At 71.4% G+C, this 54,069-nt stretch carries 66 protein-coding genes, 1 tRNA gene and 1 pseudogene (1 of these 68 only partly in view); 57 read left to right on the top strand and 11 right to left on the bottom strand.

Going from position 1 to position 54,069, the window contains the following annotated elements; all coding sequences use genetic code 11:
- The 11 genes from VIW71_RS13920 to VIW71_RS13870 form a co-directional block, all read left to right on the top strand.
- On the top strand, positions 1 to 4,550 hold the 3' portion of the coding sequence (locus VIW71_RS13920; protein WP_331622495.1) for a phage tail tape measure protein. Its footprint begins 151 nt before the window's first position; only the last 4,550 of its 4,701 coding nucleotides appear in the window; its start codon lies off the left edge, out of view; the stop codon is at positions 4,548 to 4,550.
- Between the two features lie 16 nt (positions 4,551 to 4,566).
- Positions 4,567 to 5,433: a hypothetical protein gene (locus VIW71_RS13915; RefSeq protein ID WP_331622494.1), complete on the top strand. Its 867-nt coding sequence runs from the start codon at positions 4,567 to 4,569 to the stop codon at positions 5,431 to 5,433.
- A 13-nt stretch (positions 5,434 to 5,446) separates the two neighbouring features.
- Complete coding sequence (locus VIW71_RS13910) at positions 5,447 to 6,481, top strand: hypothetical protein (protein WP_331622493.1); 1,035 nt, start codon at positions 5,447 to 5,449, stop codon at positions 6,479 to 6,481.
- Positions 6,478 to 7,572 (top strand): hypothetical protein, encoded by a 1,095-nt coding sequence (locus tag VIW71_RS13905; RefSeq protein WP_331622492.1) that lies wholly within the window; start codon positions 6,478 to 6,480, stop codon positions 7,570 to 7,572. Before VIW71_RS13910 ends, VIW71_RS13905 begins: the two co-directional genes overlap by 4 nt.
- Positions 7,572 to 9,248 carry a glycosyl hydrolase family 28-related protein gene (locus VIW71_RS13900; RefSeq protein ID WP_331622491.1) on the top strand — a complete coding sequence of 559 codons (1,677 nt, stop codon included), beginning with the start codon at positions 7,572 to 7,574 and terminating at the stop codon, positions 9,246 to 9,248. Before VIW71_RS13905 ends, VIW71_RS13900 begins: the two co-directional genes overlap by 1 nt.
- A 90-nt stretch (positions 9,249 to 9,338) precedes the next feature.
- Positions 9,339 to 10,310, top strand: a complete 972-nt coding sequence (locus tag VIW71_RS13895) for a hypothetical protein (protein WP_331622490.1) — start codon at positions 9,339 to 9,341, stop codon at positions 10,308 to 10,310.
- Positions 10,311 to 10,342: 32 nt separating this feature from the next.
- Positions 10,343 to 10,606, top strand: coding sequence for a hypothetical protein (locus tag VIW71_RS13890; protein ID WP_331622488.1), 264 nt, complete (start codon positions 10,343 to 10,345; stop codon positions 10,604 to 10,606).
- 10 nt (positions 10,607 to 10,616) lie between these two features.
- On the top strand, positions 10,617 to 11,045 hold the full coding sequence (locus VIW71_RS13885) for a hypothetical protein (RefSeq protein WP_331622487.1): 429 nt from the start codon (positions 10,617 to 10,619) through the stop codon (positions 11,043 to 11,045).
- Complete coding sequence (locus VIW71_RS13880) at positions 11,045 to 11,368, top strand: hypothetical protein (protein ID WP_331622486.1); 324 nt, start codon at positions 11,045 to 11,047, stop codon at positions 11,366 to 11,368. The genes VIW71_RS13885 and VIW71_RS13880 overlap by 1 nt, the downstream gene beginning before the upstream one ends.
- A gap of 339 nt (positions 11,369 to 11,707) precedes the next feature.
- Positions 11,708 to 11,783: transfer RNA gene (locus VIW71_RS13875), tRNA-Ser, on the top strand.
- Between the two features lie 102 nt (positions 11,784 to 11,885).
- A complete protein-coding gene (locus VIW71_RS13870) occupies positions 11,886 to 13,541 on the top strand; it encodes a TROVE domain-containing protein (protein WP_331622485.1) in 1,656 nt (551 codons plus the stop codon).
- A gap of 117 nt (positions 13,542 to 13,658) precedes the next feature.
- On the opposite strand, the gene VIW71_RS13865 is transcribed toward VIW71_RS13870, so the two are convergent.
- Together VIW71_RS13865 and VIW71_RS13860 are read right to left on the bottom strand one after the other, a co-directional pair.
- The gene (locus VIW71_RS13865) at positions 13,659 to 14,237 is read right to left on the bottom strand and encodes a hypothetical protein (RefSeq protein WP_331622484.1); all 579 of its coding nucleotides are present in this window, start codon (positions 14,235 to 14,237) and stop codon (positions 13,659 to 13,661) included.
- 131 nt (positions 14,238 to 14,368) lie between these two features.
- On the bottom strand, positions 14,369 to 14,590 hold the full coding sequence (locus VIW71_RS13860; RefSeq protein WP_331622483.1) for a hypothetical protein: 222 nt from the start codon (positions 14,588 to 14,590) through the stop codon (positions 14,369 to 14,371).
- Positions 14,591 to 14,756: 166 nt separating this feature from the next.
- On the opposite strand from VIW71_RS13860, the gene VIW71_RS13855 reads away from it, so the two are divergent.
- Genes VIW71_RS13855 through VIW71_RS13830 form a run of 6 tightly spaced genes read left to right on the top strand, consistent with a single transcriptional unit; the run spans position 14,757 to position 17,855 of the window.
- Complete coding sequence (locus VIW71_RS13855) at positions 14,757 to 15,167, top strand: hypothetical protein (RefSeq protein WP_331622482.1); 411 nt, start codon at positions 14,757 to 14,759, stop codon at positions 15,165 to 15,167.
- Between the two features lie 3 nt (positions 15,168 to 15,170).
- Entirely contained in the window at positions 15,171 to 15,515 is a 345-nt protein-coding gene (locus VIW71_RS13850; RefSeq protein WP_331622481.1) for a hypothetical protein, read from the top strand.
- 1 nt (position 15,516) lies between these two features.
- The gene (locus VIW71_RS13845) at positions 15,517 to 15,939 is read left to right on the top strand and encodes a hypothetical protein (RefSeq protein ID WP_331622480.1); all 423 of its coding nucleotides are present in this window, start codon (positions 15,517 to 15,519) and stop codon (positions 15,937 to 15,939) included.
- A 3-nt stretch (positions 15,940 to 15,942) separates the two neighbouring features.
- Entirely contained in the window at positions 15,943 to 16,434 is a 492-nt protein-coding gene (locus VIW71_RS13840; RefSeq protein ID WP_331622479.1) for a hypothetical protein, read from the top strand.
- Between the two features lie 3 nt (positions 16,435 to 16,437).
- Positions 16,438 to 16,680, top strand: a complete 243-nt coding sequence (locus VIW71_RS13835; protein WP_331622477.1) for a hypothetical protein — start codon at positions 16,438 to 16,440, stop codon at positions 16,678 to 16,680.
- The gene (locus VIW71_RS13830) at positions 16,677 to 17,855 is read left to right on the top strand and encodes a tyrosine-type recombinase/integrase (RefSeq protein ID WP_331622476.1); all 1,179 of its coding nucleotides are present in this window, start codon (positions 16,677 to 16,679) and stop codon (positions 17,853 to 17,855) included. The genes VIW71_RS13835 and VIW71_RS13830 overlap by 4 nt, the downstream gene beginning before the upstream one ends.
- 132 nt (positions 17,856 to 17,987) lie before the next feature.
- Here the strand turns inward: VIW71_RS13830 and VIW71_RS13825 are convergent, their stop codons facing one another.
- The gene (locus VIW71_RS13825; RefSeq protein ID WP_331622475.1) at positions 17,988 to 18,998 is read right to left on the bottom strand and encodes a PIN domain-containing protein; all 1,011 of its coding nucleotides are present in this window, start codon (positions 18,996 to 18,998) and stop codon (positions 17,988 to 17,990) included.
- Between the two features lie 41 nt (positions 18,999 to 19,039).
- Between VIW71_RS13825 and VIW71_RS13820 the strand changes: the two genes are divergently transcribed.
- Complete coding sequence (locus VIW71_RS13820; RefSeq protein ID WP_331622474.1) at positions 19,040 to 20,197, top strand: hypothetical protein; 1,158 nt, start codon at positions 19,040 to 19,042, stop codon at positions 20,195 to 20,197.
- A gap of 176 nt (positions 20,198 to 20,373) precedes the next feature.
- On the opposite strand, the gene VIW71_RS13815 is transcribed toward VIW71_RS13820, so the two are convergent.
- Positions 20,374 to 21,936, bottom strand: a complete 1,563-nt coding sequence (locus VIW71_RS13815) for a hypothetical protein (RefSeq protein ID WP_331622473.1) — start codon at positions 21,934 to 21,936, stop codon at positions 20,374 to 20,376.
- 562 nt (positions 21,937 to 22,498) lie between these two features.
- Here VIW71_RS13815 and VIW71_RS13810 point away from each other — a divergent pair.
- The 35 genes and pseudogenes from VIW71_RS13810 (at position 22,499) to VIW71_RS13640 (ending at position 47,394) form a co-directional block, all read left to right on the top strand.
- A complete protein-coding gene (locus VIW71_RS13810) occupies positions 22,499 to 23,038 on the top strand; it encodes a hypothetical protein (protein WP_331622472.1) in 540 nt (179 codons plus the stop codon).
- A gap of 84 nt (positions 23,039 to 23,122) precedes the next feature.
- Positions 23,123 to 24,304, top strand: coding sequence for a hypothetical protein (locus VIW71_RS13805; RefSeq protein ID WP_331622471.1), 1,182 nt, complete (start codon positions 23,123 to 23,125; stop codon positions 24,302 to 24,304).
- Complete coding sequence (locus VIW71_RS13800) at positions 24,304 to 25,992, top strand: DNA cytosine methyltransferase (protein ID WP_331622470.1); 1,689 nt, start codon at positions 24,304 to 24,306, stop codon at positions 25,990 to 25,992. Before VIW71_RS13805 ends, VIW71_RS13800 begins: the two co-directional genes overlap by 1 nt.
- On the top strand, positions 25,992 to 26,924 hold the full coding sequence (locus VIW71_RS13795) for a hypothetical protein (protein WP_331622469.1): 933 nt from the start codon (positions 25,992 to 25,994) through the stop codon (positions 26,922 to 26,924). Before VIW71_RS13800 ends, VIW71_RS13795 begins: the two co-directional genes overlap by 1 nt.
- A gap of 43 nt (positions 26,925 to 26,967) precedes the next feature.
- Positions 26,968 to 27,258 carry a hypothetical protein gene (locus VIW71_RS13790; protein WP_331622468.1) on the top strand — a complete coding sequence of 97 codons (291 nt, stop codon included), beginning with the start codon at positions 26,968 to 26,970 and terminating at the stop codon, positions 27,256 to 27,258.
- Positions 27,251 to 27,712 carry a hypothetical protein gene (locus VIW71_RS13785; RefSeq protein WP_331622467.1) on the top strand — a complete coding sequence of 154 codons (462 nt, stop codon included), beginning with the start codon at positions 27,251 to 27,253 and terminating at the stop codon, positions 27,710 to 27,712. The genes VIW71_RS13790 and VIW71_RS13785 overlap by 8 nt, the downstream gene beginning before the upstream one ends.
- Complete coding sequence (locus VIW71_RS13780; RefSeq protein WP_331622466.1) at positions 27,709 to 28,110, top strand: hypothetical protein; 402 nt, start codon at positions 27,709 to 27,711, stop codon at positions 28,108 to 28,110. The genes VIW71_RS13785 and VIW71_RS13780 overlap by 4 nt, the downstream gene beginning before the upstream one ends.
- A 424-nt stretch (positions 28,111 to 28,534) precedes the next feature.
- Positions 28,535 to 29,416 (top strand): DNA adenine methylase, encoded by an 882-nt coding sequence (locus VIW71_RS13775; RefSeq protein ID WP_331622465.1) that lies wholly within the window; start codon positions 28,535 to 28,537, stop codon positions 29,414 to 29,416.
- Between the two features lie 467 nt (positions 29,417 to 29,883).
- Positions 29,884 to 30,957, top strand: coding sequence for a cell wall protein (locus VIW71_RS13770; protein WP_331622464.1), 1,074 nt, complete (start codon positions 29,884 to 29,886; stop codon positions 30,955 to 30,957).
- Between the two features lie 25 nt (positions 30,958 to 30,982).
- Positions 30,983 to 31,789: a DciA family protein gene (locus VIW71_RS13765; protein ID WP_331622463.1), complete on the top strand. Its 807-nt coding sequence runs from the start codon at positions 30,983 to 30,985 to the stop codon at positions 31,787 to 31,789.
- Positions 31,790 to 32,074: 285 nt separating this feature from the next.
- Positions 32,075 to 33,061 (top strand): ParA family protein, encoded by a 987-nt coding sequence (locus tag VIW71_RS13760; protein ID WP_331622462.1) that lies wholly within the window; start codon positions 32,075 to 32,077, stop codon positions 33,059 to 33,061.
- Positions 33,058 to 33,897 (top strand): hypothetical protein, encoded by an 840-nt coding sequence (locus tag VIW71_RS13755; RefSeq protein WP_331622460.1) that lies wholly within the window; start codon positions 33,058 to 33,060, stop codon positions 33,895 to 33,897. Before VIW71_RS13760 ends, VIW71_RS13755 begins: the two co-directional genes overlap by 4 nt.
- Before the next feature lie 620 nt (positions 33,898 to 34,517).
- Entirely contained in the window at positions 34,518 to 34,898 is a 381-nt protein-coding gene (locus VIW71_RS13750) for a hypothetical protein (protein WP_331622457.1), read from the top strand.
- Positions 34,899 to 35,191: 293 nt separating this feature from the next.
- Positions 35,192 to 35,746, top strand: coding sequence for a hypothetical protein (locus VIW71_RS13745; protein ID WP_331622456.1), 555 nt, complete (start codon positions 35,192 to 35,194; stop codon positions 35,744 to 35,746).
- Positions 35,747 to 35,869: 123 nt separating this feature from the next.
- Positions 35,870 to 36,091 (top strand): hypothetical protein, encoded by a 222-nt coding sequence (locus VIW71_RS13740; protein ID WP_331622455.1) that lies wholly within the window; start codon positions 35,870 to 35,872, stop codon positions 36,089 to 36,091.
- A 162-nt stretch (positions 36,092 to 36,253) separates the two neighbouring features.
- A complete protein-coding gene (locus VIW71_RS13735) occupies positions 36,254 to 36,640 on the top strand; it encodes a hypothetical protein (RefSeq protein WP_331622454.1) in 387 nt (128 codons plus the stop codon).
- Positions 36,641 to 36,737: 97 nt separating this feature from the next.
- On the top strand, positions 36,738 to 37,169 hold the full coding sequence (locus VIW71_RS13730) for a hypothetical protein (protein ID WP_331622453.1): 432 nt from the start codon (positions 36,738 to 36,740) through the stop codon (positions 37,167 to 37,169).
- Between the two features lie 41 nt (positions 37,170 to 37,210).
- The gene (locus tag VIW71_RS13725) at positions 37,211 to 37,504 is read left to right on the top strand and encodes a hypothetical protein (protein WP_331622452.1); all 294 of its coding nucleotides are present in this window, start codon (positions 37,211 to 37,213) and stop codon (positions 37,502 to 37,504) included.
- Complete coding sequence (locus VIW71_RS13720) at positions 37,501 to 38,028, top strand: hypothetical protein (protein WP_331622451.1); 528 nt, start codon at positions 37,501 to 37,503, stop codon at positions 38,026 to 38,028. Before VIW71_RS13725 ends, VIW71_RS13720 begins: the two co-directional genes overlap by 4 nt.
- Positions 38,025 to 39,041 carry a DUF5131 family protein gene (locus tag VIW71_RS13715; RefSeq protein WP_331622450.1) on the top strand — a complete coding sequence of 339 codons (1,017 nt, stop codon included), beginning with the start codon at positions 38,025 to 38,027 and terminating at the stop codon, positions 39,039 to 39,041. The genes VIW71_RS13720 and VIW71_RS13715 overlap by 4 nt, the downstream gene beginning before the upstream one ends.
- Positions 39,038 to 39,493 (top strand): hypothetical protein, encoded by a 456-nt coding sequence (locus tag VIW71_RS13710; protein WP_331622448.1) that lies wholly within the window; start codon positions 39,038 to 39,040, stop codon positions 39,491 to 39,493. Before VIW71_RS13715 ends, VIW71_RS13710 begins: the two co-directional genes overlap by 4 nt.
- 8 nt (positions 39,494 to 39,501) lie before the next feature.
- Positions 39,502 to 39,738, top strand: a pseudogene (locus tag VIW71_RS13705) (WhiB family transcriptional regulator); the annotation flags it as partial.
- Between the two features lie 176 nt (positions 39,739 to 39,914).
- Positions 39,915 to 40,697, top strand: coding sequence for a hypothetical protein (locus tag VIW71_RS13700; protein ID WP_331622447.1), 783 nt, complete (start codon positions 39,915 to 39,917; stop codon positions 40,695 to 40,697).
- 98 nt (positions 40,698 to 40,795) lie between these two features.
- Complete coding sequence (locus VIW71_RS13695) at positions 40,796 to 41,134, top strand: hypothetical protein (RefSeq protein WP_331622446.1); 339 nt, start codon at positions 40,796 to 40,798, stop codon at positions 41,132 to 41,134.
- A 124-nt stretch (positions 41,135 to 41,258) separates the two neighbouring features.
- Positions 41,259 to 41,465 (top strand): hypothetical protein, encoded by a 207-nt coding sequence (locus tag VIW71_RS13690; protein WP_331622445.1) that lies wholly within the window; start codon positions 41,259 to 41,261, stop codon positions 41,463 to 41,465.
- A complete protein-coding gene (locus VIW71_RS13685) occupies positions 41,462 to 42,355 on the top strand; it encodes a hypothetical protein (RefSeq protein WP_331622444.1) in 894 nt (297 codons plus the stop codon). The genes VIW71_RS13690 and VIW71_RS13685 overlap by 4 nt, the downstream gene beginning before the upstream one ends.
- 45 nt (positions 42,356 to 42,400) lie before the next feature.
- A complete protein-coding gene (locus tag VIW71_RS13680) occupies positions 42,401 to 42,760 on the top strand; it encodes a hypothetical protein (RefSeq protein ID WP_331622443.1) in 360 nt (119 codons plus the stop codon).
- A gap of 107 nt (positions 42,761 to 42,867) precedes the next feature.
- Positions 42,868 to 43,893 carry a hypothetical protein gene (locus tag VIW71_RS13675; RefSeq protein ID WP_331622442.1) on the top strand — a complete coding sequence of 342 codons (1,026 nt, stop codon included), beginning with the start codon at positions 42,868 to 42,870 and terminating at the stop codon, positions 43,891 to 43,893.
- Positions 43,890 to 44,714: a DUF1643 domain-containing protein gene (locus tag VIW71_RS13670; RefSeq protein WP_331622441.1), complete on the top strand. Its 825-nt coding sequence runs from the start codon at positions 43,890 to 43,892 to the stop codon at positions 44,712 to 44,714. The genes VIW71_RS13675 and VIW71_RS13670 overlap by 4 nt, the downstream gene beginning before the upstream one ends.
- Positions 44,715 to 44,738: 24 nt before the next feature.
- Positions 44,739 to 45,092, top strand: a complete 354-nt coding sequence (locus tag VIW71_RS13665; protein ID WP_331622440.1) for a hypothetical protein — start codon at positions 44,739 to 44,741, stop codon at positions 45,090 to 45,092.
- On the top strand, positions 45,089 to 45,496 hold the full coding sequence (locus tag VIW71_RS13660) for a DUF4326 domain-containing protein (protein WP_331622438.1): 408 nt from the start codon (positions 45,089 to 45,091) through the stop codon (positions 45,494 to 45,496). Before VIW71_RS13665 ends, VIW71_RS13660 begins: the two co-directional genes overlap by 4 nt.
- On the top strand, positions 45,496 to 46,155 hold the full coding sequence (locus VIW71_RS13655) for a hypothetical protein (protein ID WP_331622437.1): 660 nt from the start codon (positions 45,496 to 45,498) through the stop codon (positions 46,153 to 46,155). Before VIW71_RS13660 ends, VIW71_RS13655 begins: the two co-directional genes overlap by 1 nt.
- The gene (locus VIW71_RS13650) at positions 46,152 to 46,739 is read left to right on the top strand and encodes a hypothetical protein (RefSeq protein WP_331622436.1); all 588 of its coding nucleotides are present in this window, start codon (positions 46,152 to 46,154) and stop codon (positions 46,737 to 46,739) included. The genes VIW71_RS13655 and VIW71_RS13650 overlap by 4 nt, the downstream gene beginning before the upstream one ends.
- Complete coding sequence (locus VIW71_RS13645) at positions 46,736 to 46,909, top strand: hypothetical protein (protein ID WP_331622435.1); 174 nt, start codon at positions 46,736 to 46,738, stop codon at positions 46,907 to 46,909. The genes VIW71_RS13650 and VIW71_RS13645 overlap by 4 nt, the downstream gene beginning before the upstream one ends.
- Positions 46,906 to 47,394: a hypothetical protein gene (locus VIW71_RS13640; RefSeq protein WP_331622434.1), complete on the top strand. Its 489-nt coding sequence runs from the start codon at positions 46,906 to 46,908 to the stop codon at positions 47,392 to 47,394. Before VIW71_RS13645 ends, VIW71_RS13640 begins: the two co-directional genes overlap by 4 nt.
- Positions 47,395 to 47,646: 252 nt before the next feature.
- Here VIW71_RS13640 and VIW71_RS13635 read toward each other — a convergent pair whose 3' ends face one another.
- From VIW71_RS13635 to VIW71_RS13620, 4 genes are all read right to left on the bottom strand, one after another.
- Complete coding sequence (locus VIW71_RS13635) at positions 47,647 to 48,753, bottom strand: hypothetical protein (protein WP_331622433.1); 1,107 nt, start codon at positions 48,751 to 48,753, stop codon at positions 47,647 to 47,649.
- A 387-nt stretch (positions 48,754 to 49,140) separates the two neighbouring features.
- Entirely contained in the window at positions 49,141 to 49,719 is a 579-nt protein-coding gene (locus tag VIW71_RS13630; protein WP_331622432.1) for a hypothetical protein, read from the bottom strand.
- Positions 49,716 to 50,009, bottom strand: coding sequence for a hypothetical protein (locus VIW71_RS13625; protein ID WP_331622431.1), 294 nt, complete (start codon positions 50,007 to 50,009; stop codon positions 49,716 to 49,718). The genes VIW71_RS13630 and VIW71_RS13625 overlap by 4 nt, the downstream gene beginning before the upstream one ends.
- Positions 50,010 to 50,056: 47 nt before the next feature.
- Positions 50,057 to 50,584, bottom strand: coding sequence for a hypothetical protein (locus VIW71_RS13620; protein WP_331622430.1), 528 nt, complete (start codon positions 50,582 to 50,584; stop codon positions 50,057 to 50,059).
- A gap of 135 nt (positions 50,585 to 50,719) precedes the next feature.
- Here VIW71_RS13620 and VIW71_RS13615 point away from each other — a divergent pair, with 135 nt between their 5' ends.
- Positions 50,720 to 51,265 carry a hypothetical protein gene (locus VIW71_RS13615; protein ID WP_331622429.1) on the top strand — a complete coding sequence of 182 codons (546 nt, stop codon included), beginning with the start codon at positions 50,720 to 50,722 and terminating at the stop codon, positions 51,263 to 51,265.
- A 434-nt stretch (positions 51,266 to 51,699) separates the two neighbouring features.
- Here the strand turns inward: VIW71_RS13615 and VIW71_RS13610 are convergent, their stop codons facing one another.
- Genes VIW71_RS13610 through VIW71_RS13600 form a run of 3 tightly spaced genes read right to left on the bottom strand, consistent with a single transcriptional unit; the run spans position 51,700 to position 52,351 of the window.
- Complete coding sequence (locus VIW71_RS13610) at positions 51,700 to 51,909, bottom strand: hypothetical protein (protein WP_331622428.1); 210 nt, start codon at positions 51,907 to 51,909, stop codon at positions 51,700 to 51,702.
- Positions 51,910 to 51,913: 4 nt separating this feature from the next.
- Positions 51,914 to 52,111: a hypothetical protein gene (locus tag VIW71_RS13605; protein ID WP_331622427.1), complete on the bottom strand. Its 198-nt coding sequence runs from the start codon at positions 52,109 to 52,111 to the stop codon at positions 51,914 to 51,916.
- A gap of 3 nt (positions 52,112 to 52,114) precedes the next feature.
- On the bottom strand, positions 52,115 to 52,351 hold the full coding sequence (locus tag VIW71_RS13600; RefSeq protein WP_331622426.1) for a hypothetical protein: 237 nt from the start codon (positions 52,349 to 52,351) through the stop codon (positions 52,115 to 52,117).
- A 147-nt stretch (positions 52,352 to 52,498) separates the two neighbouring features.
- Here VIW71_RS13600 and VIW71_RS13595 point away from each other — a divergent pair, with 147 nt between their 5' ends.
- The 3 genes from VIW71_RS13595 (at position 52,499) to VIW71_RS13585 (ending at position 54,038) form a co-directional block, all read left to right on the top strand.
- On the top strand, positions 52,499 to 53,200 hold the full coding sequence (locus VIW71_RS13595) for a hypothetical protein (protein WP_331622425.1): 702 nt from the start codon (positions 52,499 to 52,501) through the stop codon (positions 53,198 to 53,200).
- Positions 53,201 to 53,309: 109 nt separating this feature from the next.
- The gene (locus VIW71_RS13590; protein WP_331622424.1) at positions 53,310 to 53,579 is read left to right on the top strand and encodes a hypothetical protein; all 270 of its coding nucleotides are present in this window, start codon (positions 53,310 to 53,312) and stop codon (positions 53,577 to 53,579) included.
- An 81-nt stretch (positions 53,580 to 53,660) separates the two neighbouring features.
- Entirely contained in the window at positions 53,661 to 54,038 is a 378-nt protein-coding gene (locus VIW71_RS13585; RefSeq protein WP_331622423.1) for a hypothetical protein, read from the top strand.
- Positions 54,039 to 54,069: the final 31 nt, after the last annotated feature.

The raw sequence follows: 54,069 nt of genomic DNA, 5'->3' as shown, positions 1-54,069 counted from the left end.
GCGCGGTCGCGGGCACCTTCAGCGGGATGGCCAGGTCGGGTGAGGCCGCGCTCGGCCGCCTGGACGCCGCGGCAGCCCGCTCCTCGCAGACCCTCGCCCGCTCCAATACCGCGGCAGCGGCCTCTACTCGGCAGGTCGGCGCCGCCGCCGCTGAACTCCCGGCCACGTTCCACGCCGCTGGCACTGCGGGCACGGCCGCGCTCCGCCAGATCGACGCCGCGGCAGCCGCCTCAACACGGGCGGTCACCGGCGTTGGCGCAGGCATGTCCGCGGCGACCGCGGCAGCGGCGGCCGGCACCAGTCAGCTGTCGCTGGCCAGCCGGTTGGCGCTCGCCGAGGCCGCACAGGCGTCCCGGGTGGCTGCGGCGTCCGCCGCCACGGCCGAGCGGATCTCCACCTCGGCACACCTGGCTGCGTCCGGCGCCACCAACGCGGCCGTGGCCGCAGCGGCGGCCACCGCCCGCGCGGACGCCAACGCCCGCGCCCTGGCAGCCACGTTCGGCGCTGCTGCCGCCCGGGCCCGCACGATGGGCAGCGCGGCGGCAGCCGCGGCCAGCCGGTCCGAGCGGACCCTGCGCGGGGCCCGCACGGCCAGCCTCGGCCTGGTCGCGGCGTTCGGCATCGCCGTCTACGCGTCCAGCCGATTCGAGACCGCCATGTCCGGAGTCAAGGCCGCCACCCAGGCCAGCGGCAAGGAGCTGGACTCCCTGCGGCAGGCCGCGATCCAGGCCGGCGCCTCCACCCAGTACAGCGCCACCCAGGCGGCCGGCGCGGAGAAGGAGCTCGCCAAGGCGGGCGTGTCCACAGCGGACATCCTCGGTGGCGCGTTGAAGGGCACACTCAGCCTCGCTGCGGCCGGCGAGATGGACGTCGCCGAGTCCGCGATCGTGGCAGCCAAGGCCATGAACAGCTTCGGCCTGTCCGGCTCACAGATGGGCCACATCGCCGACGTCATCGCCGCCGCCGCCGGCAAGAGCGCGACGGACGTGCACCAGATGTCGCTCGCTTTCGCACAGTCGTCGCTGCTGGCCCACCAAACCGGGTTGTCCCTGGAGCAGGCGGCCGGATCCTTGGCTCTCTTTGCGCAGAACGGCCTGGTGGGAAGCGACGCGGGTACGTCCCTCAAGACCATGCTCATGCGCCTGACCCCGCAGTCCGAGGAAGCCCGCGGCGTCATGGAGAAGCTGGGTTTCAGTGCCTATGACGCGCAGGGCAACTTCGTGGGCCTGGACGAAGTCGCCAACAGGATGCAGCAGTCGTTCGGCGGACTCTCGCCCGAGGCCCGCAACTCCGCGATGTCGATCATCTTCGGATCGGACGCGATCCGTGCCGCCACGATCGTCACCCAGGCCGGCGCGGCCGGGATCGACGCCTGGACGAAAGCCGCCAACGACCAGGGCTACGCCGCCCGGTACGCGGCCACACAGACCGACAACCTGCAAGGCGACGTCCGGCGGCTGGCGTCCGCGCTGGAGACCGCCCTCATCTCCTCGGGCAGCGCCGCCAACGGCATGCTGCGGGAGATGGCCCAGGCCCTCACCGCGGTCGTGCGCTGGTACACCGACCTCCCGCCCGGCGTACAGAAGTCCGTCACCGCCCTCGCGGGATTCCTCGGCGTCGTGGGCCTGATCGGCTCGGGTCTGCTGCTCATGCTGCCGCGCATCGTGCGGACTCAGCGCGCACTGGTGGAACTCGGCCTGACGGCCGCGCGCACCCGCACGCTGATGGCCGGCCTGGGACGGCTCGGCATGGTGGCCGGCGTGTTGGCCGCGCTCACCTGCGGGGCCGACAAGCTCACCGAGGCGCTGAAGAAGCCCGCCCCGAACGTGACGAAGTTGACGGATTCGCTGGTGGACCTCGTCCAGTCCGGTAAGAAGACCAGCGAGGGCGTCAAGGAACTGGACGGCTTCGGCGACGCGGTCGCACGCATCGCCCATCCCTCGACCCTCAACCGGCTCGACGACATCGCCTCCAGCGTCGGCCACCTCGGCCTGACCAGCTCGAATATCGGCTCGTACACCGAGGCGACAGACCAGATCAAGGCGCTCGACGACGCTCTCAGCAACCTCGTGGCCTCCGGCGCGACCGATGTAGCCGCGAAAGCTTTCAAGATCTACGCGGCCGAGGCGGAGAAGTCCGGGACGTCCACGAAGAAGTTCAAGACCCTGCTCCCGCAGTACACAGACGCCCTCACCGGGGCCGGTACCCAGCAGAAGCTGGCCGCGGACAGCCAGAAGGAGTTCGCGGAGCAGATGGAGCTGAGCGCTGACGCGATCAGGGACACTGCCACCCAGACCGAGAAACTGACCGCGGCCCTTGACGCCCTCAACGGGGCGAGCATCGACACGGCCCTGTCGGAGATCGATTTCCGGAACTCCGTGGCCGCGGTGGCCGACTCGGTGAAGGACAACGGCCACAGCCTCGACATCAACACCGACAAGGGCCGGAAGAACACCGAGGCAATCCTGAACGCGGCCAGGGCCGCCCAGTCGCACGCCGAGGCGGTCGCCACCCAGACCGAAAGCATGAAGAAGGGCCAGGCCGCCTACGCCCGGGACATCGAACTGCTGAGGCAGGACCTCAAGGCCCGCGGCTTCAATGAAGAGGCAGTCAAGAAGCTCATCACCGCCTACCTCCAGGTGCCCAGGTCCGCCACCACCGCGGTGTCGGCGCCCGGTCTGGAGAAGACAGCGGCCGAGTTGGACGCGGTCCGTAAGAAACTCGCGGACGTCCCGGCGGGCAAGTCCATCACCGTCAAGGCGCCCTCGGCTGCGGCGATCGCCGAACTGAAGGCGATCGGCTACAAGGTCGAGACGCTTCCGAATCACCAGATCAAGATCACCGTGCCGACCAAGGCCCAGAAGGCGGCCCTTGCGGACCTGGACGCCCACATCCGGGCCATCCGGGACCGCACGATCGTCCTCACCATCGAGCAGAAGGTGAAGACCGGGAAGCTCAGCTCGCAGGCCGGCAAGAACCAGATCGAGACCATCGGCCGCGAGGCCAACGGCGGCATCCGGCACTTCGCCGGCGGCGGCATGGAGCAGCACGTCGCGCAGATCGCGCGGGCGGGCGAGTGGCGGGTGTGGGCGGAGGACGAGACCGGCGGCGAGGCATACATCCCGTTCGCGGCCAGCAAGCGGCACCGGTCCCGTGCGATCGCCGAGGAGACCGTGCGGCGGCTCGGCGGGAAGGGAATCGCCTGGAACGCGGTCGGCGCCGTCCGGTCCTACGCGTCCGGCGGCCTGCCGACGTACACCCCGACGCAAGCGCCGGCCCTGGGCGGTGCGACGGACGCCATGGACCGGTACAACACCGCCCGCGACCGGCTCAAGGATGCGTGGGAGACCCTGGCCAAGACGCTCTCCGACGCGGCGAAGGAGACCACGGCCCTGCACGACGCCGAGGCCAACCTCCGCCGGGTGCGTTCCGGGCACCACACCGAGGCGCAACTGGCTGCCGCGGAGAAGAAGCTGCGCGACGCCCGCAACGCCAGCGCGAAGGCGAACGCCTCGGTCACCTCCGCCAAGTCCGACGTCTACCGTGCCGACGCCGCCCTCGGCGTCGCCAAGGGCGCGAAGGCCCCGGCCTCGTTCGACCTGCGGGCGTACCAGGTGCAGCTCGGCCGGTCCGTGGCCGCCACCGAGACGTGGCGGAAGTCCCTCGACGCGATCGGCAAGCGGGGCGGGTCGGAGATCCGCAGCATCCTCGAAGGGATGGGGGAGGACGGCTACGCCCTCGTCCAAGCGCTGGCGAAGGCGTCGGACAAGCAGTTCGCGGACATCGCCGCGAAGCTCAAGGCCACTGCTGGTGTGGCGAAGGCCGGTCTCGCGGACTTCCAGCGGCAGGTGAGCGGGGCGACGAAGGAGTCTGCCCAATTCGCGTCCGATCTGCAGAAGTTGGCGGCCCAGGGCTACGGCAGTCTGGCGCAGGCCCTGGCCGCGCAGGGCGACGCCGCAGCCCAGGACCTTGCGCACCAGGCGGCGGGCGACAGCAAGGCCGCTGCGGCGGCGGACCGGGCGGTCAAGGGCTCCGGTCAGACCCTGACGGGTGAGGAGCTGGCCAACGCGTTGACGCTGCTGTCCACGCTGCGGGGCGGCCGGGGGCGGGGCTTTGAGGACCTGATCCGGGCCGGGCTGGACGTCGCCACGATCCGGGCCCTCGTCCCGAAGATGATGAAGCAGATCAGCGCGCTGCCGAGCGCCTACAAGACCGAGTTCTTGAAGGAGTGGGGCGGCCAGAGCGGCGTGACCGCGATGGCCCGGGGCGGTCTGCTGACCCGGCCGACCGCGGTCCTGGCGGCGGAGGCCGGGGTCCCGGAATGGTTCATCCCGCAGAACGGCTCGGCGCGGTCGGCGGCTTTGCTGTCGGCCGCTGCCGCGGGGATGGGCTACCAGCTCGTGCCTGCGGGCCGGTGGGCGGGCCACACGTCGGCCGGTGGCGGGACCACGCACGTCGACCGGTCGCAGGAGATCCACCTGCACGCGGCCAACCAGTCGCTGGGCGAGCAGCGTGCGGACCTGCTGCGGCACATGGAAGCGCTCGGCTGACAAGGGGGGTGATCGGATGCTCCCGGGCACCGTGTTGGGCGGCCGGCGCGTCGACCTGGGCGCGCTGCAGCTCGGCTTGGTCGATTCGGCGGGGGTGGCGTGGCGGGTCGGCGCGGACGGCCTGCAGGGCTGGGACTCCGCGGAGGTGCGTTCTACGGTCACCCAGCGGGAGGCGGCCCACGGGGCGTGGATAGGGCCGAGCTACCTGGGCGAGCGGGTCATCACACTGGGCGGGACGATCGTCGCCCCCGCCGGCGCCCAGCTCGACGCTGCGGTCGAGCAGTTGCTGGCCGCCGCGCCGCTCGACGGGTACGCCACGCTCGTCGTGCACGAGGCGATACCGAAGCAGGTGTCGGTCCGGCAGTCCGGGAAGCCGATCGTCAAGTACGAGACCGACACCGTGGCGACCTGGAGCCTGCTGGTGACGGCGCCGGACCCGCGCCGGTACGGCACCGACCTGCAAGCGGGGACCACGTCCCTGCCGTCGACCACGGGCGGCCTGGTACTCCCCGCGACCGTGCCTCTCACGGTGAGCGCGACGACCGTGTCCGGGGCGATCATCGCCACCAACGAGGGCACGATCGGGACCCATCCGCTGCTGACGATCGCTGGCCCGGTGAGCAGTCCGACGATCACGGTGCAGTACCCGGACGGCACGGTGGCCGCGCTCGCCTACGCCGACACGCTGCTCACCGGTGACGTCCTGGTGCTCGATACGGACGCACACACCGCCATCCTCAACGGCACCGCATCGCGCCGCCGTTACCTGTCAGGTCCGTGGCCGGAGATCCCGCCCGCCAGCACGGTCCGCCTGGAATTCCGGTCCGCCGTTTACAACCCGACCGCGACGCTGACCGCCACGTGGCGCTCAGCCTGGAAATGAAGGAGCGCTGACGGTGCCGGATCCCCTGTGGCTGAACACGATCACCTACGACGCGCACGAACTGCGCGTCGCCGACGCCCTGATGACGATGTCCAACGGCACCGGGCGGGGTGGCCGGCAGGGGGTGCGGCCCGGTACGGGTCTGGGCACGACGATCTCCGGGACCACGATCACCGTGGCCAGCGGCAGCGCGTTCGTGTCCGCACCCAACGGTGAAGGCTCCTACCGGGTCGCGCTGGATTCCTCCTGGACGCAGGTGATCAACGCGGCGGACGCCACTTTCACCCGCATTGACCTGGTGTATCTGCGGGTGTGGGACACCGACCTTGACGGTACGGGTCTGCGGCAGGTGAGTCCGGTGTACCTGGCGGGGACCCCGTCCGGTTCGCCCGTCGCGCCGTCGATCCCGGCGGGGCTGTACGCGTTTCCGCTGGCGACGGTCACGGTGCCGGCGTCCGGTGGCGGGGCCGCCACGGTGTCCACCGCGGTCATGCCCCTCACCGTGGCACCGGGCGGGATCCTGCCCGTGCCCTCGGCGGACCTGGGGGTGGCCGGCCTGCACACAGGCCAGACCCGCTACAACCTCGCGCGCAGCGTGCTGGAGACGTGGACCGGAACCGCGTGGCTCGCGGCCGGCGACACCCAGCCGTACACCCCGGTATGGACGGCAGCCACCACCAACCCGAACAAGGGCTCCGGGTCCGTGAACGGCGAATACAGCCTGGTCGGGGATACCTGCACGTTCGCGTTCGAGATCATGATCGCCTCGGACACCAACCCCGGCTCCGGCGCGTACAGCATCAGTGTCCCGTTCCCGATCGGCGGGATCTCCCGGACCGGGACCGGGCAGGCCATCGGCGGCTCCGGCCCGGTGAGGATCCCGCTGAGCATCCCCCTGGCGTCCGGGAACACGGCCGTACAGCTGTTCGCCCCTTCCGGGTCGGGCGGCACCTCCCTGGCCACCCTCGGCAGCGCCGGCGTGTACGGCACGAACGCCTGGGTCGCCGGGAACGTGATCCGCGGCAACGGCACCTACAAGATCGCATGACCGGCGCCGAACCCGTCGTCCTGGCCTGGTACGCGTGCGACCTGCGGACCGGGCGGATCGCGGAGGAACTGCGGTCGCTGACCCTGTCCGGGGAGATCGGCCGCAAACTCGGCGTCTCCACGTCCGCCCAGTTCGACCTGGACCTGAACGGGGCACCGCCCGCGTGGGAGCCGGCCACCGACCCGGGACGCACCATGCTGGTCGCCGTCGACACCCTGACCGCACAGCCCGTCTGGTCGGGCATCATCCTGACCCGCACCGACAACGCCAGCAGCACGCTGCAGCTCGGCGCGGCCACCCCGGAGGCGTACTTCGACCGCCGCTACACCGGCGACTACACCGGGGTGCTGCGCGACCAGGCGCTCATCATGGCCGACCTGGCCACCGCGGTTCTGACCGATGCCCCGCCCTTCGTGATCGACGCCCCGGCCGCCGGCGGCACCCCGCTCACCTACCAGCTCCAGGACGGCGACGACCGCACCGTGCTGTCCGCCCTGCAGGAGCTGATGGGCATGGACGGCGCACCCGAGTGGACAGTGGACACCGAGTGGGCCGACACCGGGCAGACGCGGTTCCGCCTGGTGGTCCGGGTCCGCCCGAAGATCGGCGTCCAGTCGGTCCGGCCGGAGGCGGTGTTCGACATGCCCGGCAACCTCGCCTCCTACACCCTCACCGAGTCCTACGAGGCCGGCAAGGCCGCCACCCGCGTCCGCGCGTGGGGCGACGGCGAGGGATCGGCCCGGCTACGCAGTGCCGACCACACCGCCGCCGACCTGATCACCTCCGGGTGGTGCCGGTGGGACTACCGCTACACCCCGGCATCCGGCCTGACCGACCCCGGCCAGCTCGACGCGCACGCCACCCAGGCTCTGGCCCAGATGAGGACCGGGTCGGCCGCGTGGACACTCCAGGCCGTCGCCTCCCGCGCGCCGCGGGTCGGGAGGGACTTCGGGCTCGGCGACTCCGTCCGGGTCCGCATCGACCACTCGCCCAGATTCCCCAAGGGGGCCGAGACCGTGGCCCGCTGCTACGCCTGGAACCTCGACCCCGGCGCCGACACCGTGACACCGATCCTGCTGGAGGACGACTGATGCCGCTGCGCGTGGACCAACTCCCGGCCGACGCCCGGACGCTGGCGGAGCGGCTGAACCGGCAGCGCCGCGACGCCGCCGAACGGGCAGCCTCCCGCCGCCTGGAACACGCCGGGATCGGCGGCGCCCGCTTCTCCGTCACTGACACCGGGATGATGATCATCACCGGCCCCGTGCAGGTCGACGGGTCCCTGCTGGGCGCCGGCGGCGTGGACTGGATCAGCGTGAAGGCACACGGGGCGAAAGGCGACGACAGCACTGACGACCTGGCCGCGATCAACGAGGCGATCAACGTCTGCCCCGAAGGCGGGGTCGTCTACTTCCCGCCCGGCCAGTACCGGGTCTCCGCCGGGATCAAGCTCAAGCGCAACCGCACCTACCTGGGCTCCCACAGCCCCCGCTGGCAGTACCGCGGCGGCTCCCCCTGCGCCATCAAGCCGCACGCCACCCTGTTCTCCGACACCAAGCTGATCCACGTCGCCGACAAGGAAATCACCGGGGCAGGCCTGGACAACGACGGCGGCCGGATCGAGAACCTGGCCGTGCTCGGCCAGAACGCCGGCTCGGGGGTCGTGGGTGTCCTCTTCGAGGGCCTGGTGCGGGACTGGATCGTCCGCGGCGTGGACAGCTCCAACACGTCGGGGAACGGCTGGCAGACCTTGGGCTACGCCTCGACCGACGGCACCACGCACTACCCGCGCGGCCTGGACATGCACTCCATCACCACGTACAGCGCGCACAACAACGGCTTCAGCTTCTCCAACCTCACCGACTCCACGGTGAGCGACGCGCTCGCGGTGTCCGCGTCCGCGATCGGCTGGCTCATCGACAACCCCGGCGAGGCCAGATACCTCGACTGCCGCTCGGTATTCAATGCCTCCGACGGCTTTCGCATCACCGGGTCGGTCGGCGTCGGAGGCGCCCAGTTCGTGGCCTGCTCCACCGACCGCAACCAGAACTACGGCGTGAAAATCACCGCGACCGGCACCCAGCCGCTGACCTTCACCGACCTGCTGACCCGCCGGGACGGGAAAAACTCGAACCTGGGCGGCGGCAACCTCGCCGGGGTGGCCGTCATCGGCACCTCGGGCAGCACCACCTGCCCGGTGGTCATCACCGGCCTGGCCCAGACCGTCGGCGTGGACGACGGGGCGACCTCCACCGGCAACGACAGCCCGCAGTACGGGGTGTGGGCGGAGTACGCCAAACACGTGTCCGTGCGGGGCGCCGCGTGGGGCGTCACCAGCGCCGTCTACGACAACGGCAACAACACCAGCCTGGACATCGCGGGCCTGTACCGGCAGAACGGCCTGGCCTCGGCCAGGGCCGTGGACACTGCCGTCGTCGGCACGCAGCCCACGGTGGCCGCCGCCTCGGGAGCGGGCACCAGCCCGCCCACCCCGACCCTGTCGGCGACCGCCGACAACGGTGCTGGCGTCGTCAACCTCGGCACCGGCACCAGCCCCACGACCGGCAGCCAGGCCACTGTCACCTTCAGCCGCACCAAGGCCCGTACTCCGGTGGTCATCGCGGTGCCGGCCAACGCCGCCACCAACGCGAGGCAGGTCGGCGTCACCAACGTCTCGACCACCGGCTTCAACATCACGTACGGCGTGGCCGGGTCCGCCTCACAGTCCGTCGGGACCTACCAGGCCGCCTACCAGGTCATCGACTGACCGGCACCCACACCACCACCAACCCAGCCCCGCGCCGGATCGGCCGGGGCTTCGTCACGCCCGGCAGGGCTCAACCCACAGGAGCTGGCCATGGCCATGAGCGGCCCGCAGAGGTACCCGGGCGCTTCCACTACGTACTGGTGGCAGAGCACGTGGGGCGGCGACCCCATGGAGGTCAACGTTGTCGTCCTGCACACCACGGAGGGCACCACCCTGCCCGGCTACTCGGGCGGCGCCGACGCCCCGAACTTCACCGCGGTGCCCGACGTCAAGAACAAGCGGCTGAATTGGTACCAGCACTTCGACTTCGACGTGTCCTCGCGCGCCCTGCAGAACCTCGCCGGGGGCGTGCAGACCAACACCCTGAATGTCTCGCAGGTCGAACTGGTCGGAACCTGCGACGACTCCAAAGCCACCACCTGGGGCAACCTGCGCGCTGGCGTGGACTACCTGCACTGGCCGACCGCCCCGGACTGGGCGCTCCAGGAGGTGGCGGACTTCCTCGCCTGGGCGCACCGCGAGCACGGGGTGCCCCTGACGGGTCCGTCGGTGTGGCTCGCCTACGGCCGGGACGACCGGCGCCCCGGTGTCACCCCCGCTTCCTACGGGGCGTCCCCGGCCCGCATGAGCTTCGCCCAGTGGTCCGCGTTCAAGGGCATCTGCGGGCACCAGCACGTCCCGGAAAACGTCCACGGTGACCCCGGGTCGCTCCCATTCACGAAGCTGCTGGCCATGGCCAGCAGCACCTACACCCCCGATGAGGACACCGTGCCCCTGACTGATGCCGAAATCGACAAGATCGCCGACGCGGCGGCCGAGAAGGTCCGCTGGTTCAAGGTCGACGACCCCATCAAGACCGGCGGCGACCAGACCACGCTCGGCGGTCTGTGGTGGGAGACGGCCGTCCGCGTCAACAAGCTGCTCACCGAGCCGCCGGCCGCGCCCGTCCTGACGGACGCGCAGCTCGCCGCGATCGCCACCAAGGTCGCCGCGAGCCCGGCGCTGGCATCCACGATCGCGGAGCAGGTCGCCGCCAAGATCGCCGCCCGACTCCAGTCCTGACCCACCCCAGCTAGCAGAAACGGATCACCAGCATGAGCATCAACCTGCCCCCGGTCGGCGTCCTCGCGAGGACCGCCCGCACCTACGCCATCGACCTCGCCGAGCGCACGGCCGCCACGTTCGTCGTCTCCGCGGCCGGCGTTGCGGTCGCCGCAGGTCCGGCCGACATGTTCCACGCCAGTTTCTGGGAGACCGTCGGGGCTGCCGGGATCGCCGCCGCCGGGTCCCTCGTCAAGGGCATCCTCGCGCGGGCGTTCGGCAGCAAGGAGTCCGCGTCTCTGGCTCGGGGCGTCTGAGGTGCGGGCGGTGGTCCGCCGTGCCGCCCGCCGGGTGGGCCACCGCGGCGCGCTCCTCACCATGCTGGGCACCATCGCTCTGCTGTACGGGGTCAGCCTCATCACGACTCCGCCGCCGGTTCGGCCCCCCGGGCTACGGCTGCTGCTGGGGCTGATGGGACTGCACGGGTGGGGTGCCACGCTCACCGCGGCGGGCGTGGTTGCGATCCTGTGCGCACCGCTGCGGCAGGGCCGGGACTGGCCGGGCTGGGCGGCCCTCGTCCTGGTGTGGCTGCCCTGGTCACTGTCGTTTTTCGTGTCGTGGTGGCCCGAGGGCTCCAACCCCCGGGGGTGGGTGAGCGGCCTCATCTTCGCCGCGCTCGCCGGCGCCCCGGCGGTGTGCGCCGACTGGGACGAGCCACCGCCGGACCCGCGAGCAAAAGCAAGGAGCCACCCGTAATGGACTGGTCGTCGGTCGTCGTAGCGGCAGTGACCGCGGCCGGGACAGTGGGCGTCGGCCGGGCCGCCCGCAGGACGCCCCGCCAGGAGCGCCGGGATGACTTCACGAAGGTCACCGAGCGCCTCGATAAGGACATCGAGCGCCTGGAGGGGCGGATCACCCGGCAGGACACTCAGATCAGCGGGCAGACCTCAGCTATCGGCTACCTCTCGGGGTGGGTCCGCACGCTGGTGCTTTTCACCCGAGCATCCGGCTTGGAGCCGCCAGGGCAGCCGCGCGTCCCGGAGGAAGCGAAGCCGTACCTGCACGACATTGGAGTCTGATCCGTACGCAGCGAGCCCCCGCCTGACCGGCGGGGGCCGTTTTCGCGTCTCCGGACCCCCGTCCTCCAAAAAGCGCCAAGAAATAACGGGCGCCAGCAGCATCCGCCCATCCATTGGGCCCGCTCTGCTAAAAAGTGCAGGTCAGAACCCCGCGCCTACGTCAGGCGCTCACCGATGGGCATTCCCCCTCAGAATCGCCTATCGGAAAAGGTTGGGGGATTGTCGGTAGGCACGGGTAAGCTGACGCCACAACTTCATGCACCTCCCGGTGCGCAGGCCGCGGCTACTTCTTCGAAACAGGTGACGCCGCAGCCGACTTGATCTCGGGAGGCACAGCATCGGGGTGCCCGGTGCGCAGGTAACGGATACTTCTCCTGCTAAGAGAGAGACCCGGGTTCGAATCCCGGCCCGCCGTGAGGCGGTGTAGCTCAGCGGCCTAGAGCGCTTTGTCTCCGTCGCCGACTTGATCTCGGGCACCCTACCGCTGCGCTTCCCCTCCACAGTGAGGGGCTTTTTCATGTCGCGCTTCAACACCCGCGCGGTCAAGCCGTCCGTGCACTCGCCCGTCCGGTCGACCGGCGAGCGGACTGTCACCCACCAGGGCGGGGCCGGCTATCTGCGAGACGCCCGTTCCGAGCTGTTCCTGCTCGCCGTGGCCAACTTCGTCGGGACCGACACCTTCTACGAGAAGGGCGGCGACCGCGACGACCGGTACACCCAGCTCGTCCGTCAGTTCGCGGTCGAGGACCCGCAGTGGGCTGCGGGCCTGCTCGGGTGGCTCCGCGGCGAGGGCAACATGCGGACCGCGGCGATCGTCGGCGCGGCCGAGTTCGTCAAGGCCCGGCTGGACGCTACGGCGGCCGGCGACCTGGTCCCGGACACCGCGGCAGAGAACGCGGCGGCCGGCGGCTGGAACCGCCGCGTCATCGCCTCCGTCCTCAAGCGCGCCGACGAGCCGGGCGAACTGCTGGCGTACTGGACGTCCCGGTACGGCCGACGCATCCCGAAGCCGGTCAAGCGCGGCATCGAGGACGCAGTCGGAGGGCTCTACACCGAGCGGTCGCTGCTGAAGTACGACGGCGACTCCAAGGGCTTCCGCTTCGGCGATGTCATCGAACTCGTCCACCCGGCCCCCTCGGCCGTGTGGCAGGGCGACCTGTTCCGGCACGCCATCGACCGGCGCCACAACCGCGACAATCCCATTCCGGAGTCTCTGCGGCTCCTCGACACCCGGGCGCAGATTGCGAAGTGGCCGCTGGGGAAGCGGCGTGACCTGCTGCGCCGCCCGGACGCTGGGGACTTCCTGCAGCACGCCGGCATGACGTGGGAGGCGCTGGCGGGCTGGCTGCAGGGCCCGATGGACGCCGCCGCGTGGGAGGCGGCCATCCCGTCCATGGGCTACATGGCGCTGCTGCGGAACCTGCGGAACTTCGACGAGGCCGGGGTCTCGGACGAGGTCGCCGCCCAGGTCGCTGCGGACCTGGCGGACCCGGAGCAGGTGGCCCGCTCGCGGCAGTTGCCGATGCGGTTCTACTCGGCGTTCAACGCGGCCCCCTCCCTGCGGTGGGGGCAGGCCCTGGAGAAGGCCCTCACCGCGTCCCTCTCCAGCGTCCCGGCGCTCGGCGGGCGCACGTTGATCCTGGTGGACACCTCCAGCTCCATGCACGAGAAGTTCTCCCGCGACGGCTCCCTGATGCGCTGGGACGCGGCCGCACTGTTCGGGCTCGCCGTCGGCCGCCGCTGCGCTGCAGCGGACGTGGTGTCGTTCTCTAGCGCCCGCTACTACGTGAACGACGCGCCCGGCGCGAAGACGAAGACGTTCCCCCTCACCCGGGGCGGTTCGCTGCTCGGCGACGTCCAGAAGTGGAAGGACGGCGGCTGGTTCCTCGGCGGCGGCACCGACACCGCAGCAGCTCTCCGGCAGGAGTTCCACGGCCACGACCGGGTCGTCATCGTCACCGACGAGCAGACCGGGGAAGACCCGCGCGAGGTGTCCGCCTCGATCCCGGAGGCGGTGCCCATGTACACGTGGAACCTCGCCGGCTACAAGGCGGGGCACGCCCCGTCGGGCGGCCGGAACCGGCACGCCTTCGGCGGCCTGACCGACGCCGCGTTCCGCATGATCCCGCTCCTGGAGGCGGGCCGCGACAGCCGGTGGCCGTGGGAGCAGTAGGCCGGACACCGTGATGCCCCTGCCGCGCGGGGTGCCAGTAAGAACGCTGTCATGAGCCGCAATCAAAGAGCCCCGCACCGTCCCGGTGCGGGGCTCTCGCGTCGTGCGCCGTCTCTGTTACTGCTCCCCGCCCGTGCCAGCCTCCCGAGCCAGAGGGGCAAGCATCCGTGCCAAGTTGTGGAACCCATCGCGGACGATCAGGTGATCGGCGGTAGGGAGCCGGGCCGTACGACCGTCGTTCAGCCCGACCTCTTGATGCGCGGTCTCCTTCGTCAGCCGGACCGTGGCAGCCTGACCGTCAGCGAGCAGCAGCTCCGCCGTCACCGACTCAACCACCGGCAGCCCCTCTTCCAGGCAACTCTCGATCAGTTCGACGTTCCGCGCGTCAAGGTCCTGGGACGGCACCACGGCGGCCATGTGCTCGTGCACGTGGAGCGAGGCCCGGCGGAGTCGCTCCACGACCTCTTCCCCCCGGGCGAGCTGGTCGGCGGCGGCGGCCTCCACCAGCCTGGCGAACTCGGACAGTGCGATGGCGAGCTGGGCGCCGCCCTCGGCCAGCGTCTCGCGCTCGGGTCCGATCGCCGCGGGCATCAGCACGTCCAGGGCATGCTGGGCGAGGCCGTGCAGTGCCTGCGGGTCAAGCGGCGCGTAAGTCTGAAGCTTCCCGGGCTCGGCCGGGGTCTGGTAGATCGTCATTGGTGTCCTCCTTCTCGTTTGCGGCTCATGGCAGCGTTCTTACCGGCACCCCGAATTGGCCCGGACCGTCCGCGTGGGAGGATCGCTCTCCCAGACGCGAATAACTCAGACCTAAGAGCGGCATCGCTCGCTCAGTCGCGGGCGGTGAGGTCGCGGAACTGCTGGCAGTCGACCGCGTGCCACTCGCGTACGAGGATCTCGCCCTCTACGTTGACGACTTCGGCGTGCCACGGATAGCAGTCGGTGCACGGCCAGATCTCGTGTGGGGTGCCGTCGTCCTTGAACGCGTCCAGGTCGACTGAGCCGATCGGGGCGGAGTAGGTGACGTTCGGCTCGTGCGGCTGCTGATCCATCGCCCCAGTATCGCGTTCCGCTGTCGGCCGGGTGGGTCGGGCGGAGTTGATGGTTCGTCGGGTGTTACCCCAAGTAGGCTTCTATAATTTCCCTAATAGAAGGCTGGTTACGGGAGAGACGATCTCCACCGGGCCGCCGACCGACACCGAGGAGCCCCGAACGCCCGTGAGCGACGACCTGTACCGCCTCCTGGGAGGCGCCACCCCCGAGAACAACCTCGCCGAGGACTACGCCCGCATCGTCGACCACATCGGCCGCCTGACCGGCGCGGTCGAGGACGGCAACCTGTACTACGCCTGGGAGAAGGCCGCCGAACTCCGATCCCGCCTGGAGAGCTTCGAGCGGCGGCTGCAGAAGGAGGTCGCCGATGATGGTGAGACCTTCCAGCGGTTCACAGGCGGCGACCTGGACGGCCAGAAGGTGGCGGACGCCGCGGTCGCGTTCAGCTTGAGCTTCGGTCACCGGGCCGGGCCACTCCTGCACTCGCCCGACCAGATCAACGACCCCGCGGTGAAGGCACAGGTCGAGGCCGACCAAGCGCGCAACCGGGCCTTCCGCGACGAGTTGGGGGCCTGACCCATGCCGATCACCGTGCCCACCAAGGCCGACATCCAGGCGCTGCACGACTTCCTCCAGGCCCGCAACGAGGACGAGTGGCAGGCCGCTCTCGCCGATCCCGACATCTCCGAGCGGCAGCACGAGGCCGTGCGCCGCCTCACGAACTCCCACAAGATCACGCTTGCCAGCACCACCACGTACCTGCTGGTCTGCCTCGACAACAGCCAGACCGAGCAGGCCGCCACCCTCTGGAACTTCTTCACGAACTGCGGTGAGCAGTGGGAGGAGCACCCTGACTGGCGGCCCGCCTGGGCCAACCCGGCGCGCGCCGCCCTCATGGCGGACCTGACCGCCGGGAGGGACTGACATGGCCGCCGCGGCGACCACCACCGCCGACTTCAGGGTGCAGCGCGGGCAGGTCTTCGTACCCTGCCAGCGCTTCAACTGGGACCCGCTCTCGACGTTCATCGTGAACGCAGTGGACGACGGCAAGGCGTATGTCGTCATCCCGTTCGGCGGCGGACGCTTCCACCCCAACGGCCGGCACAAGTGGGTCAGCCTGAAGTCACTCCACCCGACGGACCGGACGACGCAGGGACGCGAGCGCAAGACCGGCTACCGCCTGCACACCGACGCTCCCAGTGGCCCGCGCCAGTACCTGTGCGGGAGCTGCCTGCGCTACTTCGACCGTGAGGGACTCGCCGTCGCCTCCTACGGTCCGGCCTCCTCTACCTGCCATGGGTGCATGGCAGACATCCACCAGACGTCCCCCACCGCCACGAAGGACTGACCCATGCAGACGATGACGACCGCCGCTGCTGCTGAGCGCCGATTGGTGCTCGCGCCGACTGGTGATGCCCGGCCGGTGGAGAAGGCCGCCGCGGAGGGCATCGCCGACGGCTTCCCGCCCGAGACGTACCTGTGGATCAACTTCTGGCGGCCCGACGGCGGCGTCCGCATCTGGTACGCCTGGACCGCCGGCGGCACCGAACTCGGCAACCGCATCGATCAACTCGCCCTCGGCGCAGGGCTCGACGCCACCGACTGGCTGCATATCGCCGACCGCCACTGCGAGCACAGCGAGCGTGGCCGCATCCGAATCCAGGCCCACCCACTGCGCCCGGTCCTCGCCGACGTCCAGGCCGGCGAGCGCGGCCCGGAAGACCGCCGCGAAGCCCTGCGCCGCTTCATGCGCAAGGCCAGCGAGGTGACCGGCCAGACCCCGCGCACCCTCACACCCCGCTGGCTCGGCTTCGGGCCCGCCCTCGTCAACCGGAAGGACTGATCGATGGCGACCGCGCCGGAGAAGCGCACCACATGGCCGCAGGCAACCGAACTCCAGCAGGCCGCCGACACCAAGCGGGCCAGCGGAACACCCGAAGACGTAGCGCTCGCGGACTGGCTCGACGCCACCGCCAACGCCCTCGCGTGGCTCGCGCCGTACCGGCCCCACGAGGGTGGTCACGACATGTGGCAGGCCGCGACCGCCTACGCCCGCGCCATCAACCAGGCGGAGAGGCAGGGTCCGTGAGCGCCGAGGAGGAGGTGGTCGACGCGGAGTTGGTGGAGGACGGCGAGCTGCTGCCCGCTGTCCGGCCGGCCGCTGACCCTGTGCCTGCGGCGCGTCCGCTGGTGGACCGGCATACCGTGCTCTACCCCGGTCAGCTCCCCGCGCGGCCAGGGGACGGCCCCACGTACAGCGAGCAGGATTTCTACGTCTCCGAGGACACTGCCGCCCGCGATCGCCGCAAGGGCGCGGCCAACACCCGCTACAACCGCAGCAGCCGCGTGGCTCTGTTCGAGCAGTGGTGCGCGGCGGCCGGGCGGGTCGCGGTGCCGTGCACGACGGCCACGTACACCGAGTACGGCAACCACCTGATCCGGCAGGGCCTGAAGGCCACCTCGATCTCGACCTACATGTCTCTGATCATGTCGGCTCAGCCGCCCGGCCGCCGCCCGGACCCGACGCTGTTCCGCGAGCACCTGGCCACGTACCGGCGGGAGAACCCGCGGGGGAACCGGCGCAAGCGCGCGACGGCGATCCGACTCGCGGGCGTGATGGCGATGCTCGGCACCTGCGACGAACGCCACCCGATCGGAATCCGGGACGCCGCGCTGCTGTCCTGCGGGTACGGGGTCCTCGCCCGCCGGATCGAACTCGCGGACCTGGAGGTGGAGGACGTCACGGTCACCGACACCGAGGTCATCGTGTTCTTCCCGAAGTCCAAGACCGACCAGGACGCCGAAGGCGCCACGGTGCGCATCAAGGACCGGCCGGACCTGGAGCCCGTACGGCGGATGCGCGCGTGGCTGGACCTGCTCCGCGCGCTGGGGGTGCGCCGCGGCCCGCTGTTCCGGGCGCTGACCGTCGCCGGGACGCTGCAGTCCCGCACGGTGGCCACCGCCCGGGGGGACTTCCTGACCGGCCACGCCGTCAACGAGATCGTCAAGCGCCGCGCGAAGCTCGCGGGCATCCCCGGCGCGGAGAAGGCGACCGCGCACGGGCTGCGGGCCGGGCCGACCACCGACATGGCCGCCGCCGGTGTACGCGGCAAGGCGCTGAATCGGCGTGGCCGCTGGGCCGATGACTCCCGCATCCCGGAGACGGTGTACGTGCGGATGGCCGAGGACGAGGAAGGCGACCCGCTGGAGAAGATCCCGCTCTACCGGCCGCCGACCAGCGAATATGGCCCTGACCTGCGATAAGGCATCTTATCGCAGGCGATACGTTTCTGATGCCCCATCGGCCCGCCCGGCACCGCACCCGGGCGTACGTACGATTCTTCGCTGAGAACGATCCTCCGCCCGGCCCCGCTCCGGCGACCGCTGGTGGCGCGCTCATGAGGGGCGCTGCCCGTCACGCCTCCTCGTGTCGGCCGCGGCAGCGCCGTCCCGCGCTGCGGCCTCGGCGGTTTTGCGTTCGCGGCGGGCTTGCCGGGTGCCGCCGGTGCCCTTGGTCTGGGCGGCTTCGAGGGCTGCCCAGTCGGGTTCCTCGCCGGTTCCGGCGTCGCCGCGGAGTTTCTTGACGGGGAGGCCGGCAGCGCGAGCGCGGGTGGCCTGGCCGGTGTCGTAGGTGAGGATACGTACGCGGCGGCCGGCCAGGGCCTGGATGGCGAGGGCACGGTCGATGATCTCGTCGTCGGCTATGGGCAGGCGGGCGTGGCCGGGCGGGTCGAAGACGATCTCGGTGGTAATGGCGCCGCAGATGCCGCCTGTGGTGGTCTTCGGGTCGCGGGGCCGCAGTGTGCCGGCGCCGGAGTCCTCGAGGATGTTGTCGAGGACTCCGAGGGTGTAGCTGGAGCGCCAGCGGGCTTGCTGCTTGCCCTCCTTGAGCCGGTCGAGTTCGTCGACCACGACGATCGGCAGCACCAGATGAACGCCGTCGTACGGGACGGTGCTGAGCAGTTCGGGGTAGTCGACGTGGTCGAATTTGATCGGGTGCTGGATGTAGAAGCTGGTGTCGGCGATGACGAAGATGGCTTGGCCGCCCCAGCGGTCGATCTGGTTCTGCAGGGCCATGGCGGCTTCGGCGAGATCCCGTTCGCGCTCGTGGAGTTCCTGGTCCACGAGCCCGTTGACGAGGCGCTGCTGTTCGGTGCCAGCGAGGTGGCCAACGCCGTCGAGGAGCGCAGCGTGGCGGCGGGTGAAGATGAGGTGGTCCAGGTCGGCTTCGCTGACCTGGGAGCGCAGCCGACGCGCGGCATCGGTGGCCCACTCCAGGTAGTTGAGGAGGCGCCGGTAGGCGTTGGACGGTCCGGCGCTGCGGGCGTTCATGGCGGAGGTGTGCACCTCACGCAGAGCGCTGAGGATGTTGTCGCGGTGGGCGCCGGGCCGGGGTGTGATGAGCATCCGCTGATCCTGCCAGCGGCTGGCGTGGGACGCTTGCGGTTATGTCGGACAAGGCGGAGGGCCGGGCGGTGCCGGCCTCGGTGCGGGCCCTGGATGCGGTGGTGGACGCCCTGGCGGGTGAGGTGTCGGCGTCCCGGGCCCGCCAGTTGCGGATGGTGGTGGGGATGTGGTCGCGGGCGCTGGAGATGTGGCCGGCCGGGCGGCGGCGCCCGGCCGGTTCGGCGGCCGGGATGTTCGCCGAGCCCACGCTGCGGGCGTTCTGGGATCTGGCGGCCGCGGGCCGGCTGCGGGCCCGGGAGGAGGACATCGGGCGGGAGCTGCCGGTGGCGACGCTGCGGATCGTGCGGGACTGCCTGGGCATCCTCGCCGGGGAGGTCGTCCCGGGCCGGGAGGTGTGGCTGCCCGTCGTGGAGCGGCAGGACCTGAAGTCCGCGGTGGCGCCGGGCCAGTTGAGGGTGCTGTACCGGCGGCTGGTGGACATGGCGGGGCAGGGGCCGCTGGAGCGGGACGGGACGCTGCTGTCGGCGGAGGACCGTACGCGGCTGCTCGCGATCGTCGCGGTGGTCCTGGATACGGGCGCGCGCAGCGGGGAACTGGCCGCGCAGCGGGTCGGCGACCTGGATGAGGACCTGCTGGAGCTGCGGAGCGTGCGGCGCCCGCAGAACAGCGTCCAGCTCCCCGTGCAGGAGGCGGTGTGGCCGTTGCAGCCGGGTACGGCGGTGGCGGTCCGCCGGTGGCTTGTGGTGCGGGACGGCCTGATCAGCCATCTGGAGGGGACGCAGTCCGCGCTGTGGGTCTCCTTGCAGGCGAACCAGTGGCAGCCCGAGCCGGGGTTCGCGTTGCGGGCCCAGGGGATCAGGCAGGCGTACGCGCGGGGGGTGGCGGCGCTGAACTGGGTGATGGCCGGGGAGACGGGGTGGGAGCCGCTGCCGGGTGTGCTGGAGCGGCTGACGCGTACGGTCCGGTCCGAACTCGGCGAGGAGCCGCGGGCATCCGCCCGGCGGCCGCGGGGCACGGGTGTGCGGGGCCGGCCGCCGGTGGAGTTGTCGGACCAGCAGGTCGCGCAGATCCGTCACCTGCTGGCCGTGCCGTCCCTGTCGGTTGACGCGGTCGCCCAGGAGGCGGGGATCAGCGTTCCGGTGCTGTATCGGCGGTTCCCGGAGGTGAGGGACCGGCCCGGGGCGCGGCGGGGCCGCTGAGGGGTTCCGCTGTCCCGGGGGTTCCCGGCCGGCCGGGTCCGGGTCTAGCGTGGGCAGGGCCCTCCCCCTCGCGCGAGGTCGGGCGCACCCTCCCAAGTGGTGCAGTACGGCCCGCCGCAATGCACCCCCATGCGGCGGGCCGTAGGTGCGTCCGGGGTCAGGGTGCCGATGGCGGCTCAGACGGCCGCGGGGCGGAACCCGTCGATGCCGGCCGCGGCCGGGTCGGGCGCGGGTGCGAGGTACTCGGCTACTGCCCGGCGGCACCAGGCGGTCACCTCGGGGGCGCGGTCCTTCTCGGTCTCGCGGTCGAGCTGCTCGTCGGCGATGCGCTGCGCGTCGGCGGGCGGCCGGTGCCGGTCGGTGAGGTCGTCCAGGGCGTGGCGGACGGCGGTGCGCTCGGGGCCTTCGGGCAGTGCCAATCGGGCGGTGTGCAGACCGCGCGAGATGACGGCCTGCCCCACGTCCAGGAGCTGGCGGTAGTCCTCGCCGCCCTGGGCCAGCCGGGCGGCGGCCTGTTCCGGGGTGAGGCCGCCTCGCTCGGCGAGCGCGTTCACCAGCGCGTCCTCCCTGGCGCGACGCCAGGTGTCGATGTCAGCCGAGCGCTCCTGGTAGTCGGGGTCGGGGTAGCGGCCCCACACTTCTCGGCCCTCCTGGGTCCAGTCGTGCAGCCCCTTGTCGGGGTGGCGTGGTCCCAGCGAGGCGGCCCACTCGTAGGGGCCGCCCTGGCCGATGCCGAGGTTCTGGGTGATCAGCCCGGACTGGGTCCAGGCCAGGGTCTTCCACGCGGTGCCGGTCCATACGTGCAGCGAGACGTTCGGGGGGTGGGTCACGCCGCTGTACCAGGCGGGTTCGGGGACCTCGGTGTGGTGGAGTTCGGGGCGCGGTCCGGCCGGCCGGGCGGGGCGGGGGCGTTCGGGGGCGTCCGGGGCCGGGAAGAAGGAGTCGCGGGTGACGGAGATGATGCCGTTGTCGGTTCCGTGCTCGACGACGTCGGCGCGGGCGTAGTGGCCGCGGTAGGCGGTGTAGGCGCGGGCGATCTGGCGGGCGTCCTCGCGGCTGGTGCACCAGGCGGCGGTGTCCCAGCCGCCGGAGCTGCCGCCGTAGTCCTCACCGAACACCTTGCCCTCCTCGATGCCCAGGTCCATGTAGACGGCGACTTCCCAGAGCAGGCCCGGTGCCGGTGCGAACTCCTGCGGGGGGTCGATGATCTGGCCCGGGGCGTCCAGGGGCCAGCCGGTGTGTGCCCAGATCCACCGGCCGTCGTGCAGCCGCGCCCACTCGGGCATCGCCACCACCGTGACGGTGCCGTCCGCCGCGCGCACCGGCACGGGCACGCGCGGGCCGCGGCTGGTGGGGGTGTAGCCGGACCGGTTCGGCCCGTACTGCGTCTCGGTCAGCACGTAGCCGTCGACGGCGGCCTGCACCGATGCCCACCGGGGGAAGCGGCGGCTGAAGCTCGCGCTCGCGGGGTTGCTGCTGCTGGCGGCTCGCGCCAGGGCCTCGGCGACCTCCGGTGCCGGTTCTGCGAAGCGCAGCGGCAGCGGCTCACCCGCGGCCGCGAGTGCCCGCAACCCGTCGACCACCATCTGCTCGCCCTCGGGCAGCGCCTGGTCCTCGAAGAGGTCGACGTGGGGCGGAAGATCGGGGCCGGCCGCCTCGCGGAGGGCTGCGGTGTACTTGACGCCGGAGCGGGCGGCGGTGCGGGCCCGCTTCGCGGCGGTGGGCTGCTTCTTCGGCATGGCGTACTCCAGGCCCGGCGGACTTCCCACGCTTCCCGCCGGCCGTGTACGTCGGGGCCGGATGCAGGACAATGCTCAGCTCAACCTCGCGGGCCCCGGGAGACCTTGGCCGGCTGTGCCCCAGCGGCGTGGGCGCGGGAGGCGGCGGCGAACGGCGTGCGCGTCTTGCCGTTCGGTGCGGTTCGAGTGTAGCGGCGGTCGCTGACAGCGGGGAGCGGATGCTGCTGTTCGGCGGGGTGTTGGGCGGCTCGGGAGTTGATCGGATACGCTGTCCGCGTTGTGCGCGGCCTGCGTTCGTGCTGAAGCCCTGCCTGGGTGTCCCGGGTGGGGTTTTTCGTGTTTCCCGGGGTGGGTGGGTAGGTGCGCCACCCCCGCTCTGTAAATGATTGCGCGCGTACTTACTTTAACGGTACGGTGGTGGAGCACCCCGGATTCACCGGGAAGCCGCTATCTCATTGCGCGCGTACTCACAGAATGGAGGACACTGGGCGTGCCCATCAACCACCGCGGGCGTCCGCCCGGCCGCCGGGAGGACCGCCGGCCAGGGAAAGGACCCGCACCCGTGCCCCAGCACATCAAGCACGCCGCAGCACTGGCCGCCGTACCCACCGCCCTGGAGTCCCTGGACGTCCTGCAGGCCGCAGGCACCCCGCAGGGGATGGTCGACGCGGTACGGCTGTGCGTGGACTACGCCCGCGAGCGCGCCGAGCAGGGCGTGGCCAAGGCGGCCCGTGACGCCAGCACCAAGCCCAACAGGGCCCTGAGCGTGCCCGTGGCCTTCAAGGAGCGCGTCTACGCGGGCGCCGAGGACAACACCCACGTCGCCACCGTGGTCGAGAACAGCCTCCGCGACTTCATCGAGGGCGACTGGACCCCGCCCGCCCCCCGGCGGGCCGGGCGCGGCCAGAAGCCGGCCAGCACCAACATCAACGTCCGCGTCGCCGAAGACCTGTGGGACGCGGCCAACGCCCACGGGAAGGACCCGGCCCAGATCGCGGCCCGCGGCTACAAGCTGACCGCGGTCCAGGTCGCCATCGCCGCGCTCGCGGAAACCTTCGGCCAGCCCGACACCGAGGACAACAAGCACCACACCACGGCGTAGCCGCCCGCCGGCGCGCGAGGGGCTGGACGCCGACAACCAGCCCCCGCCGTCCGGCCGTACGACAACCCCATACCTGGAGACCTCATGGCGACCGCCACCGAGGCCCCCGCACACGCGGGCGGCCCGACCTCGCACACCCCAAACCGGCCCGCTCCCGCCGGATCCGGCACCCACGGATACACCCGCGATCAGCAGCAGGAGGCGCTCAAGCGACTCCGGGAGCCTTTCACGCAGGAGCAGATCTCCACCCGCCCGGAAATCGACTGCACCGCGTGCGAGAACGCAAACGGCGGGGTCTGCGGATCCCACTACCCGGTCGAGTGCCCCGAGTGCGGGCAGATCATCACCGTCGCGCACACGGACCTGCGGTTCGTCGACCACGCCGAGGCCACCGACCGTCTCCTGGACGCCGACCCGTTCTGGGGCTGGGAGCCTCTGGCCTCCGACCGGGCCGGGCTGCCGCTGGTGGACGAGAAGGGCGGCCTGTGGATCCGCCTCACGGTCGCCGGGGTGAGCCGCCTGGGCTACGGCGACACCCGCAGCAAGCTGCGCGGCACCAGCGCCACCAAGGAGCTCATCGGCAACGCGATCCGCAACGCCGGGATGCGCTTCGGGATGGGCCTGGACCTGTGGAAAGCGTCCGGGCGCCGCGACCGGGACAACGCCCGCCGCCCGCCCGGCTTCCCCGAAGCCGACAGCTTCCGCCTGGCCCAGCTCACCGGCTGGGCCCGCACCAACTGGGGGCGCCTGGACAAGCTCCGCGAGCTGCTGGAGATGGCCACGCAGGAGGAGTTCGCCGAGTCGCTCATCCCTGCCGGGAACGACGTGGTCACCTTCGGCCCGATGCTCGCCCGCCGGATCGCGGAACTTGAACAACCGCCCGCCGGACCGCAGCAGCCTCCCGCGCAGCAGACCAGCGGCCAATCCGCCGAGGGCAGCCAGGACACCGGCATGCCCGCCCCCGGCGAAGCCCCCGACGCCCCCCACCAGGACGAACCCGACCACAGCGACCCGGACACCGGTGCCGCCACCGGGGAGGACGAGATCCTCCGCAAGATGACCGAACGGGTCCGCCTGCACTGGGAGAAACCCTTCCTGCTGGAGCAGGACCTCACCGAGGTCGGCCGCCTCGGGCTCCTGGACCACAACGTCGAGGGCCCCCCGGAGTGGAACGGCGCCTGGATGCGCTTCGAGATGCTCCTCGACCGCCGCCTGGGCGAACTCAAGGACGCCACCACCAATGACGCCCCGGGGAGGGCCGCCTGATGGGCTACCGCAACGACAACGACGCCCTCACCGTCATGGACTGGTTCTGCGGCGCTGGCGGCAGCAGCCAGGGCGCCCACGCCGTCCCCGGCGTCCGCGTCGAGCGCGCCGCCAACCACTGGCAGCGCGCCATCGAGTCCCACGCCGCGAACTTCCCCACCGTGGACCACTACCGCGGCGACATCCGCGAAGCCCCCGTCGAGAAGTGGCCCGTCACCGACATCTTCTGGGCCTCGCCGGAATGCCCGCAGTGGTCGAACGCGCGCGGCAAGAAGCGGGATTTCGACACCAGCCTGCAGGGCGACCTGTTCGGCGAGATGTTCGCGCCGCCGGAGGAGGTCGAGCGCTCCAGGGCGCTGATGGAGGAGGTGCCGCTGTACCTGCGCGGAGTCCAGGCGCGCGGCGGCCTGGTCAAGGCCGGGGTCGTCGAGAACGTCATCGACGTCCGTGCGTGGGACCAGTTCGACCGGTGGCGGGAGGAGTTCCACAAGCTGGGCTACCGCACGCGGATCATCGCCTTGAACTCGATGCACGCCGACCCGCGCGCGACCGCGGAGGGCTGCCAGTCCCGGGACCGGTTCTACATGGGCTACATCCACGAGTCGATCGGGCGCCTGCCGGACTGGGACAAGTGGCTCCGGCCGCGCGCCTGGTGCCCCGGATGCGGGGCGTGGGTGCGGGCGGTGCAGGTCTTCAAGAACCCGGGCGCGGACATGGGCCGCCACCGGCAGCAGTACGTCTACCGCTGCCCCAACACGGCGTGCCGCAACCAGATCGTGGAGCCGTCCGTCCTCCCAGCCGCAGTAGCGATCGACTGGTCCCTGCCCGGCCAGCGCATCGGCGACCGGGCCAAGCCACTCGCGCCCAAGACCCTCGCTCGGATCGAGGCCGGCCTCAAGAAGTTCGCCCAGCCGCTGGTGGTGCCCGCAGGCGGCACGTGGCGGAACGAGGCCACCTCCGCGTCGGAGCCGATGCCGACCCGCACCACGCGGGAAAACGACGGCCTGGCGATACCGCCGCTGCTGGTGCCCGTGGAGGGCCGCGACGGCAAGGAGGCCAGCAGCGCGAATGACCCGCTGCGCACGCAGACCGCGCGGAACGAGACCGGGCTGGCGTGGCTGCCGTTCATCGCCGAACTGCGCGGCGGCGGCAGCGTGGCCCGCTCCGCCCTGGACTCCCTGGCGACGGTTACCGCCTCCGGCAACCACCACGGGCTGGTCACCCCGGACATTCCCGCGCTGGTCATGCGGAACAACTCCAGCCGCAGCGGGCCCGGGGGCGAGCACTGCACCTCGGCCGCCGAGCCGCTGCGCACCCTGACCACCGCCGGCCACCAGTCCCTCGTCACCTGGGAGCACCTGCTGGTGCCGTACTACGGCAACGGCACAGCCCGCCCGGTGACAGAGCCGGTGGGGACGCTCTCGACCCGCGACCGGTACGCGCTGGTGTCCGGGCAGCCCGCCATTGAAGACGTGCTGTTCCGCATGCTCGAACCCCACGAGATCGGCCGCGCCATGTCGTTCGCCGACACCTACGTGGTGCTCGGCAGCAAGCGGGAGCGAGTCCGCCAGTACGGGAATGCCGTCACCCCGAACGCCGCCGAGGTCATCCTCTGCGCCCTCGTCGAGGCCATCACCGGCCAAGAAATCGACCGGTACGCCCGGCCGGAGATGGCGGTGGCGGCCTGATGTCCACCACGGCCGCACTGCGCATCCTGTCCCTCGGGGCGGGCGTGCAGTCCACCACCCTGCTGCTCCTGGCAGCCGAGGGACGCCTCCCGCGCCTGGACGCCGCGATCTTCTCCGACACCGGCTGGGAACCCGCCGCCGTGTACGCCCACCTCGATCGCCTGGAGCGCGAGGTCGCCCGGCCCGCTGGCATACCGATCTACCGCGTCTCGGCGGGGAACATCCGCGACGACGCCCTCAACCCGGAGCACCGGTTCGCGTCTATGCCGCTGTTCATCAAGAACCAAGACGGCGGTGACGGGATGACACGACGCCAGTGCTCGAACGAGTACAAAGTCAAGCCGATCAAGGCGAAGGTCCGGGAACTCCTTGGCTGCCCCCACCCGACGCCGGTGCCGCGCGGCCTGTTCGTGGAGCAGTGGATCGGCATCAGCCGTGACGAGTTCGGCCGCGCCAGGGACGCCGACGTGCAGTACATGCGCAACGCGTTCCCCCTGCTCGATCTCACGGGGGGGGCGGACGGAATGACCGGTTGGACCCGGGACGACTGCCTGCGCTACCTGCGCGCCCAGGGCTTCGAGTCCACCCCGAAGTCCGCGTGCATCGGCTGCCCGTTCCACGGCAACGCCCAGTGGCGGCGCATGCGGGACAAGCATCCGGAGGAGTGGGCGGACGCGGTCGCCTTCGACGCATCGATCCGCCGCGGCAATGCCAACGGCAAGCCCCTGCTCGGCGAGGCGTATCTGCACCGCTCCCGGCTCCCGCTCGACCAGGCGCCGATCGACCGGGTCACCGCCCACGAGTGGGGCAAGCAGCAGACCGACATCTTCGGCCAGATCGCCGACATCGAGTTGGAGGAAGGCGACCCCGACGGCTGCTCCCCGTGGGCGTGCCGCTCCGGCCGGGCAGTGGAACCCGGCGACGCGGCCTGATGCCTGAACCGGTCCGTACCCACACGAGAGGCGGTGAACCCTGTTGCTGTACGCCCTGCCCTGCGCGGCGCTTGCGGCCGCGTGGGCGCTCGCCGCTTGCTGGCGGTGCCGGGCCCTGCGACGCGCTCTCACCCGGGAGCGCGTCGCGGCGCGTCTGGACCAGGACGCCTGGGCGCGCGACGTCGCCGCCCTCGAACGGGCCGCCCACGAAGAGACCGCGCAAGCCGCCCGGGAGGCGCACGTGCTGGCTCAGGCCTGCGCCGTGGTCGATCAAGCGCTCGCCGCGGCCGGCCGCAACCGAGACACACCGAAAGAAGAAGACACCGATGGCTGACGGCCCCTCAACTCCCGCCCCCGGCGAGCTGGTCCACGGCGAGCCGCCCGACCGGTACGACATGGCGACCGCCGACCGTGCCCTGGTCCGCCGCGCACACAGCACCGCAGACACCCTGGCTTCGCTCATCACCCGCGGCATGCTCGAGCACGTCGCCCGACCCGACCGCCTGCCCGAGCTCCTCTTCCCCACCATCGACCCCGCCCACGTGCGGCCCGTGTGGGACGCCGGTGTCGCCGTCGGCTACTACGCCGGGCAACTCACCGGCCGCCGGTGGGACCCGGACACCCTCGACCGGCTCCGTACCGCCCTCGAGGACGCCGGGTACACCGGCATGGCCGCCACCCTCCAGCACCCCGAAGACCGCGCCGGCACGGCCCCCTTCGGGGGCACCCCGGGCGCCGACGCCCCGCCGCACCCGGCCGACACCCACCAACACCGGGAACGGCCATGACCGCCCCGAGCCGCGGACGCGGCCGGCCCGCTCTCTTCAACGCCGACGCCCAGCAGCGATACCTCGAAGCCCGCGCAGCCGGCGCCACCCAGAAAGACGCCGCCGCCCTCGTCCGCGTCGCCGCGAACACCATCCGCTACCACCGCGCCACCGACCACGCGTTCCGGGAAGCAGACGACACCGCCGCCGCCTGCGGACGACAGGCCCGCATCGACCAGCTCGCGCACGGAGAAACCCGCTACAAGCACTACGGCTGCCGGTGCACCACCTGCACGAAGGCGGCGACCGTCGGCCGCACCAACCGACCGAGCTACAACGCCAAGGAAGCCCGCATCATCCCCATCAGCCCGACCGGCCAGGAGAGTTCCTGTTCTTTTCCGCTCGCAAGAGCCTCGTAGTTGGCTCCAAGGGGGCCGCCTCGCTGGCGCCCGTTATTTCTTGGCGCTTTTTGGAGGACAAGCGGAGCGGGGTCCCAAGAGGTGCGATGAGCTGCATATCTGATGACCAGTACGACGATCGACACGGTCGGAAAGGATGGAGGCGCACCGTGCAAGAAGTCGCTAGGCTGTCGCCCAGGCCAGGAGAGCCGTCCATGACGTGGTTCCCGGCCGCACAAGTCCAAAAGGAACGGCCCCGCTGCTTTCCCTGGTGCGTCAACACCGGGAGCGGGGCCGGGCCGACACTCCGAGTTCCAGCCGAAGGTGTCAGCGTGCAGAAGCGTACCCGGTCCCCGTGGGGGCCACGCGTTAAGACCGGCCATTCCGGCGTGAAGATCACATCGCTGACGGGGCCGGCCGGAACTCTGGCAGAGCCGAGCACGCGGTGACCCCCGGGCTGAGGCCGCCCTTCCCTTACTTCGGCGCGAAGGGACGGCTCGCCGGCCGCCTCGCAGACCTGCTGCCCGACCACCGGGTGTACGTGGAGCCGTTCGCCGGTTCCGCCGCGGTGCTGCTCGCGAAGCCGCCCTCCCCGGTGGAGGTCATCAACGACCTGGACGGCAACGTCGTCACCTTCTTCCGGGCGCTGCGGGACGAGCCGAAAGCGCTCGTACGCGCACTGCGACTGACCCCGTACGCCAGGGACGAATTCCTGGCTGCTGACCTGTCCGCTGCGGGCCTGAGCGACCTGGAGCGCGCGCGGCGCTTCTTCGTGCGCACCACCCAGGGCCACAACGCAGCCGGGTCAGGCGGCCGGGCGGGCTGGTCGAACGGGATAAGGGCCCGGCACACGGACGCCACCGCCACCCGCGGCCTGGTTGACCGCCTCGACCAGATCGCCGAGCGTCTGCACGCTGTGGTGGTCGACAACCGGGATGCCCGGGACGTCATCGCCCAGCACGACGCCCCCGACGCGGCGTTCTACCTGGACCCCCCGTACCTGGCCGACACCCGCCAGTCCGGACGTGATTACGCCCAGGAGGCCGACAGCGAGGAGTTCCATCGGGACCTCGCCGACTTCCTGCGCGCCGTGCGCGGGACCGTCCTTCTGTCCGGCTACCCGTCGCCGCTCTACAACGAGCTGTACGCGGGATGGGACCGCATCGAGATCACGATGCACCGAGCCACCACGAACTCCCGCGGCCGCGTTGGTGTGCCGCGCGGAACCGAAGTCGTCTGGCCGAACCGGCCGCTGAACCGGCAGGCATCGCTGTTCGAGACCGACGACACCGAACCCCTCATGGAGAGGATCACGGTGAAGACGTAGCGCCGATAGGCGGGAGATCCGAGCCCCTTGCCGGGGGCTTCCTCGACCGCCTGGCCGCTCACCGTCCGAGGTGTTTGCCGACACCTGGACCCCGCGGCCCGTACTGCTGATCAGGCTTGCCGGCCTTTTCAGCGCTTGGAGTGACCCGGGTGCCACCCCGGCTTCGCTCCGGCAATTCAGGTTCATCCCGAACCCCCATCTCACGACGAGGGCCTTTCGTACGCCCACCCGACGCGAGTCAGACGGACGGTGACATCTTGCAGTACCGCATGCCCTTTTGTCAGCCTGACCCTGCCCCCGTGGGCGTTTTGCCCTCTAATTCCGCCCCCGTGGATGGCACCCCGTGCCAGGATTTCGAACGTGCATGCGACTACAGTGGGGGATCGGTCCCGCTGGTGGTCGGCGCCGGGCAGGAGGTCGAGCGCACCGCTTCGCGGCGGAGCGGGCCGCGCCGGTGGCTCCGGGCGGTGGTGTGGCTCATCGCAGCGGGACTGCACCCCCGCGCCGGGGCCACCACGCAGCGGGTCGCCGAGGACCTCGCCGGGCGGATGGACTACGACACCGGGCACGTCCGCTACTGCCTCGATGAGACCGCGGCCCGCCTGGGCGTCAACCGGGCGACCGTGAAGCGGCACATCAAGGTGCTCCGTGAGCTCGGGACGCTGGCCTGGCTGGTGCACGGGACGAGGACGAACATCCGCCGTGCGCTGGGTATGCCGGGGTACGCGGGTACGGCCACCGTGTACGCCGCGGTGATCCCGCCCGTGTACGACCACGCGATGGGCCACCGGCTGGTCGGCGCCGGGTACACCGCGCGGATCGTCGTGGAGCACACCGCGGGGCCTGTGGACAACTCCCCTGTGGAAAACCTCGATGCGCCCCCTTCCCTCAGCGTGGTGAAGGAAGAGAGAAAGATGAAGGTAGAGGGTGGTTGGAACTACACCTCGCGCGCGAGCCGTCCAACCGCATCGACCTCCCCCACCAGAAAGCGCAGCAGCAGCGCGGGAGCTCCCCGCCGTTCCCCGGCGCAGGTGGCCCGGGACTGCCGGATCGCCGCCCAGGTCCGGCCTCGGGTCAACTGGACCCAGTCCGAGCGGAACCTCCGGCGCCTGGCGTTCGCCCTGCGTCCGCTGATCGACCAGGGCATGGACGTCCACGACATCACCGCCGAGCTCCACTCCTGGCTGCTGCTGTGGCGCCCCGCTCGGCCCGCCGCGTACATCCGCGCCCAGCTCGCCGAGCAGGCCGCCCAGGAGTCCGTGGCGGCCGCCGCCACCGCGCCGATGGACAACTCCGAGTGGCGGGCGTGGGCCGAAGCGGACGCCTTGCGGCAGATGGAAGCCGCCCTGAACCAGACGCCCCTGCGGACCGATGAGGACCGCGGCATGGCCCGCGAGTATGCCTGGCACGACCCGCAGATCGTCACCGACCACATCACCGACCACGGCGTGGACGACGCCCTCGACCTGTACGGGAGCCGCCTGGTCTCCCTCGCTGAAAGCCTCACCGCCTCCGGCGTCCAGTTCACCGCCCGCTGGTAACCCACCCCCCATCGAGGAGCACCTCGTGCCCGACGACCCTCAGCCGGCCGGCGCCGACCTGGCCCGGATGATGCTCAACCTCGCCCGCGCCGAGGCCCGCAAGCGCGGCACCACCCCCGCCAAGCGCACCCCCGCCAGCCGTGGCCGCCGCCGCGCCACGTTCGGCGCCGGCCGCGACCCGCAGAGCCTCGGCAACGTCATCGACCAGCTCGCCGAGACCTTCGGCTGGCGCCGCCCCTCCGCAGGCGCCCAGATCGTCATCCGCTGGGCGGAACTCGCCCCCGACGCCGCCCGCCTCGGCTCCCCGGAGCGGTACGACCCGGACACCCGCACCCTCTACCTGCGGCCCGTATCCACCACGGCAGCCACGCAACTGCGGCTGACCGCCCGCCAGGTGGCCGCCATGCTCAACGCCCGCACCGGCACCGAGACCGTGGCCACCGTGAAGGTCCTGCCGCCCGGCAGCCCCACCCACATGCACACCGGCGCCGCGGAGCCCACGGACCGTCCCGTGGCCGCTCCCAGGATGCCCGGCGATCTCCCGCTCAGGACCCGCGCCGACGCCTCCCCCGGGCTGATTGCCGCCCACGAACTCCTCGCCTCACTCAAGGAGCAGCGCTCCCAGGGAGACGAGTCCGGGCAGGTTCAGCCGTACGTGCCGGTCCTCCGCGAGCCCGAGGAGCATTTCGCCGACGGCGTCGCCTTCCAGGAGGACCTCGTTGAGCGCGCGCGCCGCGCGGCGGACATCGAGGAGCGGGCCCGTGCGTTCGCCCGCGCGGAGAAGGCCGGGCGTGCCCCTGCGGTGCCCCGGGTGTTCGGCCGTACCGCCTGAGTCGTGGACACCGGCTCACGGACCTCGCCCGGGGGAGCCACGCTAGGGGTGGCGCTAGGAAGCGTGCTAGGCATGACGCTAGGCGTCGTGATGGCTAGCGTCCTAGCCGTCGTGCACGAAGCCGCCTCCGTGGTCCCGGCCCCTACGGGGCGTCACTGCAGCGTGTTGCCCGCGCCACTGAGTGCCCCAGCGGTCGTCTTTCGGTATGCCCCCGCAACGCGACGGGCGGTGCTGTGTAGCCTCGGTGCCCAGCACAAGCACCCCCGCTGACAGGGAGGCCCTCCCATGCCCACACACGCTGTCCCGCTCGACCTCGTGGAGTTGAACGAGGTGAGACACGCCCTCCAGCGCCGTTACGACGCGATGGAAGGTGGCGCTCTGGAACGCAAAGTCCTCGTCGTCGTCAACGGCAAGGGCGGCGTGGGCAAATCATCCCTCTCGGCCGCGCTGGCTTACGCCCTGTCCAAGGCCGGGTTCCGCGTCCTGCTGGCCGAGATGGACCAGCAGGGGAACAACGGCGAGGACCTCGGTTTCAGCGACGACGAACTCGACGACAAGGGCGCCGCGCAGGCCGCTGCCATCCTCGAAGGCAAACCGCTCGTCCCGACCGGCGCCGCGCGCAAGAAGCTGGACGTGGTACCGGGCGGCCACCACCTCGACGACATCGTGGAGGAGCTGTACTGCCAGCGCCGCATCGCGAAGGAGACCGGCGACGACTCATGGATGGGCATGTACGCCGCAGCCATCGACCCGATCCGCGACAACTACGACTGGATCATCCTCGACGTCGCCCCGGGATCCGACGTCCTGCAGCTCCAGGCACTGACGGCCGGCGACATGGTGCTGGTCCCCTCGCGGTCCGACCCCAGTTCCCGCAAGGGCTTGAGGATGGTTGCTGCCCGCTTCGCGGAGGCCAGCGCCTACAACAGCAACTTGCGGCTTCTCGGGGTGGTGCTGTTCGGCACCAACACCTCCGCTACGAAGGTCCAGCAGAACATCAAGAAGAGCCTGGAGAACGATCTGCGGGAGGCTGCGCCCGTGTTCTCCCAGACCATCCGGCACGTGGAGGCCGCCGCCGTTGCCGCCCGGAGCATGGGCCGGGTCCCGCAGGAAGCCAGCAGGGAGGGCGCCAAGGAGCTGGAGAAGGAGTTCCCCGGCGTCCTGAAGTCGATGAAACTGCTCGCCTCCGACTACCAGGCCCTGGCCATAGAGGTAGCGCAAGCCCTGAACGACCTTAACGACGACGACGACGCGGAAGGAGAGGACCTGTGAGCGAGGCCAAGGAGCGGCGCGGCGGCCTGGTCGACGACGACGGGGCCCTGGCAGCCGCATTCGGGGCCGCTTCCAGGCCACGGCGCCCCCGCCGCCCGACGCCCGCCCCGTCCGAGCAGACCGCGACGGAGACCCCAACCGTCGGCAGGGAGGCCGCCCCGGACGTTGCCCCGGAGTCGGCCACCGGGGAACAGGCCGCCGAGCCCGCGCCGCTCACGGTCCCGGCCCAGCCGGACCCCGCGCCGGCCGGGGAACCCGCGCCCGCGCCGCCAGGGGTGCGCTATGCCGAACTGGCCGTGCGTGAGGAGCCGGTTCACCGCCCGGCACCGCCTCCCCCCGCTCCCGTCGAACCGCGCCCCCTGCGACCTCTCAGCGTGCGTTCCGCGCCCGCGCCCATGGCCGCGGACCAGCGGGCGGTGCAGTGCACCATCAACGTGTCCGCCTCGGTGCGGGACCGGTTCGCCGCCTACCAGCTCGCGCAGAAGGTCGAGGCAGGGGCGGAGCCCACCAACGCGGTCGTCGTGAAGCGCGCGGTCCTGCGCGCTTACCGTGAGGATCTGTGGCAGCAGATGCGGGAGTACGTACGGCACCGGCAGACCCCGGTGTTCGAGGAGGACGACGACCCGGACGGCCTGTTCGGCGAGGCCCCGGCCGGACGCCAGACGGTGCGCGGGCGTGCTCGGGACACGGTGCAGCAGTCGTTCCGGCCGACTCTGGCCGAACTGGCCCGGTACGACGAGTTCGCGGCACAGCAGGGGTTCGCCAACCGGTCGGAGTTCCTTGACGCGGCCCTGGAGTTGTTCTTGCCGGCGCTGTCGGACAAGCGGCGCCGCTGACCTGTGTGCCCCCCGGCAGCGGGGGGCACAAGGCGACCTCTTTTTCCCCGGTCCGAACGGAATGATGCGTCCTAACCGTCAACCCATACACGGCTTTCACTCAATCGGGTGACTGTTGGCAACGAGCCCTTCCACTCCGCACGGCGCGGGGGCAGTGTGGCCCCGACCCGTTCTGGTCGCCTCTGGTACCGGGGCGGGCCGCCGGGGCACGGGCCAGTACGCGGTTCGCAGCACCGCCCATGCTGGACCCCGTTGCCCCGCGTGGGGCCAACCGGGCAGTTCTCTACCCGCGGGGGGAGGTCGCACGGTACGCTGACCGCGTCTCGCGGGCCGCGTGCCCATGAGGTCTCACGCCCCCGCAGGCACTGGTCGTTGTCGGCAAAACTCCGGCCCCCGGCGGGGGCGGTCTGCACACCCGGGGCACAGGGGCGGGCACAATACGCCGCATCACGCGTCACATACGGCCCAAAGCGCATCACGTGAGGGTTACGTTGACGCCAATCTTACGCACGCACATGCCACCGACCCGTTGGGGTGTCACAGTGGGCACCCCAGGGTTCGGGCCGCCCGGCACCCGCATCCTGGTCAGGCCCTCCCTTCCCAGCCGGGTGGAGACCGAGATGTCCGCTGCGGCAGGATCACCGTTCGCGCCCCCAGGGCGCCCCTATCTCCGTTCCGTCCCGGCCGGAGACCACGACCACCACACCGCAGACGAGGAGCGCGCACCCATGCCCCAGTTCGCCGCCGCGCTGCCCGACCCGAACTTGGTGAAACTGGCCACCCTGATCCAGTCGAAGTTCCGCAGCCGCGGGCTGTCGCTCGCGGACCCGGACACCGCTGAGGCCTACCGGACGACCCTGGACAGTGTGCGGCCCATTCTCGACGGTGCGCTCGCCACCGGCGTCCTAGACCCCCAGCAGCACGAGACGCTGGACGGCATGTTCAGCGAGGCCGGCTGGGCGCCCGATGTCTACGTTGGCTACACGCCCGAGACTACGTGACACACCGTCACATGTGGTGTCCGTCAGGGACCCAGCCCCGGCGGCACCATCGCTTGGCGGTGTATCGCACGTCACATGACTACACACAGGTCACCGCCCTCGCATCCTTCGGTGACCGTACGATTTCCTGGCCGCCGAATGCGGCCAAGCCGTGTCTGAACGGGTTCGCGCATGCCATGATGGGCGTCCGGAAACGACCCGGAGTGACTGTCTCCGGTCCCGAGTGCGCCCGCAAGCCCCCTTCCAGGACTCCCGCGCCCCGAGGCCGCGGGGCACTGGCGGATGGGGACATCATGAGCAACGCAGGAGACACCGCCAGCGCCGCCGCAGCGTACGCAGCCGCGAATGTACGGCACCTGGCGGACACTCAGACCCGTCCGCGGACGGGGTCGGTGCTGGTGCCGGGCCGCACCCGGCGGGCGAACCCCGGCTCCCTCATCGACCCCGGCATCCTCGACCACATGGTCGCCTCCCACGCCGAACTGGTCGAGCACACCCGGGCGAACACTGACATGACCCCGCCCGTCCCCCCCGAGCACGCGGCCGTCTACTCCTGGTGGGCCCAGCAGGCCCCCCAACTCAGCGAGGGCGCCCGCCGCGCGGGGGAGGCCATCGTCTACCGGCAGGCCCTCGAACACGCCCTGCGCGCCGACGACATCACGGCGATCCGGCGCGAGCGCTGCCCGTCGTGCGACTGCCTCTCGCTGAGGTGGGTTGCCGCTATGCGGGCCGCGGTGTGCATGAACACCAAGTACGACTCCGACGAGCGCGCCCGGCCGCGCCGGTTCAACCTCCAGCAGATCGCCGAGAAAGCCGTAGAAGATTTGATGTTCCGGGCTGCAACCTGACACCCAGTCCGGTAGTCCAACCCCGTACGCACGTGTACATCCCAGATCGCTCGATGAACGATCACAAATGAACAGTCGTCCCACGGCCTGGTGAAGCTGCGACCGCCCGGTCACGTCACGCCGATGGGAGCCCAAGTGGCCACCACCAATCCTCCGATCCGCGACCTGATCACGATCAAGGAGGGCGTTGCCCTCCTGTCAGACACCGGGCACCCGGTGACGCCCAAGCAGCTCGCCCGCTGGCTCGCCGGAGCGCCACGCGAACGGCACGGTGTGACCTACTACTACAGCGCGTCCGATGTCCTGGTGGCCCACCGCGACCACATCGAACGGACCCTCCGCTAACCCCTCACCACCTGGCCCCGACCCGGCTTTCCCCGCCGGGTCGGGGCCTTCTTCATGCCCGGATGAGAAAATGATTGCGCGCGTACTTATTTAGAGTTAGGGTGGTCAAGCCGACAAAGCGCAGGCCAACCGCCGCGCCGAGTACCCGAATCGAGGCTGACCATGGCCGTACTCACGCACGCCCGCATACCCGCCACCACCGCGTACCAGCCCCACAGCCTGGACTACCTCGCCCTCAACCCCGCTCAGCGCGAGCAGGCCGCCCGCACCCTCGCCGACCTCGGCATCGACACCGACGGCGCCACCACCGGCGACGACGGATGCCCGGACCCCACCTACCGGGCATCGATCTCCGCCACCACCGCCCACACCCTGGGCATGCACCTCCCCTGCGGCCACGAACTCGCCCTGTGCCACGACTGCCTGACCCTCGGCTCCGCCCAGCACATGCGCCAGGGCCCCGACGGCGCCTGGCGCTGCACCCAGCCCGACCCCCACGGCCACGCCTGCCACACCCTGTACGCCGCCGAACACGAACTCCACCTGTAGATCGCCGCCCGGCACCGGTCGAGCAGCCCCCAGGGCCAGCTCCCGGAGCCGGGCGGGCACCCCCCAACCCGCCGCCACGCCGCGCCCGGAGACAGCCATGCCCGACACCGCTCGCACCCTGCGCGCCGCCGCCTACAACCTCACGTACTTCGGGCTCTGGACCGGCGCGAACTTCGCCCTCGACGGCGGCGGACTCAGCATCACCGCCGCGATCTACCGCGCCGTCACCGGCGCCACCCCCAACGCCTTCCTCGACGACGAGAACACCTCCCTCCGGCTCATCCACGCCAACACCCACGTCATGGACGCTGTCGCGTTCCTGTCCTCGTGCCTCGACACCCAGCCGCCCTCCGACCAGGCCACGGCGCTGCCCGACCACATTGAGCACATCGAGCGGTACGCGGCCGAACCCCCGCCTGGCGCCACGCAGCCGCCCACCGCCAGCGAGGTCATCGGCCGGATCCTCCGTGCCGCCAACACCGCCGACACGCTCGCCGGACGCCTTCCCCGCCTCCGCCTGACCGCCTGACCGCCCGCCGACCCCGCGCCCGAAAGGCCACCCACCCCGCCATGAGCACCCTGACCATTGCCCCGGCCCCGCTCGGTGACGACACCCCCATCGAGCGCCTCGAACGCGCCGCCGGCATCGCCGACGTCTACGACGACCACCAGGCCGGCATCCCCCTGCACGTCCTCGAAGGCCGCCTCGAGCAGATGACCGCGCACCTCCACGAGGCCGGCGGCTCCTACAGCGCCTACGTGTTCGGCTACGGGGCCGCCGTGATCTCCTTCCGCCTCCACCAGCAGGCCACCGCCGCGGCCCAGACCACGATCGCCTTCGAGGACCAGGAGAACGGCCAGTGAGCACCAAGTCCGCCCGCAGGGTGCGCCGGTCCGCAGCCACCAGGCGCGCCGCCGCCCACACCGAGCAGCACGCCGCCCGGACGGGCATCAGCCTCGTCAAACCGCCCCCGCCGCTGCCCGTACGGACCGCCCGCACCGGAGCCAGCCGCGACACCGAGGCGGAGGTCGCGCACGCCGCCCTCGCCGCCACCGCCCGCGGCATCCACGCCCGCGTCACCGCCTGGCACCCCAACGGAGACCAGGTCGCGCAGCGCCTCGACCACCGCACCCTCCTGCGGCACTCCGGATGCGTCGGCGACACGTTCACCGCCCTGACTCTGTGCCGCAACGGCGCCGAACACCTCACCCCGGTCACCAGCGGCACCGACCTCGACACCGCCCGCCGGGCCGCCGACGCCTGCACCACCCCGCACGCCGACCTCCACGGCCTGGGCCGGCCCGTTCCGCCCATCGCCTGGGCCATCCACGGCCGCCGCCTCGCCGCCCAGCTCACCACGCCGGAGAAGGAAGTCCACCACCCGTGACCACCACAGCCACCACCATCGAGTGGACCCGCAACGACGACGGCACCCCCGGCCGCACCTGGAACCCCGTCTCCGGCTGCACGAAGGTCTCGCCGGGGTGCGACAATTGCTACGCCGAGACGATCGCCGAGCGGTTCCGCGGCAGCGCCGCCTTCCCCCACGGCTTCGACGTCCGCGTCAAGCCCGACCGCATGAACGACCCCCTGGCCTGGCGCAAGGCCACCCGCGTCTTCGTCAACTCGATGTCGGACCTATTCCACGCGGACATCGACCAGGCGTGGATCGCCGAAGTCTTCGGGGTGATGGCTGCTGCCCGGCGCCACACCTTCCAGCTCCTGACCAAGCGGCACGCCCGGATGCGGACCCTGCTCACCGAACCCGAGTTCGTCGCGCAGGTCCGCTCCCGGGCGCTCGGCAAGGGCCTGCCAGCGGACCAGTGGGCGTGGCCGCTGCCCAACCTGTGGCTCGGCGTGAGCGTGGAGAACCAGCAGTGGGCGGACATCCGCATCCCCGCACTGCTCGACACCCCGGCCGCCGTCCGCTGGATCAGCGCAGAGCCGCTGCTCGGCCCGGTCACCCTTTTCGACCGCGACCACAGGGACCACGACCGGGACTGGGACGGCGGCGACTGGGTCTGCCTCGACTGCTCCACCGAGGAGGAGACCGTTCCCTGGCGGGTCACGGACGGGTCAGCCCCCGGCATCGGCTGGGTGGTCGTCGGCGGCGAGTCAGGCCCTGGCGCGCGCCCCATGCACCCCGGCTGGGCACGCAGCCTCCGCGACCAGTGCACCCAGGCCCGCGTGCCGTACTTTTTCAAACAATGGGGGGAGTGGGTCATCGCTCCCAGCAACTACGGCCCCGACGTCCCCGAGCGGGCCCGCGCTGGAACCACGATCGTTTTCCGCGACGAGAGCGACGTCGACGGGCAGATCATGCTCCGCGTCGGCAAGGGCCGCGCCGGCCGCCTCCTGGACGGCCGCGAGCACAACGACTTCCCGGCGGTGTCCGGGTGACCGCGAGCCTCGAAACCCTGCCCGGGATCGTCCGGCCGCCGTCGTGGCGGATCGAACTCCCGGCGAAGACCCTGCTGGTCAACGCCAACGACAACCTGCACTTCCGGCGCAAGGCCGAGCGCGTCAAGGTCATCCGGAATGCGGCCTGGTCGGTCGCCCGGCACATGAAGATCCCGGCCCTGGAACGCGCGCACGTCTTCTTCGTGATCCACCCGGACACGAAAGGCCGGCGCCGCGACCCCGGCAACTGGGCACCCTCGGCGAAGGCCGCCGTCGACGGTCTGGTCGACGCCGGCGTGCTGCCCGACGACAACCACACGCGCCTGCTCGGCCCCGACCCGCGCATCGGGACGCCCGTGCCCGGCGCCCAACTCGTCCTGGTCATCACCGACCTCGATGCCATGGACCCGGCCCACATCACCCTCCTCAACCCGACCGGAGACCCGACGTGAACCTCGTAATGCCGCGGAGCCAGTGGTGGAAGCGGGCCGCTTGCCGCGGCATCGACCCCGAGACGTTCTTCCCCAAGAAGCCCAGGGACAGCTGGCCGGCCTTGAGGGTGTGCGCCGGCTGTCCGGTGCGCGAGGCGTGCCTGGAATGGGCGCTGGAAACCCGCCAGGACTACGGGGTGTGGGGCGGCGTCCCCGAGGACGAGCGGCGTGCGATGCACGGCAGGTGGGAGCGCCGCCCGGCCCGCGCCGGCCCGCGGGTCGAGGAGTTCACCGCGAACCCCGGCCGCCTCCTGGAGCTCCTCGAGGGCGGCGCGACGCCGCACGAGGCGGCCCGCGTGCTGGGCACGAACGTAGCGACCATCAACCGGGCCCCGGTCGCTGTCGCCGGGCGGGGCGAGGACGCGGCGGCTGGGAGCGCGGCGTGAGCGCCGGCACGGCCGCGCAGGCGCGCGGTGATCTGGCCGAGGCGATGCTGCCGGTGGCTGCCCGCCTGGCCTGCCTGGTGCACGGAGACGGCGGCCCGGAGGACATCAGGCAGGAACTGGACGCCCTGACCAGCCGGCAGACCGAGGCGCTGGTCGTGGTTCTCGCGGGGCTGGTCGACCCGGACCGGTCGGTGGCGAGCTCCCTCGGCTGGCTGAGCGTCGACGAGGGCGGCCGGCCGGTGACCCCGGTGTGGGACGACCGCACCCCGCTGCGGCACCTCGCCGAACAGGACGCCCCCGAGGACGGGGAGGACGTGGTCGACGAAGTCGCCGTCGCCGCGTACTTGGCGGGCCGTCCAGTGGCGGTCACCGACAAGGAGCGGCTGGAGGCCGTCCGCCGCGGCGTGGCGAAGGGCCTGTCATTCGCCGGCTTCGACGTTCTGCACGGTCTGGGCGATGGGGCCACGGGCCGTTTCGTGAGGCGCCAGCGGAAGCTGGCGGCCGAGCGCGGCGAGCCTTTCCCGGATGATCTCGCCAACGGGGCCCTGCGGGCGTTCTCGGACCAGGAGGTTCTCGACATGCGGCACCGGGCCGCGAACGGGGCCACGGACCTGGAGATCGCCATGGCGTACGGGGTGAGGCGCGAGGTGGCCCGGAGGATCGTGTGCGGGCTCTCCCACTCCTGGGTGGGCGGGCCGATCCGGACCCCACGGAAGCCCGGCGAGTCGAAGGGCTCGCGGGCGTTCGTCAACGACAAGCCACTGCCGAAGGCGAGTTGACGGAACAACCTCTCGCTAAAATCATTGCGCACGTAATGATTTATTGGGTATGCTCGGAGGGCCGACAACGACCCACCCGAACTCTCCGGGGGATACCCATGAACGCCAACGCCCGCACCGCCCGCGCCACCCTCCGGCAGCGCACCCGCACCCAGCGCGCCGCCTCGCGCATCGCCCGCCGCGGCAGCGCCTCCCTCACCACCCACGCCATGGCGACGGGCCTGGCCCCCACCCAGGCCCGCACCGTCGCCTCCAGCCTCCGCCGCAACGCCCGCAAACTCGGCATCACCGGCGCCCCCGCCCGCGTCCACGCCGGACGCCACATGAGGACCACGACCCGCTTCACCCCGGCCCAGGTCGCGGCGATCGCAGCGGTGTACAGGCCGCGCAAGGCCGTCTACCAGGCCGCCGCCGCGCGCCTCGCCCTCGCCGCCTGACCAACCGCAGACCCGGCCGCCTCCCCGAACCCCTCCCTCGGAGAGGAAGGCCGTCCCCGGGCCGCGCCCCGCACCCCACCCCCCCGCCCGCGGGGCGCGGCCCCACCCACGTAAGGACCGCCCTGTGGCAACCACCGCCGAGCTCTACCCGATCCACCGCGCACGGCTCCGCGGAGGCCGCGTCTACCACCGCATCAAGAAGCCCGACAACGACAACTGGTACGGCACCGTCGAAACCGCGTGCGGCAAGACCGGCACCCTCGCCACCGGCCGCCCCAACACCCGCCCGGGCGTCTGCCCGGCGTGCCAGAAAGCAGTCACCTCCCGATGACCAACCCGGACTTCGCCCGCTACGCCATCCGCCACCCCGACGGCCGCTGGCTCTACCACCTCCCCCGCACCGACCCCCACACCACGATCGCCATCCTCGCCGACGGACAACCCCTCACCCAGATCGGAACCACCCACTGGTGGGCCACCGACCACGAGGCCACCCGGATCACCACCGTCACCAAGACCAGCCCGAAGACCACCAAGTACGTCCTGGAAGACCCCGATACAGCCTCCGTGAAATACCCCGCCGAACTCACCGTCGAGCAGTGGCAGGAGCGGCGCCAGCTCAACGGCGGCACCACCCCCGAGCGGCTGTGGGAGCTGTACCGGTCCATCACCGTCGAACAGCCGCCCACCGAGACCCACATCGACGGCACCTTCACCGTCCTCGAAGGCGGCGAACCCCCCGCCCCGGGCGGCCCCACCTGGACCGTCAACCTGCTCGACTCGATCACCCAGCGCCCGGAGTACCAGCACCTCTTCCCCGGCCGCCTCCACGGCCTGCGCGAACACATCATCGCCCTCATCAAGCGCATGCCCCGCGTCACGCACTGCTTCGACGGCTTCCAGGACAGCACCGCCGTCTACGTCGACCTCCGCGTGCCGTACGAGCAGCCCGAGACCAGATTCGTCCGCGACATCAGCCACAGGACCGGCAAGACCCTCAAGACCGGACGCAACCGGCCCGTCACCGTCAGCCGCACCCTGCACCTGCCCATCCCGACCACCGTCACCGGCGACAACTACGCCGCCGCCCTCGCCGAATGGGACCGGCAGGTCGCCTTCTGGACCCAGGCCGTTGCCGACGCGAACGTCGCCGCGTGCAACCACTGCCGCGGCACCGGCCACGTTCCCACCGGCGCCGAGCAGTACACGGCCAGCAAGTAGCCGTCAGCCGTGCACTGCGGCCGGCCACTCCGAGAACGGACACCGATGAAGATCACGCTTGACCTGCCCGAATACGACAACCCCGGCCACCGCGAGCAGCACGCCGACGGATACGACAACACTCCCGGCCTCTGCCCCGTATGCGGCTACGAGCTCCGCCAGATGACCGCACGCCTCCAGCCGATCGGATGGGTCCACGCCCAACTGGACGACGACGAGACCGGCCCGACGTGCCTGGAGCAGGCCATCGAGAAGGTCCTCGCCGACCCCCGCGCCGCGTGGCTGTCGATTGCCCAGCACGTAGCGAAGTACCCGTCCCGGCACAACGCGGCCACGATCCGCGCGGCCCTCACCAACCTCGCCGCGATCGCCGGAGCTCCCTTCACCGCACCGGACCCGCAGTGACCGCCCGTCAGCCGCACGCCCGCTGGTCCATCCCGGCCACGGCGATCGTCCTGGCCGCCCTCGCGGCCCTCATCTCCCTGTTCGCCCTCCTGTTCTGAAAGGACACCATGATCCTCAGTGACCTGATCAAAGCCCTGGAAGCCGCCGATCAGTCCCTGGTCCTCCCGCACGGCTTCGACAGCCCGCACTCCTACCGCGGCTACTACCACGACTTGGCGTTCGAACCCGCCACCGACATCACCGTCGCCGACATGCTCGCCGCCGCCCGCAACGCCCGAGGCGAAACCTACGAGGGCTACAAGGGCGGCGACTACAAAATGGGCGACTACACCGACTGCTGGCTCGCCGAGTACGGGCACCTCGGCGAAGGCATCGGACCGGTCCTGATCGGCCTCATGCTCGCCGCCGGCCGTGCACCGGCGCCCCAGCCGGCCAGCACGATCCGGCACGTCTACCTCGACACCGAGTTCCTCCGCGCAGACCTCACCCGCCGCGGCCTGGTCTCCATCGCGCTAACCGATGACGACGGCAACGACTACTACGCCGTCAACGGGGAGTTGGACGTCCGTGCCGTCTACCACGACGAGTGGATGCGCGAGAACGTCTGGCCGTACCTTCCCACCGACCCGCTCGGTGTCTTCGACTCGTTCGACAAGGACGTCCGGGCTTACGCCGACATCCGCGACGAGATCGCTGGGTACTTCGCCGACACCACCGCCGCCGAGACCCGCCTGTACGCCCGCCACGGCGCCCAGGACGTCGTCCGTCTCCACGGCCTGTGGGCCCACGACTGGGGCGTCATGCCCGAGGCGGTTCCGCGCTGGTTCATCGACATCCACGCCCTCATCGAGGAGGCCGGTAACCCCGACGGCATCCCCGAGATGGAGTCCGGCGCTCACCACCCCCTGGAGGACGCCCGCCACAACCGGACCGTCCGCCACTTCCTGGAGGGGGCCGCCGAGCAGCGCCTGCGCGCGCAGATCGCGCAGGAGCTACACCGGGCGCACCGGCCGGTGTTCGCCCCCGGGGAAGATCCCGACATCGTCGCCCGCACGATGCGCAGCATCGACGTACGCCTGGCCGAGATGGGCCACACCGCCCCGTTCTGGGTCCCCGAAGGCGGCGAGCGGTGAGCGCCCCGGCCGCACCCGACGTCCTGGACCCGCCCGCCGGGATCGTCCTCGAAGAGGAACACGACCTCGCCGGGAACTACGCCTCCGCGGTGTTCGACACCGACGGCATCTACCGGTACCTGCTCACCCGGGTCTGGGACCCCGCCCGGCCACTGGCCTGCTGGATCATGCTCAACCCCAGCACGGCCGACGCCACCACCACGGACCCGACCCTCACCCGCGTCGTCCGCTTCACCGCCGACGCCGGATGCGGCGGCCTCGCCATAGTCAACCTCTTCGCCCTGCGCTCCACCGACCCCCGCCACCTCCACCACCACCCCGACCCCGTCGGCCCCCACAACGACCTCTTCATCCGCCACGCGGCCCGCACCACCAACGGCGGCCCCGTCATCGCCGCCTGGGGCGCCCAAGGCACCCTCCACAACCGCCACACCCGGATCCTCTCCCTCCTGGCGGAAGCCGGCATCACCGCCGACTGCTACGGCACCACCGGGGCCCCCTCCGGGCACCAGCCCCGCCACGACACCAAGGAGACCCACGTGACCACCTACCGCATCGAGTTCGGCAAGGTCGGCACCGCCAACCCGGTACCCGAACTGACCCTCACCGAGGACGACCCGAACCAGTTCGCCCGCGCCGTCGCAGCCCACGCCATCCCGTACCTGACCCCGGTGCTCGCTGGCCTGGGGCACCCGGAGTACGTCGACTGCTTCTTCCGCGTCAGCCCCGACCGCTCCATGGGCGAGTTCTGGTGGCTCGACCTCACCACCGGCAAGGGCACCCGCTTCTGCCCCGCACGCATCACCGCCATCGCCGCCTGACCGCCACGACACCACGGAGACCCGATGCCCAACCAGCCCACCCGCAACCCGATCGTCATCACAGACCACGTCCTGGCCGAGGTCCTCGCCGAACGCGTCCGCCAAGACGACCGCTGGGGCCAGCAGAACCACCCCGACGGCACCGGCAATCTGTCCCAGCAGGACCGCGCCAAGTTCGCCCGCAAGTGGTGCGAGGACGCCTTCGGCGCGGGCTACGGCACGTGGGCCGACATCCTCACCGAGGAGGTCGCTGAGGCCGAGGGCGAGCGCGACCCGGCCCGGCTGCGCGCCGAGCTGGTGCAGGTCGCCGCCGTCGCCGTTGCCTGGATCGAGGCCATCGACCGGCGCACCGCCGCCCAGGACGGTGGTGCCGCGTGAGCCCGGCCCGCATCCAACGCCGCCGCACCAAAGGCTGGCGCGCACCCCAGGGCGCCGTCTACGTCGGCCGCGGCAGCAAGTGGGGAAACCCCTGCACGCAGGTCCGCATGCCCGCCCTCGACGGGTCCGAGTGGGAGCGCGAAGGCCGCTCCGGCAAGACCTCCGGCGAGCGGCACCCGTTCGTCCACCCGGACAAGTCCGTGACGTGGCACCTCGTCCAGGACGCGACCCGCGAGCAGGCCGTCGCCATGTACCGGCGCTGGCTGGAGCAGTGCCCGTCCCTGGCGGAGGCGGCGCGCGCGGAACTGGTGGGCCGGGACCTCATGTGCTGGTGCCCGCCCGACCAGCCCTGCCATGCCGATGTGCTCCTCGAACTCGCCAACCCCACCGACAGGAGCGCCTGATGCCCGAGCCCCAGCAGCCCCGTCCGGCTGATCCGGTTCCCGACCAGCCCGCGCGCCTGGTCCGCGTCGAGATCGACCCGAACATCCGCGCCCCCCTCGGCGGCTACACCCGCGCCAGGCTCGAAGACGCCGACGGCCCACTGACACCCGGGCAGGACGTGACCGTGTACGAGTCCGAGTCCGGACTCACCGGGCCCGGCCGGGTGACACGCATCGACCGCACGAACCAGCTCGTCTACCTGGCCGTCGACTGGTGGGCGCTCCGCGAGGAGCCCGCCCCGGCCCCGGTGGACCCCGCGCTCCGGCAGCGCGTCGCCCGCATCCTCGATGACGCTGGTGGGACCTACGCCAACGCCGACGCGGACACACTCGCCGACGTCGTACTCGCCGCGCTCCGGCCCGAACTGGAGCGCGCCAAGCAGGCCGAGCAGGAGGTGGCCCGCCTCACCGACCTCCTCGGCCAGTACGCAGACCGGGCCATCGAGAACGGGCAGCGCGCCGCCCAGGCCGAAGCCGCACTCGCACGGGTACGGGACGCGGCGCACCTGCTCGCCGACGGCACCGAGGCCGGATGCCGCGCGTCCATCGCCATCCTCGACGTCCCCGACGCGGCTGCCGACACCACCACCACCACCAGCCTGAAGGAGCTCCGCCCGTGACCACCGGAACCAACCCGTTCGCGAACGGCCTCTGCACGTTCGGCGAGGACCGCGCACCCGGCGCCGGATGCATCAAACCCGCAGGCCACGACGGAGCCCACTGTGTCCTCCCCGGCGACGTGGAAAGCGACGACCTCGACCCGGAGCTGGCCGAACTCCTCAACCGATGCCCGGCCGCTCACGGCGCACTGGGCCGGATCTGTGAACTGCCGATCGGCCACGCCGGGATGCACACCGGTTCCAGCGACCGCGGCGGCGCCGCCTGGGGACCCGTCGACGGATACGCACCCGAGGCATCCGACCGGACAGAAACCGGGCCCACAACCGCATCACCCCAGGCCAGTGCACCCAGCGCGGCGGACACCGCCGGGCTCCCCGTCAACACCCACGGCGGCTACTGCCCCCACTGCGGACGCGGCGACTGCTCACCCGACATCCCCACCTACACCGCCATGGCCGCCGCACTCGCACGCGTCCGCCAACTCGCAGACGAAATGCGCGACTTCCCCAACTCCCGCTGGATGGCCGACCAGATCGACGCCGCCCTCACCGGGCAGTCGGCCAACATCCAGGACCGGCCATGACCGGCCCCGCCAGCGCGCCCCGCGGCGAGCACGCCGGCCGCCCCGGCGTCACCTGGGGCACCGAACTCACCCGCGTCGAGGTCGTCATCGACGACGACCAGCCCGACCCGCCACCACCCAACCGGGCCACCAGAAGAGCCCTCACGCGAGCACGACGGAGGAACCCGTGAGCAGCACCTACTACGCGATCTGCCTGAGCCACGATCCGGCACTCGTCATCGACCGGGAGATCCGCCGTGACACCGTCGACCACCTCAACAACCGGGACGGACTCGGCGACCACCAGGCGTGCGACCTCGTCATCGGCCGCTTCTCCTACCCGCTGATCGAAGTAGCCTGCCTCGGCCGCCAACTGCCCGGCCCGACCGGCTGCACGCGCCAGCACAGCGGCGTCGAATGGATCGACTCCGACTGGCTGCGCCTCCTGCACTCCGCCAGGCCCCACACCGATCCGGAGCTGCTCCGACGGCACACCTTCGGCTGCTGGCCCCCGGAACGCCTGCACCGGCTCCGCGACGAACTCGGGCTGCCAGCCCCCGCCGTGCCGGTGGCGCCCGAAGGGAGCGGGCCAAGCCCCGCAGCCACCTGCAAGTGCCCCGGCCTCGGCGAGCACTGCGACCACCACGCCGCGCCCGAGGGCGGGAGCGAGCGGTGACCGCCGACCGATCCACCGTCGACGGCTGGCTCCGCAAACTCGAAGACGCCGCGCCGACCGTGGACGCCGGACGAGGACGCGGAGCACGCCCGGCTCATGGCCGCCGCCACCATGGCGCAGGAGGAGTTGCGGGCCGCGCTCGCCGAGGCCGGGATAGGCGGGCGGTACGACGTCGTACAAGGACTCCACATGGCCGCGCGCGCCGCGTAGCCGGGAACGACGAAGCCCCCGCCGAAACGGGGGCCGCCGGTGTCAGGCGAGCTTCTTGCCGCGCTCGACGATCCACTGCCCCCAGCTGCGGCCCCGCTCCTCCGGTACGGCGTCAGCGATCTGCTGGTACGACAGGCGGCCCTTGGTGCCGGGGGCGTTGACCTCGGCGGCGACCCTCGCCAGGCCGTCCAGCCGGTCGTCGGCGGTGCCGGCGGCGAGTCGCCATTCCATCCACGCCCGGCGGACGCGGTGCGCGGGATCGGTCTGCGACCAGTACGAGGCGTAGGCGTCCAGTTCCCGGCGGAGCCAGTGGTACTGGGCTGCGTCCTGTTCCTCGGGCGTCAGGTCGGCCCACTGGGCGGTTTCGGGCGACCGTGCGGGCGGGGCCCAGGCGGCGCCGACGACACCAATGGGGATGCGCTGGACCTCCAGCACGACGCGCCGCAGCGCCTCGACCATGCCGGTGATCTCCGCGACGCGGTCCGACCCTGCCGCCCGCGCGTCCAGGAGCTGCCGCAGGGCGACCGCGAGCATGCGCGCCACCTCGACGTCGCGGGCGCCCCGGAGTTCCGGGGCCGCGTCGAAGATCTCGCGCTGCTTCTGCGAGCGCTCCGCGTGCGCGTCCCGCTCGGCCAGCTCCTCGGGCGTCGGCCTGGGCGACTCCACCAGCGGCAGCATCGCCAGCAGTTCCTCCTTGGTGGGCGGGGCGGGGGCGTCGGCTGGCAGGACGGTCTCGGTCTGGGCCGGGCTGTGGCTGTCCGACTCGGCAGCGTGCTGGGTGGCGCCTTCGGTCAGAGCCTGGGGGAGGGCGTTGCGGTGGTCGATCCACCAGGTGGCGTCGGTGAGGGTGGCGGCGTGCCGGACGGCGGCCGGGTCGTCCACCAGTCGGGCCAGCGCGCGCTCGCGCAGGGTCTCGGCCCAGCTCACCTGCCGGGGGGTGCCGGTCAGGGCGGGCATGGCCGTCTGCGCGGTGTCCAGCGCGGTGGCGACCTGCTGGTCGTGGCGCTCGGCGCGGGCCGCAGCCCGGCAGTCGGGGCAGGGCCCCTCGGCCAGGCGGCCAGCCTTGTACTCGCGCTGGCCCTGGGTGTTGGGCCCGTAGATGTCGTGGGTGGCGGCGTGGCCGCAGGTGTGGGTGACGGTGTACTTCACGGTTCCCCCATTGCATAGTGTTGCTGTGCAGTGGTGTCAGTATTGCACAGCGATACTGTGCAAGTCCACTGCGACGGCTTGCCCTCCGAGGGCGCCGACCCGACGACATCCGGACGCGACGAAGCCCTCGCCGTATGGCGAGGGCTTCGTCAGCTCCGCCTGTGCGGAGAGGGTGAGACGGCCAGCAAGGGCCCACCCGTCAGGGTCGGTCCACCCCCGCACGGCGGGGACGACTGCAAGTGCTGAACAGGAACACCCCCGCGTGAGCGGGGAGCAGGTATGGCGGTTCACCGTGATCCGCCTGAATCCATGGAACATCCCCGCAGGTGCGGGGAGCAACCCCGGTGAACCGGGGCGGGATTACCGTACCGCAGCCGGGCGGGCGTGTCAGGCCGACTCGGTCTCGTCCAGGTCGTGGCGGGCGATGATCTCCCACAGGTCCACGCGGGCCACCGCCGCCCGGATCTCCTCCCGCGCACCCTCCGGTGCCGGGTACGGACCGATGAACTCCTCCCGGGCGAACACCACACCATCGGGCAGTTCGGCCTGGATCGCGTCCCGGTAGGCGTCGCCGATGCTGTCAACGTCGTAGCGGTCCGGGTCGCCGCCGCCGGCCTCGATGACCTCGCGGATGTAGCCCAGGTAACGCCGCTCGCTGCCGTCGTTGATCTGCGCCCAGTACGCGTACTCGGCGGTCGTCTGCGTGGCGGCGGCGCGGTGGCGGGCGGCGAGCTGGTAGACGCGGGTCCCGGAGATGCCGAGGGTCTCTGCGGCGGCCTGGGCGCCGACGTCGGCGGAGAGGTTGGCGGCGATCTCGGCGCGCTTCGCGGCGACCGCGGCTTTTGCCTGGTCGATGAGTTTGCCGACGGCGTCGTACTGCTTGCGGGGCGGCAGGTGGTCGTACTGGGTCCAGTCGATGGTCAGCATGGCGGACTGTCTTTCGGTCTGGATCGGGGCGCGGTTCATGCGTGACCGATGCTCTCGGCGATGGCCGCGTAGATCTCGTCGGCATCCTGCTGCAGGTCCGGCAGGCATCCGGCGATAGCGGCCGAGCTCGGTGCGTCGCCGAGCAAGTCCTCGGCCTGCTCCCGCGTCAGGACGACGGTGTGGTGCGGCACGAGCGCCTCGGCCCACACCGCGAGGTTGCCGGGAGTGCCGTCGTCCTCGTCCAGCTCGATGTAGAGCGCGGGCTGTTCGGCGGGCGAGTCGAGCAGGGCGCGGATGTCGGCGGTGGTGATCTGCGGGGTTCCGGACATATCGAATCCTTTGGTTGCGTGAGGATGCACGGGGAGGAGCGATCGGGTCAGAGGGCGGTACGGATCTGCTCGGCGAGGTCGAGGACGACCGAGATGGGCAGGTCTCGGGTGCCGCGGTAGGTGGTGGCCAGGCGGCCCTCGTCGCGGACGGTCGCGGGGTCGAAGCCGGGGCGGGGCTGGTCGGCGATGACGATGCGGGCGCCTTCGAGGACGGTGAGGGTGTGCAGGCGGTCGCCTTCGTCCTCGATGGCGTCGATGCGGTCGGCGAGCAGGGGGGCGATCCGGTCGATGCTGGTGAGGGTGATGCCGCTGCGGGTGGTCCGGGTCTTGATGCGGGGGCTGATGGTCCCCGGCCGGGTTTCTCCCGCCGGGGTGTAGGTGTAGGTGGCGTTCAGGTTCACGCGGGTGGCCTTCCGGGTGCGCATGGCGGCGATGGCGATGCGGTGGGCGAGGGAGGCGGCCTCGATGGCCCACCGGCCGGCCGCCTTCACCGCGGTGATGACGCCGGTGCGGCACCAGGCGCGGATGGTCGCGGTGGTGACGTTGGCCTGGAGTGCTGCGGCGGTGGTGTTCATCGGGTCCCTCCCTTTCGACATCACCCATTCAACCCTAGGATTGAATGGGTGTCAATCCTAGAGTTGAATGGGTGATGTGGAGGGGCGCCCCCATTTTTCGTGCGGACACCGGACACCGGTCATACGCTCGATGGTGTGACCGGCCTGTCCCGCGACGCCGAGGTGATCGATCGCCTCCCGTGCACCCTGCTGCCCGTGGTGCGGTGGCTCGGCCCGCGAGAGGAGCGCGCGGTCACTGTCCGCCTGGACGGGCGCGAACAGCACGCCCTTGCCGTCGAGGAGTACGACTACGGCGACCGGACCGCCTACCGCATCCGGCTCCGTGACGACCGCACGATCAGGGTGTGGTGGGACGACGGTGCGATGCGCTGGGGATGGCTCCCACCCGGCCGAGACGCCCGCCCCGCCGGCCACTGGCCCGAGCCCAAGGCGGTGCGGCGCCGGTGGTGGCCAGAGCGGGAGGGCTGGCCGGCCCTGTGGGTCCACACCGGGGGCCGGTGGCGGGAGGCGTGGCTGTGGGGCCGCGAGGACTGGCCGGACGGCACCGTGGTGTACGAGGTCGGCATGACCCCGGCGGGTGCCCAGCTCGGTGAAGGGCTGCGGCGGCACCGGCGGGTCTACGACCCGCGCAGCGTCCAGCCCCGCCGGTACGGGGCGCGGGAGGACGGCAGCCCGGCGTGACAGTGCCCCGCCGCTCGGAGGGGAGGACGACGGGGCGCCGTGGGGGGTGCGTGCATATTTGCACCGGGAGGACGCGGCGGGAAGAGGTCAGGCCGCAGCCGGCGACCAAAGAACCGTGTTCGAGGTATGCGCTGGGGATGCCAAGCGTTAGCCCTGGTCGGATGAGCCTGAAGGCGGGAGCCCTGCGGTCACAGAGCCCCCGCCGAGGCTTCTGTCATGCGTCATCTTGATCGGTCCCGAGCCGAATCTCCACCGGCGAGTCTCGCCTGCCCCGCGCAGCATGCGGTTTCGCCGCCCAGGCCTGCCTCCTGCCCGGCTGAGGCGGCGGAAATCGGTGTCCTCGGTGCGCTCTGCCGTGCTCCATGTAGTCATACGCCGAGCGTGGGGCCGCATTTTCGGCGGGTGTTAACGTCCGCTTCGGCGTAGAGCCGCGCTCACCGGCTGCTCCCCGGGTTGGACGGGGTGGCGGCGGGGCAGTCGTCGCCCGACCAGAATTTGTGGGCGAGCCCGCAGCGGCGGCACGTCAACCCGGCGTCCGGCGTGGCGTGATGCCAGTCATGCGTGTCCACCGGGTCGAGTGCGGCGCCGGCCCGGGCGAGCTGGTGGCGGGCACGATCCGGGGACGGGTACGGGCGGTAGGTCACGGGCTCAACTCTCCTCGGTGGCGGGGCGGGTGGGGGTGGCGAGGCGCGGGGTCATGACGTAGGTGGGCAGGTCGTCCTCTGCGGGCGGCATCAGCCCCACGTCGATGCCGCGCCGGTCGAGCCACGCGACAAGGTCGGGCCAGACGACCGGGTGCACCAGGAGCTGGCGGACCTCGTCATCGGCAGGCGGCTTCGCGGTCATGGCTTACTGCCCCTCTTCGGGACGAGCGGGGGCGGACCAGGGGCCAACGGGGGGCCTCTCGGGCAGTTTCGAGCCGGGGCGGCGCATGTACCAGCGCATGAATTCTCGGATGACCCTGCCTCGGGGGCTGCGGCCCTCGGGGTGTACGGCCTTGGTGGCTGCTTCGAAGGGTTCCCACTCGTCGTCGGGTGCCCGGAACTTCCGGGGGGTGTCGTAGCTGGTCTCGGGATCGGACGTCATTCCGCGAGCGTATCGGTTTGTGGCCACGAGAGACAAGGTGAACACCCGAGTTTTGTAGCCACAAAAAGCCGAGTGCTCCCCTTGTTTTGTGGCTACAAACTCGGTATGTTTGTGGCCACAAGGAAGCGGCGAGCAGGGAGACCGGACATGACCAGCAGCAACCACACCAAGGCCACCGTCACCGCCCGCCTCGTCCGCGAGTGGGAGCGGGAGCAGCGCCAGGCCCTCAACCACGGCCGCCCCTCCCTGACCGTCGCCCGCGGCTGCGCGGTCACCCTCACCCGCATGGACCTTGACGCCCTCCGCGAGTGGGCGTGGATCACCGATGGCTGGGAGGGGCGCACGAACGGCGACCTGCGCGGCTACACCGTCACCGGCACGGACGGCGAGGAGATCGGCGTCGTCCTCCAGCGTGGCCACCTCGCGCACGGCGAGTGGCTGAACCCCACCACCGGGGAGCACGAGTTCGCCGGCGAGGCCCGCACCCTCCAGATCGCCGTGAACTACGTCATGGACCGCCACGACCACCTCGCCCGCACCTCGGGCGCCCCGGCCCGAGTCCAGGACGACGAGCTGGTCCTGGAGCAGCTCGTCGCGGAGTGGATGGCGGCCTGGATGCCCGCGACGCCGGAGCCGGTCGCCTACGGCACGCCGGTCGTCTACAACGGCAGCCTCACCGCCCACCGCGGCGCGGTGTTCATCATCCAGTCGCACCACCACATGTACGAGATCACCGACTACGACGACGACTGCTGGTGCGACCCGCGCACCCACTTCACCCTCGTCGGCGAGGACGGCCACGGATGCCTCGCCCATGTCCGGCGGGAGCACTTCACCCCCGCCGCCTGACCGGCCGCCCCGGCCCGCCGGGGCGCCTACCAGGTCGCCCCGATACCGACCGCCCGACCACCCCGGCCGCGCTATTCACCTCAAGCCTCTGACCGAGAAGGAGCCCACGTTGCAGGGCATCGACCACCGCACCACCACCCCGACCGGGCCGGTCGTCTGGATCCTGTCCTCCGGCGAGGACTACGAGGGCGGCACCGTCCTCGGCGTGTACGCGACCAAGGACGCGGCGAAGGGCGCGTTCGTCCAGGCCGCCCGTGGCATCCCCTTCGCGGTCGACAAGGCGTGGCAGGACCAGGACGGCGCGGTCCACGCACGCGGCGGCTGCGACTGGGTCTCCCTCGAACCCCACCAGCTCATCACCCGCACCGAACTGACCTGATGGCCGCCCGGGTGCACGCCCCCACCGTGCACCCCACGAGGCAATCAGCCCCCGCCGCCTGACCAGGAAGGACCACCCGACATGCCCGGACCCGCCGTCACCTCCTTCGCGGAGACCGCCGCCCTGTACGCCGTCCTCAACGAGGACATGCCCGAGGCTCGCCGCATCGTCAACGACATGCTCCCCGGCGAGCGCGCCACCTTCCGCGACCAGCTCTACAAGCTCGCCGACCTCCTCGGCGCCCGCTGCGAGGCCTGCGACGCTCTGACTCCGATCGGCACCAGCGTGACGGTGAACCCGCTGTCCCTCGACCGGAAGTACCTGTGCAAGTCCTGCGCGGACAAGGCCCGCGCCCGCAGCGAATGCCCGGCCTGTGGCGCCCCTGCTGACGAGACCGGCACTCGCATCCCTGAGCACCGGCCCGGCTCACCCTGCACGGTTGACTACCGCGCGGTCTGATGGCCGCCCGTGGGAACGCCCCCCCCCAGCA

The organism is Streptomyces sp. (assembly GCF_036524955.1).
Lineage (GTDB): Bacteria > Actinomycetota > Actinomycetes > Streptomycetales > Streptomycetaceae > Actinacidiphila.
The sequence above is the reverse complement of the archived record's forward strand: the minus strand, read 5'-3'. Positions and strand labels throughout refer to the sequence as shown.

What these genes read in the sequence shown, in the direction of transcription:
- VIW71_RS13915 (WP_331622494.1), top strand. Translation starts at nt 4,567, where the DNA reads ATGCTCCCGGGCACCGTGTTGGGCGGCCGGCGCGTCGACCTGGGCGCG.
- VIW71_RS13905 (WP_331622492.1), top strand. Translation starts at nt 6,478, where the DNA reads ATGACCGGCGCCGAACCCGTCGTCCTGGCCTGGTACGCGTGCGACCTG.
- VIW71_RS13900 (WP_331622491.1), top strand. Translation starts at nt 7,572, where the DNA reads ATGCCGCTGCGCGTGGACCAACTCCCGGCCGACGCCCGGACGCTGGCG.
- VIW71_RS13895 (WP_331622490.1), top strand. Translation starts at nt 9,339, where the DNA reads ATGGCCATGAGCGGCCCGCAGAGGTACCCGGGCGCTTCCACTACGTAC.
- VIW71_RS13890 (WP_331622488.1), top strand. Translation starts at nt 10,343, where the DNA reads ATGAGCATCAACCTGCCCCCGGTCGGCGTCCTCGCGAGGACCGCCCGC.
- VIW71_RS13880 (WP_331622486.1), top strand. Translation starts at nt 11,045, where the DNA reads ATGGACTGGTCGTCGGTCGTCGTAGCGGCAGTGACCGCGGCCGGGACA.
- VIW71_RS13870 (WP_331622485.1), top strand. Translation starts at nt 11,886, where the DNA reads ATGTCGCGCTTCAACACCCGCGCGGTCAAGCCGTCCGTGCACTCGCCC.
- VIW71_RS13865 (WP_331622484.1), bottom strand. Translation starts at nt 14,237, where the DNA reads ATGACGATCTACCAGACCCCGGCCGAGCCCGGGAAGCTTCAGACTTAC.
- VIW71_RS13860 (WP_331622483.1), bottom strand. Translation starts at nt 14,590, where the DNA reads ATGGATCAGCAGCCGCACGAGCCGAACGTCACCTACTCCGCCCCGATC.
- VIW71_RS13850 (WP_331622481.1), top strand. Translation starts at nt 15,171, where the DNA reads ATGCCGATCACCGTGCCCACCAAGGCCGACATCCAGGCGCTGCACGAC.
- VIW71_RS13845 (WP_331622480.1), top strand. Translation starts at nt 15,517, where the DNA reads ATGGCCGCCGCGGCGACCACCACCGCCGACTTCAGGGTGCAGCGCGGG.
- VIW71_RS13840 (WP_331622479.1), top strand. Translation starts at nt 15,943, where the DNA reads ATGCAGACGATGACGACCGCCGCTGCTGCTGAGCGCCGATTGGTGCTC.
- VIW71_RS13835 (WP_331622477.1), top strand. Translation starts at nt 16,438, where the DNA reads ATGGCGACCGCGCCGGAGAAGCGCACCACATGGCCGCAGGCAACCGAA.
- VIW71_RS13825 (WP_331622475.1), bottom strand. Translation starts at nt 18,998, where the DNA reads ATGCTCATCACACCCCGGCCCGGCGCCCACCGCGACAACATCCTCAGC.
- VIW71_RS13820 (WP_331622474.1), top strand. Translation starts at nt 19,040, where the DNA reads ATGTCGGACAAGGCGGAGGGCCGGGCGGTGCCGGCCTCGGTGCGGGCC.
- VIW71_RS13815 (WP_331622473.1), bottom strand. Translation starts at nt 21,936, where the DNA reads ATGCCGAAGAAGCAGCCCACCGCCGCGAAGCGGGCCCGCACCGCCGCC.
- VIW71_RS13805 (WP_331622471.1), top strand. Translation starts at nt 23,123, where the DNA reads ATGGCGACCGCCACCGAGGCCCCCGCACACGCGGGCGGCCCGACCTCG.
- VIW71_RS13800 (WP_331622470.1), top strand. Translation starts at nt 24,304, where the DNA reads ATGGGCTACCGCAACGACAACGACGCCCTCACCGTCATGGACTGGTTC.
- VIW71_RS13795 (WP_331622469.1), top strand. Translation starts at nt 25,992, where the DNA reads ATGTCCACCACGGCCGCACTGCGCATCCTGTCCCTCGGGGCGGGCGTG.
- VIW71_RS13785 (WP_331622467.1), top strand. Translation starts at nt 27,251, where the DNA reads ATGGCTGACGGCCCCTCAACTCCCGCCCCCGGCGAGCTGGTCCACGGC.
- VIW71_RS13780 (WP_331622466.1), top strand. Translation starts at nt 27,709, where the DNA reads ATGACCGCCCCGAGCCGCGGACGCGGCCGGCCCGCTCTCTTCAACGCC.
- VIW71_RS13760 (WP_331622462.1), top strand. Translation starts at nt 32,075, where the DNA reads ATGCCCACACACGCTGTCCCGCTCGACCTCGTGGAGTTGAACGAGGTG.
- VIW71_RS13750 (WP_331622457.1), top strand. Translation starts at nt 34,518, where the DNA reads ATGTCCGCTGCGGCAGGATCACCGTTCGCGCCCCCAGGGCGCCCCTAT.
- VIW71_RS13745 (WP_331622456.1), top strand. Translation starts at nt 35,192, where the DNA reads ATGAGCAACGCAGGAGACACCGCCAGCGCCGCCGCAGCGTACGCAGCC.
- VIW71_RS13740 (WP_331622455.1), top strand. Translation starts at nt 35,870, where the DNA reads ATGGGAGCCCAAGTGGCCACCACCAATCCTCCGATCCGCGACCTGATC.
- VIW71_RS13735 (WP_331622454.1), top strand. Translation starts at nt 36,254, where the DNA reads ATGGCCGTACTCACGCACGCCCGCATACCCGCCACCACCGCGTACCAG.
- VIW71_RS13730 (WP_331622453.1), top strand. Translation starts at nt 36,738, where the DNA reads ATGCCCGACACCGCTCGCACCCTGCGCGCCGCCGCCTACAACCTCACG.
- VIW71_RS13725 (WP_331622452.1), top strand. Translation starts at nt 37,211, where the DNA reads ATGAGCACCCTGACCATTGCCCCGGCCCCGCTCGGTGACGACACCCCC.
- VIW71_RS13695 (WP_331622446.1), top strand. Translation starts at nt 40,796, where the DNA reads ATGAACGCCAACGCCCGCACCGCCCGCGCCACCCTCCGGCAGCGCACC.
- VIW71_RS13685 (WP_331622444.1), top strand. Translation starts at nt 41,462, where the DNA reads ATGACCAACCCGGACTTCGCCCGCTACGCCATCCGCCACCCCGACGGC.
- VIW71_RS13680 (WP_331622443.1), top strand. Translation starts at nt 42,401, where the DNA reads ATGAAGATCACGCTTGACCTGCCCGAATACGACAACCCCGGCCACCGC.
- VIW71_RS13675 (WP_331622442.1), top strand. Translation starts at nt 42,868, where the DNA reads ATGATCCTCAGTGACCTGATCAAAGCCCTGGAAGCCGCCGATCAGTCC.
- VIW71_RS13665 (WP_331622440.1), top strand. Translation starts at nt 44,739, where the DNA reads ATGCCCAACCAGCCCACCCGCAACCCGATCGTCATCACAGACCACGTC.
- VIW71_RS13655 (WP_331622437.1), top strand. Translation starts at nt 45,496, where the DNA reads ATGCCCGAGCCCCAGCAGCCCCGTCCGGCTGATCCGGTTCCCGACCAG.
- VIW71_RS13645 (WP_331622435.1), top strand. Translation starts at nt 46,736, where the DNA reads ATGACCGGCCCCGCCAGCGCGCCCCGCGGCGAGCACGCCGGCCGCCCC.
- VIW71_RS13630 (WP_331622432.1), bottom strand. Translation starts at nt 49,719, where the DNA reads ATGAACCGCGCCCCGATCCAGACCGAAAGACAGTCCGCCATGCTGACC.
- VIW71_RS13625 (WP_331622431.1), bottom strand. Translation starts at nt 50,009, where the DNA reads ATGTCCGGAACCCCGCAGATCACCACCGCCGACATCCGCGCCCTGCTC.
- VIW71_RS13620 (WP_331622430.1), bottom strand. Translation starts at nt 50,584, where the DNA reads ATGAACACCACCGCCGCAGCACTCCAGGCCAACGTCACCACCGCGACC.
- VIW71_RS13605 (WP_331622427.1), bottom strand. Translation starts at nt 52,111, where the DNA reads ATGACCGCGAAGCCGCCTGCCGATGACGAGGTCCGCCAGCTCCTGGTG.
- VIW71_RS13600 (WP_331622426.1), bottom strand. Translation starts at nt 52,351, where the DNA reads ATGACGTCCGATCCCGAGACCAGCTACGACACCCCCCGGAAGTTCCGG.
- VIW71_RS13595 (WP_331622425.1), top strand. Translation starts at nt 52,499, where the DNA reads ATGACCAGCAGCAACCACACCAAGGCCACCGTCACCGCCCGCCTCGTC.
- VIW71_RS13585 (WP_331622423.1), top strand. Translation starts at nt 53,661, where the DNA reads ATGCCCGGACCCGCCGTCACCTCCTTCGCGGAGACCGCCGCCCTGTAC.